Raw genomic sequence first — 54,149 nt, forward strand, 5'->3', positions numbered from 1 at the left:
CGCGATCGAGCAGCGCCTCGACCGCCGTTGGGGAAGCATGCAGCTCGACGGCGAGCGCCACGCCTACCCGCTGGTCGCCGTCTATGCCGACCGCTTCTGCGCCCGGCGGCTTGCACTTGTCGGCGACGCCGCCGTCGGCATGCACCCGGTGACGGCGCACGGCTTCAATTTCGGACTGCAGGGGGCGGAAACCCTGGCGCGCAAGGTCGGCGACGCCATCGGCGCCGGTAGTGATATCGGCGCGCCGTCCGTGCTCGAAAGCTACGACCGCATGCACCGTCGGGCGACGCTCCCACTCTATCTCGCAACCAACGCCATCGTCGGACTGTACACGGACAACCGAATGCCGGCGCGCATCGTCCGCAGCGCCTTGTTGCGCATCGCCAACTCCCTATCCCCCGTCAAAGACTTCATGCTGCGCAAGTTGACGGAGTGCGATGTAGCGCAAGGGCCGGCGCGACGGGCTTTGCACCTCTTAAGGAGCCATTCATGACGAGCGAAGCGCAAGCCTATTCGCAAACTCTGGGCGGAGAGCAGAGCATCTGGTTCAAGATCTCTCCGTTCATCAATGCCGACGACCCCATGGCGGTGCTGATGCGCCTCGCAGGGCGCCATGGCGGGTGCATTCCCATAAGCTTGCGATCGGAGCGCATCTTCATTCTGAGCGAGGTCGAGCACTTCCGCCGGGTGCTGGTCGACAACGTCGACAACTACGAGAAGTACTTCGATGGTCTCAAGCCAATCTTCGGGCAGGCCATGATCACGGTCGACGGCGCGCTGTGGCAGAAGATTCGTCAACCGCAGCAGCCTTACTTCCACCCTGCGGTCTATGCCGAGTACATCCCGTACCTGGTGGTCTCGCTGAAGAAGAAGACCGACGAATGGTCGCGACTGGCGCGCCGCGGCGTAACCTTCGAGATGCTGGAGCAGACCTGGAGCCTGGCGGCCGACATGATCTGCCGCGCGCTCTTCGATCGCGAGGTGCCATTCAACCCAAGCGCCGTGTTCGGCGCCGTAAAGGCCTACACGAACACCTCCAACCACCGCTCGATCCGTCTCAAGAAGGTCAATGGGGGGTTGCAGGAGGTCAGCGAGGAGGAGCCACCGGCGCGCGCCATCAGCGCCTGGCTCACGCTGCCGGAAGCGGTGATCTCGGCGGCGCCGTGGCAGGGACGCGAGCGCACGCTGCTGAACATGATGCTATCGGCCGAGGCCGATGCTGGGATGCCGGCGTGGGATCACCGGCAGGTGGAGGACGAGATCAAGCAGTACCTCTGGGCCGGTACTGAGACGACGGCGCTGACGCTCGGCTGGACGCTCTATCTGCTCTCGCGGCATCCCGAGGCGGCCGCGCGCATACGCCGGGAGGGGTGGGAGGTCTACGGTGACCGCGAGCCGACTGCGGCCGACGTGGAGCGGCTGAGCTATACGCGCTCGGTGATGCTCGAGGCCTTGCGTCTCTACCCGCCGGCGTGGGCCCTGATCCGCACCGCGACCGGCGAAGACGTGATCGCCGGCCATAAGATCAGGGCGGGCGACAGGATCGTGCTCTGCCCCTATGTCGTGCACCACGATCCGAAATACTGGGACGACCCGGAGGCATTCCAGCCGGAGCGGTTCGACCCCGGACGTGTCAAGAAGCGGGTGAAATACAGCTATCTGCCGTTCGGCGCCGGCAAGCGCTTCTGTCTCGGCGGACAGCTATCCCAGGTCGAAACGATGCTGGCGCTCAGCATGCTCTTGCGCCGCTTCGATCCCGAGTACGTCGGCCGTGAGCCGCCGCAAGTGGCCGCGAGCGTGACGCTGATGCCGAAGGGCGGTCTGCCGTTCCGCCTACGCGAATTGTTGTGACGGGCACTGTGGAGCCTGGCGCGTGAGCAAGAGGAGAGAGCGATGAGCATCGAGGCGGTCGCAGCGCAGCTCAGCCCCTATCAGCTCGAGGTCGAGGCCGGGCGCTCCTACAAGTGGTGCCGGTGCGGGCGCAGCAAGTCTCAGCCGTTGTGCGACAATTCCCACGCCGGTACCGGCATCGAGCCGTTGCTGTTCGTCGCCGACAGGACGGAGACGGTCCTCCTCTGCGGCTGCAAGGAGACCGGCAACGCGCCCTTCTGCGACGGAACGCACAACGTGCTGTGAGGAGGCGCCCGTTACGCCGGTGCTCGCTGTGCGATCCCGCATGAGAAGCAATTGGCGCTAGTTGCGCGTCGGCTCCACGCGCGGCGTCTGCCCGCCGCGTAGGATGGTATTTCCGTCGTAGCGCGAGCGCTGATCGACGGCGGCCTTTGCCCAATCGGCTTCGCGCATCTGCCCGCTCTGCCCGTAGGCGGCGAGGGCGTTGGCGTAGGTGACGCGGCGCACGTCGTCGGCGGAGATGCCCTGCTCGGCGAGCAGCATCGCTGTCTTCGGTACCGATAGGGGATCGGAGATGCCCCAGTCGCACGCCGAATCCACGATCAGCTGCCCGGCACCGTACTGGCGCACGATCACGCACATGCGCTGGGCCGTCATCTTCGAGTGCGGGTAGATGGAAAAGGCCGCCCAGAAGCCGCGCTCGGTCACCTCGCGCACGGTTTCCTCGTTGACGTGGTCGATGACGACGCGCGAGGGGCTGAGCTTGTGCTCGAGGATGATGTCCATCGAGCGCGAGGCGCCGCGCTTCTTGTCGCGATGCGGCGTGTGGATCATCACGGGGAGGTCTAGCTCGCGGGCGAGGTCGAGCTGCAGGCGGAAGTACCTCTCCTCCAGCGCCGTCTGCTCGTCGAAGCCGATCTCGCCGATGGCGACGACGCCTTCCTTGGTGGCGAACTCGGGCAGGATCGCCATCACATCCTCGGCGAGGGCCTCGTTGTTGGCCTCCTTCGAATTGAGGCCGATGCAGCAGTAGTGCTGAATGCCGAACTGGCTGGCGCGAAAGCGCTCGAAGCCCAAGATGTGCGAGAGGTAATCGCGATAGCTGCCGACGTTGGTGCGCGCCTGGCCGATCCAGAAGGCCGGCTCGACGACGGCGACGATGCCGGCGGCGGCCATCGCCTCGTAATCGTCGGTGGTGCGCGAGATCATGTGGGCGTGTGGATCGATGATGGGCATGGCGTTGCTCCCGTGCGTATTCTGGTTCGTCGTTACCCGAGCGTTTCCCAAGTCAGCCGACCGCTACGAATGTCGCGCCACAGGGTCGGCGTGCTTTCCAGGATGACGAGCGCATCCGGCGTCGGACATTCCGAGAGCGCCAAGGCGGCGGCCTGGCGCTCGATCTCCAGCGGCGACTCGAAGACTCTGATCAGCTCATCGAGGTAGTTGTCGCCGGCGAACGGTCCGACGCAGCGCCACAGCTCGGGGCTGACCGTGCGCCCTGCCGCCCAACGCTCATGCGCATAGTCGACGAGCATGCGGGCGAGATCGGCGTTGCGGCGCGCATCGAGGCCTTGGATGGGCGCGAGGCGGCTGCCGACAAACAGCGCCTTGACCACCAACTGGTTCCACATGGCTTCGCTGAACTGTTCCGCCGGGTAGGGGCTCTTGTGAGCGACCGCCTCAAACACCGGCTGCATAGCGGAGCGGACGCCTTCGCTGGCCGTGGGCAGGACCTGCTCGGGAGCGGGGTACAGCGGGAGGCCGCGAAGAAGCGCGATCTGCTCGCTGATCTCGCCGGAGCGCACGAGCCCGTCGAGACGCGCCGCAAACGTGTCCTCGGCGCCGGCATAGCTCGCCAGCACGAACAGAATGCGCGTTACCTGATCGACGGTCCAATCGTCGGGACTGAGGCCCGGACGCAGATGCTCGGCGCCCGCCGCCTCGGCTGCATCGAGCCGCAGTTGCTCTTTGCCGACGCGGCGCGGCGCCAGCCCGATGGCGAGTGTCAGCGCTTTTCCGGTGGGTGCCTCGGCAATGCGGGCGCACTGCTCGTCGACCCAGTCGAGCTGCTCGGCATCGAGTCGGCGCTTCAGCCAATCGCGCAAGAGCTCGATGCGGCGGAGCACGTCGTCAGTTGAGGAGGTCATGGCGGCGTCGCCCTCAGGATGCTGGCACGTAACGCTGCAGGACGAGGGTAAGTGCGAAGCAGGCGAGGCAAGCGAAGGCCGCATAGTCTACATCCGTTGTTGTCGCGAACAGAGCGTCGTTGAGCGAGATGGCGGCGATCAACAGTGCAACGGCGCGCGATACATCGCCCGCACCGCGGTGACGCAGGAGCAGCGCTACGCGCACGGCGCAGGCGGCCAGGGCGATGAACGCTATGATCGCTGCGAGCGAAAAGTCCGTGTCGGCGCCGGCGACGATGACCGGTGCCGCGAGCAAGGGTAGCGGCCAGAAAGTGCCGATGCGATCGAGGCTCTCCATGCGCGCGGAGTAGGTGAGGCCGGCGACGTAGGCGAGGAGGGCCGCGGCGGGGACGAGTATGGTGGCCGATAGCGCAGCGGTCGTCGCCAACGCCGCTGTCACATAGACGAGCGCGCGGCACACCCCCATGATGAAGGGGGCGAGCGGGTTCTTCTTGTGATGCCAATCGTAGAGCAGGATGGCGGCGCCCAGCCCGGCGCCGGCGAGACCGACGCGGTCGTTGACGGCGGCCAGTGTCACCATGCCGACGACCAGGAGCGAGCCGCCGACCACGAATACCACATCGGCGGGGATATCCCCTGCCGGAATGGGCCGCTCCGGACGTTCGCGCGCATCGACATTGCGGTCGAACGCGTCGTTGAGAAACATGCCGGCTACGTACATCAACGAGATCGCGATCGCGAGCGTTATGAGCCAATGCATGGGCGCTCCGCCGGCGAGCGCGCTTCCGGCGATCACGTTGCTCCACACCGTGGGCAGGTTTGATACGCGACCGAGTACCAGCGCCGTGCGCCAGCCGCTCAGGCGCCGAGTTGCGAGCGAACCCATGTCAGCTCCCGGGCGATATCGTTGTCGACGTCGACGCCTTTCGAGTGTGCGGGGAGAACACCCCAGGTGTAGGTCTCGACCTCGAGATGCGGCGCCAGCGCCTGCTTGCGGCAGGCGGCGAGCAGCTCCGCCAGCGGCTCCTGCGTCGATTGCAGGCCGCCGTAGTCCGATTGAAACAACGGCACATGGCAGTGCACGCGCCATTCGCCGCCGGCGGCGCCGCGGCGCAGGGCGGCGAATGCGTCCGGCAGATCGGGGTAGCGCGTAAGCGCCCCCTCGCGCGCCTCGACGGTTTGGTGCAGGTAGATACCGTCATCGAACGGGCGCAGCAGCTCTACTACGCCATCGCTCACGGCAGGGACCTTGAGGGCGGAGCTGAGCTGGATCTTCGGCACGCGGATGCCGGCAGCCGCCAGACGGGCGACGCACTCGGTGGGATTTTCGAACTCCACGGTCACGTGGCACACGTCGAGGCAGATGCCGAGGTGGCGGCGCAGGGCATCGCGCGCCCACGTTGCCGGCAGGCCGGTCAACCGGCGAAAGGCTGCGACCGCGGTGCCACTGAAGAGATGCTGCTCGAAGAAGTCGATCGCCTCGTCGATGGTCTCGAGGAAGCAGCAGGGCTCGGGCTCGAGCGCCAGGACGATCTGCCTGCCGGTTTCGCGCGCGATGATGTGCAGGTGCGCGGCATGGCGCAGCAGGAGATCAGCCACGTGCGCGACGTCCGCCGGCTCGCGGACCTTGGCCTTATAGGCGCCCGGCACCGTGCTGATGCTGCCTTGCATGCCGTCGGGCAGCAGGCGGGCGAGGACGTCGGCGACCCGGTTCGAGAATGCGAGGCGCTGCTCGTGGCGCCAATCGGGCTCGTACACCTGCTCCTTGACGCGCGCGCCGTGGAACAGGCCGTAGGGAAATGCATTGACGGTGAACACGTAGAGACCGGCATGGCGCAGTAATGCCTGCAGCCGCTCGAGTGCTTGCGGATGGGCAAGGTCAGCGGCGGCGGCGGCCGAGAGGCGGAGCCCGACACCCATCGGGTTTGTCGGCGACACACGCCGCTTGATCGCCGGGAGATGGATTCTCAGCGCCGCCTCGATGTCGTTCCAGCGCTCGCCGGCGTGGATGTTGGTGCAGTAGGTGAGGTGCGGCGAGCCGGGGAGGGCGAGCTGCATCACGCACCGTCCCGTGGCCGCAGCCACTCGATCGCCTGCTCCAGGAGAGCGTGGTCCATGGTGTGCACGTCGATGCTGTGTCCGATGCCGCTCAGCAGCGTAATGGTGAGCTCGCCGCCGAGATGCTCGCGAAACTCCTCCAGCCCAGCGAGCAGCAGCCTCTTTCCGTCGGCACCGTGCGCGTCGCAGGCTGGGTGCCAAAGGGAAAATCCCAGGCGTTCGAGCAAGGCGCGCACGCGCTCGTCTCCCGCGGCCGGCAGCAACCCAGCCAGCACCGAGTAGCGCGTGTCGAGCGCGACGCCGATGGCTACCGCTTCGCCGTGGCGCAGCTCGTAGTTCGACAGCGCCTCGAGCTTGTGCGCTGCCCAATGTCCGAAATCCAATGGCCGGCCGCTGCCGCGCTCGAACGGATCGCCGCCGATCGAGATCTGCCGCATGTGCAGCAGGGCGCAATGGCGGATCAGTCGATCCAGCGGCTCGGAGGCGAACAGGGCGAGGGCCTCCGCTTTCTCCTCCAGCCAGGAGAAGAACTCGCCGTCGCGGATGAGCGCGACCTTCACGGCCTCGGCCATGCCGGCGCGCTTGTCGCGGCCCGGTAGCACGTCGATGAAGGCCGAATCGTTGATCACGGCGACCGGCGGCGCGAAGGTGCCGACCATGTTCTTGAAGCCGAAGGCATTGACGCCGTTCTTCACGCCGACGCCGGAATCGTTCTGCGCCAGAACGGTTGTGGGTACGCGAATATGGCGGATGCCGCGATGCGTGGTGGCGGCCACATAGCCGACGAGGTCGAGGACGGCGCCGCCACCGATGGCCACCACGTACGAGTGGCGATCGACGCCGTATGACACCAGCAGCCGTTGCAGGCGCTCGGCCAGCTCAGGCGCGTTCTTGCAGCGCTCGCCGCCGCCGACGGTCTCGATCGGGCCGGCCAGCTGCATCTCGCCGGAATGCGCCGCCGCATGGGCAAGGATGCGCCTGGGCAAGTCTGGCATCTCGCGGGTGACGCCCTCGTCGATGAAGAAGGCAGCGCGGCGCCGGCGATCGGAGGCGCCCTGGCGCATCGCCTCCAAAAGAACGGGGTTGTTGTCGGAAAACACATCGCGCGTGAAATAGACGGGAAACTCATAAGTCACGGAAAAGCGCTGAATAAATGCGCGTGCCTCACCCGATGACTCCACCTTCGCCAATGCGTCGCTTACCGCCTTGCCCACGTCTTGCGTTTCCCCTTGTCGGCTTTGTGATTGCGATGCCGATTTTGTTCTGGCAGTTGCCAGAAATGCCCCGGCTTTTGGCAGCGAAACGGGCCGGCCTTGCGACTGGTGCGTTAGCCAAACAACCGCGGTGGCGGCCGATCATGCGCGGTTTGGCGGGGCTAAGCAACGGTTTTGGTTGATGTTTCGTGCTCGGCACAAAACTGCGGGCAAGGCAAGGGAAAACGTGGCAAAAACAGCCGGGAAGAAAAGGAAAAAACATCGCCGCGACTTAGTAGGTGGTGCTCAAATTCTGCAATTCGCACCTGGTTCCATTGCCGGACGCAACTTCATTCATTAGCGTCAAAAGCTCGCATGAAGTCTGGCATATATCATCGGCCAACTGAGTAAATGCGAGCGGGCGCAATTGCGCAACGCGAAGAAATGACGCTGACAAACAATGGAAATGGGAGAACGTTCTATGGGAATGCGGTTGGTTCTCGCCGCGTCGATGGGGATGGCTGTGCTTGGTGCCGCCGGCTCGACCACTGCGGTCGCGCAAACGGTTCCCACGCAGGCCTCCGAAGTCGCGCGCCCGGGCGGTAAGCTACCTGGCGATCCGAAGATCGCGCTGGTCAAGGTGGCCGACGGATTCAACGATCCGGTCGGCGTCGCGTCCGCCTTTGACGGCACGGGACGCGTCTTCGTCGTCGAGCGGGTCGGCAGGATCAAGGTGGTCAAGGATGGCAAGGTGCTGGAGAAGCCCTTCTTAGATCTGACCAAGAACACGCCGCTCGGCAGCGAAGTGCAGACCGGGTTCGTCGAGCAGGGGCTGTGGTCGGTCGCCTTCCACCCCAAGTTCAAGGAGAACGGCTACTTCTTCGTCAGCTACTCATCGCTTCCGTTCAACGGGGCGCACATGATCGCGCGCTATACGGTCGATCCGAAGAGCCCGGACGAGGTGACCGTCGAGCAGGCCAACAAGAGCGTCAAGGTCATCATGAATATCCCGCAGCCGTACTACAACCACTACGGTGGCGGTATCGAGTTTGGACCGGATGGCTATCTCTATATCGGCAAGGGTGACGCCGGCTGGGAGGGCGACCCCCTCGACGCCGGTCAGATGAAGAACGTGCTGTGGGGCAAGATCCTGCGCATCGACGTCAACACGCCCGACGACGTCGCCTACAGCATTCCGCCGACCAACCCGTTCGCCAAGGTTTATCAGGATCGCATGATGTCGCTGTTCGGCATCACCGAGGAGGGCTTCTCCAAGATCCACATGGGAGCCCGCCCGGAGATCTGGGCCTACGGCCTGCGCAACCCATACTCGATCCGCTTCGACAAGAAGACTGGCAGCATGTTCATCGCCGACGTGGGCCAGAACCATCTGGAGGAGATCGACTGGCAGCCGGCCGACAGCAAGGGCGGTCAGAACTACGGCTGGAAGCACAACATGGGCACGCACTGCCATCCGGCCACCGGGCCGGATGACAAGTGCCCGATCGTCGGCACGCTTCCCGTCGCTGAATATCCGCACCAGGAGCCCTATCCGGGGGCGGAGAAGCTCAAGGACGGCTGGGGGTGCTCGGTCATGGGCCTTGGCGTCGCCAACTACGCGGGTATGAACGGCGTGTTCCTCACCGGCGACTGGTGCTCGGGGCGCGTGTTCGGCACCGGTTGGGACGGCTCCAAGTGGCAGCTGCAGGAGCTCGCCCAGACGTCGCTCCAATTCACCTCCGGCAACGTCGATGAGGACGGCACCGTGCTCGCCGTCAACTGCGACTGCTTCTACACCGATGACAAGGGGCCGCTGGCCAACCCGCCCGGCTCGCTGTGGCGGATCGTGGCGGCGGACAAGGTACCTGCCGGCGCAGAGGTCGCAAAGACCAAGAAGTGATCGCAGCTGCGATCCAATGGTGACAGTAGGGCCCCTCGCTCCCGTCTGCGAGGGGCCCTGCTGCCTCATGCAGATGCCGACAGGAATTCCGATCGATGTCCGTCAATATGCGTGCTTCTGGTCCCCTGGCGATCGTCGCGCTGGCCGCAGCACTCCCTGCCTTTGCCGTCGAGTTCAAGAGCGCGCTCGATGACTCGCCGCTCGACCTCGGCTCGATCGCCGGCGAGCAGCTCACCGATGCGGTAAAGTCATTCCATGCAACCGGCACCAATCCCTATATCGGCAACGCCGAGGCGGTCGCCGAGGGCAAGAAGCTGTACGATGCCAATTGCCAAGTTTGCCACAAGCCGGACGGATCGGGCGGCATGGGGCCGAGCCTCATCGACGACACCGTCGTCAACGCGCGCGCCAACACGGACGTCGGCAAATTCGAGATCATCCACTCCGGAGCGGCTGGTGCCATGCGTCCGTTCTCCAAGCGCGGCATCACGCAGGATCAGATCCTGAAGCTGATCGCCTACATCGGCACGCTCAAGAAGTAGAGGCCGTCCTTCGCGGAGTGGCGCAGCGATGCATCCCCTCGTCGTCCTCAACATCGTCGGCCTCACGCCCGAGCTGGTCGGGGTCCACACGCCGAACCTGGCGCGGTTGGCGCAGCGCGGCGGTCTGCGGCCGCTGCGCACGGTGACGCCGGCGGTGACCTGCTCGGTGCAGGCGACTTTTCTTACCGGGCTCCCCCCGGGCGGGCACGGGGCCGTCGGCAACGGCTGGCTATTCCGCGACCTCTATGAAATCTGGCTGTGGCGGCAGTCGAACCGGCTGCTCAGCGGCGAGCGCGTTTGGGATGCCGGCAAGCGACGCAATCCTCGCTTCACCTGCGCCAACATGTTCTGGTGGTACAACATGGCGTCGAGCGCCGACTACGCGGTGACGCCGCGCCCCATTTACAAGGCCGACGGGCGCAAGATTCCCGATTGCTATGCACAGCCTTCCGGGCTGCGCGACGAGCTGACCGCCAAGCTGGGGCCGTTCCCGTTGTTCTCGTTCTGGGGTCCGGCGACGTCCATCGCCTCGACCCGCTGGATCGCCGACGCAGCTCTACACGTCATCGAGACGCGCAATCCGACTCTTACTCTTGTCTACCTGCCGCACCTCGATTACGGGCTGCAGCGGTTGGGTCCCGACAACCTAGAGATCGCCAAGGACCTGCATGAGGTGGACGGGGTAGCGGGGACGCTGATCGACGCGGCCGAGGCCTGCGGCCGCAAGGTGCTCATCGTTTCCGAGTACGGCATCGTTCCGGTGCGCAAGCCCGTGCACATCAACCGTGCGCTGCGCCAGGCCGGTCTGCTGACCGTGCGAGACGAGCTGGGCGACGAGCTGCTCGACCCGCCCCAGTCGCGCGCCTTCGCCGTCGCCGACCATCAAGTCGCCCACGTCTATGTCGCCGATGGCGGCGACATCGCCCGTGTGCGCGCGCTGCTGGAACGCATCGATGGCATCGCCGAGGTCTGGGGCACGGAGGAAATGCGTGTCCATGGCCTCGAGCACGAGCGCTGCGGCGAGCTCGTCGCCATCGCACGCCCAGACGCCTGGTTCACCTATTACTATTGGCTCGATGACGCCGGCGCGCCCGATTTCGCTCGCACGGTGGAGATCCACCGCAAACCTGGTTATGACCCGGTCGAGCTGTTTCTCGATCCGGCGATAAGGTTCCCCAAGCTCGCCATCGGGTGGCGGCTGTTGAAACGCACCCTTGGCATGCGCACCCTGATGGATGTCATTCCGCTCGATGCTTCGCTGGTACGCGGCTCGCACGGGCGCGCCGACACCCCGCCCGCGCGCGGGCCTCTGGTCCTATCCTCCGACGCGGAGCTGCTTCCTGAGGGCACTATTAATGCAACCGACATCAAGCAGCTGATGCTCGATCACGTATTTGGCAGACTGGCAAAGGCACGCAACGGCGCGTCGCTCGAAACCGGCTATCCATGAACGATGCGCGCGAGACGGTGATCCTTGTCGATGCTGCCGATCAGCCGGTCGGCACGGCGCCGAAGCTCGCGGCGCATCAGCGCGGCGATCTGCACCGGGCCTTCTCGGTGCTCATCCATGATGGGGCTGGCCAGCTGCTGCTGCAGAAGCGGCATGCGGGCAAATACCATTCAGGTGGATTGTGGACCAACGCCTGCTGCGGGCATCCGCGTCCGGGCGAGGAAACGCAGGCTGCCGCCTTGCGCAGGCTCAGCGAGGAAATGGGGTTCTCCTGTCCGCTGGTGCCGCTCGGCGCTCTCATCTATCGCGCCGAGGTCGGCGGCGGCTTGATCGAGCACGAGTACGTGCATCTGTTCACCGGCCGCTGGTGCGGCGCCGTGACGCCGCATCCCGACGAGGCCGAGGCGCACGCATGGCTCACGCTGAGCACGGTCCAAACGGACATCGCGGCACATCCCGATCGCTACACGGCGTGGTTCCGCCTCTATCTCACCCGCGCGGAGACGGAGCTGTCGGCAGCGATGCAGCTCGACATGCCGTAAGCACGTTTCAACATCGCGTCCTCGCTCGTTGATCGTTGAGCGCGAACACTGATCAACAACCGAACATTGTGATCAACGAAAGCCTTGCCGCAGGCTTTATCTTTGGCGAATGAAACGCCGAGCTTTTATCGCCTTGCGGCTTGCGATTTCACATGCCGCAACGCTCAGTCGCGCGAAGCGACTGAGCGAGATCTTGCGATCGATCGCCCCACCGTCTGCTGCGCTAGTAGCCGAAGCTGCGGCGGAATACGTCATTCGCCGTCGAGCCGCTGCTGCTGACGCGTGTCGACGATCCGCCGCCTGCGCCGTAGCTGCGCGTGACGATGCGCCGGCTCGACGTGCTGCGCTTGGCTCTATCCGTGTCGTCGAGGCGTCGCGCCAGCTCGACCTGCGCCAGGTGGTCGGCACCCTTGTCGATGCTGTTCCACTTGCCTTGCAGGGCCTGGGTGATGCGCTTCTCATGGCCGTACACGTCTTTCACCGTCGTCAGCTCGCCGTCCTCGTCGACCAGCGCGGTGAAATAGGTGATGTGGACCGGGATGTGCTGGTCGAGATGGACACCGTTCTCCTCAGGCTCGCCGTTGAGCAGAAGCGCCACGCGATCGGCGCTCCAATCCTTGTCGATCGAGAGCAGCATCTCGGCGAGGCGCTGCGGGTTCTTCACCCGTACGCAGCCGTGGCTGAAGGTGCGCTGCGCGGCGTCGAACAAGCCTTTGCTCGGCGTGTCGTGCATGTAGACCGAGTGCTTGTTCGGAAAGGTGAACTTGACGAGACCGAGCGCGTTGCCGGGCCCCGAAGGCTGGTAAATGTCGTAATGGCGGATGTCTGCCTTCGACCAGTTGATCTGGCTCGGCCTGATCACCTTGCCGTTCCGCATCACGACCATGTCTCTGCGCCTTCCGCGCGCGATGGCCGGCCCAATCTCGTTCACCTTGATGCTCTCCGGTACGTTCCAGCGGGGATGGAAGTAGATCGTTTCGATGGCCTCGGAGAAGATGGGCGTTTGCGTGTCGAGCTCGCCCGCAATGACGCGCTCTTCCAGGAGGACGGCGCGGTCCTTTACGACGCGCACCTTGAACTCGGGAACGTTCACCCAGACGTGGTTGCGGCCGAGGTCCTCTGGCATCCAGCGCCACTGCTCCATGTTGGCGAGCAGCGTGCTGAGCGCGACCTCCTGCCCTTCATTGAGGGCGCGGCGCGCCTTGGCGTTGAGGATGCCGTTGGCCGGTGAGATGCCGCGCTTACCCTGGAAGCGCTTGACGGCCTCGACGAGCGCATCGTCATAGAAGGCCGTGCCGGCGCCGGTGGCCGGCACGCGGAGCCGCTCGCGCACCAGTGCGATGTCCTGGTGCATAGCGCCGGGGCGTAGCTTCGCGCCCTTGGGAATTGCAGTGGGCTCCGTACTACCGCCATCGCGGAGCGCCAGGTACCGCTGCCGCAGCTGCTCGAACTGCTCGTGCTGCGGGTGCAGCTTGCGCAGGAATTCGTCGGGGGCATCTGCCGCGCCGATCCTCGTCATGACGAGAAACGGCGGACGCACTTGCGGCTTGCGATCGAGATACGAGCTCAGCTGCGTGGCAGGATCCTCGATGCGGCCGCCGCGGGCAAAGCGCGCGTACTTCAGCACCGCCAGCGATAGTCCGACCTCGGCATCGACGAGCTCCTTCTCGGGCAGCGGCGTGGCGCCCGCCGTCTCCGCCGGCAGTGCCGGAATCTCGAAGGCGCTGGCGTCGAGTCCCCAATCGTCTGCGCGCTTGATCTCGTCGATGACCGATTGCGCCGCCAGCGTCCATCCGGTCTTGGCCACCCACACCGGTTCGGTGCGCCCGGCGTAGAACATCCAAAGCGCGTCGCGATCCGCCTGCTGTGTTCCGTCGGGCAGCGGCGCCAGAAGCCGCCGCCGGACGTCGAGCACTAGCTGCTCGGCGGAATTCAAGAAGTAGTCCGGCTGCGTAGGCTCTATGGGCGCCGCTGTCGCCGGACCGGCGACGAAGTTGATGCCGAGCGTGAGCCCCGCAAAGAGACCCGCAACGTTGGTGGAGGACGGCTTCGGCATGAGCTTTGGAGGCATCGGGGCACTCTCCGCGGTGAGGGGTTCGAGGCTGGCGAGCTGGGCTTCGGCGGGGGTGAGGACACCGGCCGCTGCAACGGCCCTCAAGACGAAGTTGCGCGCGCGACGAGCGCTCTCGGCGTGGCGGTCGAGGCGGCGCGCCTCGGGTGCTTGCGGAAGGGCGACGAGCAACGCCGCCTCGCCGACGGAAAGGCGCTGCGGCTCCTTGCCGAAATACTTGAGCGAGGCGGCACGCACGCCTTTGATCCTGCCGCCGAACGGTGCCAGGCCGAGGTAGAGGCTCAGGATCTCTTTCTTGGTAAGCGCTCTCTCGAGTTGGATGGCGCGCAGGATCTGGCGCAGTTTCACGCCGGGGGTGCGGCTGTACTCGTTGTCGAGCAGGCGCGCGACCTGCATCGTCAGCGTCGAGCCGCCGGAGATGATGCGCTGGTTCAGCAGAAGATCGCGCGCCGCGCGCACCATGCCGATGGGGTCGACGCCGAAGTGGTAATAGAAGCGCCGGTCCTCGAACGCGAACAGCATGGCGAGGTAGCGCGGATCGACTTGCTCGGGATTGAGCGGTTTGTGCGCGCGGGATGGCTCGCTCTGTAGGCTCGCAGTGGTGGTTGGGCTCAAATCGGCCGCGCTCGGCAGCAGATGCGCCACGTGCCCGAGGGGAGGGGGCCCCATCTGCGCCATAGCCAAATGCAGGCCCATGAAGGCGAACGCTACCGGAACCAGAGCGCAGAGCGCGGCCGCTGCTGCATAGCGCCCCAGCGGTTGCGGTCCATGGCCCGAATGCTGCTGACTGACTCCCGCTTCAGGTTCCGCGCCGACTGCAGGTCCGGAGGCTGTGCCCATGGCTCCACCTCCGTCGTCAGGAACTGACATCGCGACCTCGTCGATGGACTGCTCGGAAACCCTCGCGGGCCCTCGCCGCGGCTCTCCCCTCACGCGGCCACGTGCATGAGCGTGCAATCGACCGGCGACTACAACCGAAACTGCTGAACCCCGTTTACGCGTTCCAAATCGGATCAGCGCGATTTGAATCTTCCCGAAACCAAAGTGTTTTGCAGTCGGCGCAATGGATTTTGTAATCGAGCGGCCAATTGACTATGCGGCGCGCGGAAACGGCGCGAAACATTCAGCGCTCTGGCTAATTTGACGCCGGCAATCACGCTGAAGTCAGCGGCGGTTCTTCGTGGCTTCGAGCTTGGGTGCGCCATGCTTGGCGAGATGGTCGATCGCCGCCCGCAGTCGGCCGCCGACGCGCTCCAATACCGCCTCGGCTTCCTCGAGCTCACAGCCCTGCAGCAATAATACCGCGAGCTTCACGCTACCGTTGGCGCGCTGCAACGCATCGCGCACCGGCGCCCCGCTCTGGCCGGTGAGATGCGCCACCATTCTCTCCCGGCGCTTGGCGAGCTTGGCGTTGCAGGCCTGAACCTCGACCATCATGCCACGATAGATGCGGCCCAGACGGATCATGACGAGCGTAGAGAGCAGATTGAGCGTGATGCGCTGCGCGGTGCCGGCGTTCATGCGCGTCGAGCCGGCGATCGGCTCGGGGCCGGTGGCGAGCAGGATGGGGTGCTCGGCTGCGGCGAGGAGCGGGGTGCCGGGATTGTTGGCGATGCCGACCGTCAAGGCCCCGCGCCGGCCTGCCTCGCGCAGGCAAGTGAGGGTAAACGGCGTCGTCCCGCTGGCCGCGACCGCGATCAACACGTCGGCCGGCCCAATGTCATGCTCTCCGATCAGCTCCGTGGCGCGTGCCACGTCGTCTTCGGCCCCTTCGACCGCTTGCGTCATGGCGGCCTCGCCGCCCGCCAGCAGCAGCAGCAGGCGCTCGGGCGGCCAACTGAAGGTCGGCATGAGCTCGGCGCCATCTTGCACCGCCAGGCGCCCGGATGTACCTGCTCCGGCATAGATGAGACGTCCGCGCTTGCGCAGCCGGGCTTCGATGGCGAGAGCCGCCTGCTCGATGGACTGGCGGGCGGCCCGTACCGCTGCGACTGAGGCCAATTGCCCCTCGATCATCGCATCCAGGATGTCGGCGGGCTGCCAGAGATCGATATCGGCGTAGCGCGGACTTAACTGTTCCGTATGCATGCGGGCAGGGTTGGCTCTGAGTGACTTTTGCCGCGTTTATACTGGCGGCGGCCTACATAACGTAGATGTTCGGGAAGTTGCATCCAATGGGGAGAACGGCGTTACTTCTTGGTGTCGATGGCGGCGGAACCGGCTGCCGCGCACGCTTGGCCGACCTCAATGGGCAGGTTTGGGGCGAGGGAGCGGCGGGGCCCGCCAACATCCGTTTCGGCCTCAAGGAGAGCTTTGCCGCCGTCCTGCGGGCGACCGATGAGTGCCTGGAGCAGGCCGGATTGTCGCTCGCCGACACCGAAATCGTCGCCTGCCTCGCGCTCGCCGGCGCCAGCGAGCCGACCCACCTCGCCGCGGCGCGTGCATACAACTTGCCGTTCGCCCATACCATTCTGACGACGGATGCGCACGCCGCCTGCGTTGGCGCCCATGGCGGCCGCAACGGCGGCATCATCGTCATCGGCACCGGCAGCGTCGGCTGGGGTATCGTCGGCGGCCGCGAATATCGCGTCGGCGGCTGGGGCTTTCCCGTTTCCGACGAAGGAAGCGGAGCCTGGCTCGGCTGCGAGGCGGCACGCCGCGTCCTGTGGGCATACGACGGCCGCACGCCGTGGACCGGCTTGTTGAAGAGGGTGCTCGAGCGCTTCGACGGCGACCCGCATGCCATCGTGCGCTGGATGGGGCAGGCGCGGCCGCGCGACTTCGCTGTGCTGGCGCCACTCGTTCTGGAGTATGCTGCGCGTGACGACACAGCAGCGCGCGAGTTGCTCCGCGGTGCGGCGCACCACATCGATGTGATAGCGGAGCGACTGGCGACGCTGGGCGTGCCGCGGTTGGCGCTGGCAGGCGGCCTCGCATCGGGCATCGAGCCATGGCTCGCCGCCGCAACCCGCGAGCTGCTGGTGTCGCCGGAAGGAGATGCGCTGAGCGGCGCACTGCATTTGGCGCGCCTCGAGGCCGAAGCCATGGCACTGTCGCAGCCAGCCGCACGGCGTGGATGAAGGCGCCCGTTCCGACAATGAGTAACGCAAAGGCAAAGATGGCGCAGGAGCTGAGCGAAGCTCCGCTGGCCATCCACCGCCAGCAACAGATCTTAGCGCAGCCGCTGGCGGAGCTGGTCGCGCGGCTACGGAGTCGCCCGCCGCAAGTCGTGGTGACGTGCGCGCGTGGCAGCTCGGCGCACGCCGCGGCGTTCGCCAAACACCTCATCGAACGCTATGTCGGGCTTCCCGTCGCCCCGGCCGCTCCCAGTATCGCCAGCATTTATGGCGGCGCGCTGCAGCTCAAAGGCCAGCTCGTTCTCGCCATCTCGCAGTCGGGGCGCAGCGATGACCTTTTGGCGTTGACCGAGAGCGCGAAGCGAACGGGGGCCCTTTGCGTTGCCGTCACCAACGCGACCGACTCGCCACTGGCCGAAATGAGCGACATCGTGCTGCCGATCTGCGCCGGGCCGGAGCTGAGCGTCGCGGCGACGAAAACCTTCATTGCCACAGCCGGGGCTCTGGCGCGCCTCACGGCGCGGTGGGCCGAAAATACGGATCTCGACGCGGCGATCGGACGGTTGCCCGAACGGTTGACGGCCGCGGCCGCGCTCGACTGGAGTGCCGCCGTGCCGGCCCTGGCCGATGCGGCGAGCCTCGTGACCATCGGGCGTGGATCGACGCTGGCGATCGCGCGTGAGGCGGCACTGAAGCTGAAAGAGACGTGCAACCGCCACGCCGAAGCCTTCAGCGGCGCCGAATTCATGCACGGGCCGGTATCGCTGGTCGAAACGCGCTATCCGATCCTCATGTTCATGCCGACCGATGCGGCGGCGCCCGGCATGCGCCAGCTCGCCGGGGAACTCAGGCGCATGGGCACGGCGTTGTTCATCGCCGAGCCGGGTGAGGCCACGCCCTCTCGGCTGCCGGCGCTGTCGGCCGATCAGCCGGAGGCCGACGCCATTTGCCTCATCCAGAGCTTTTACGCCATGGCGGTGCAATTGGCGCAGCGGCTCGATATCGACGTTGATCGCCCCCGACATCTCAGCAAAGTCACCAGCACGCTATGAGCAGAACGCCTTATCACGCCGTCGTGGCACGTAACGTCTTCGACGGCGTCACCGTGCTGGACGATCATGCCGTCATCATCGAAGGCGCGCACATCGTCGATGTGGTGCCGCGCAACGACCTGCCCGCACCGGTGCCGGCGTATGCTCTGCCGGGCGGGGCTTGGCTGGCACCCGGATTCATCGACGTGCAGGTGAACGGCGGGGGCGATGTGCTGTTCAACGACACGCCGACGCCCGCCGGCGTCAACGCCATCGCTGCCGCGCATCGCCGCTACGGTACGACCGGTCTGCTGCCGACGCTGATCAGCGATACGCCCGAGAAGATGCGCGTTGCGATGGCGGCTGCGCAGTCGGCGGCCGGCGCCAACCCGAGCGTGCTCGGCATTCACTTCGAAGGGCCATTCCTGTCGCCCGAGAAGCCCGGCGTGCATAAGCCGGCGATGTTCCGCGATCCCGAGCCGCGCGACCTCGAGCTGCTGACGGGCTGGCCGGCGGGGACCGTGCTCGTCACGCTGGCGCCGGAGCGGGTCCCCGCCGAGTTCATTGCCTCGCTGGTGCAGGCGGGCGTGCGCGTATCGCTCGGCCATTCGATGGCGACGTACGCCGAGACGCAGGCAGCGCTCACCGCCGGACTCACCGGCTTCACGCATTTGTTCAACGCCATGCGTCCGCTCGCCAGCCGCGAGCCGGGTCCCATCGCCGCCGCGCTCGAGGCGCCCGCCGCGTGGTTCGGCATGATCGTCGACGGCGCGCACGTGGCGCCCGAGATGCTACGGCTGGCGCTGCGCGGGGCGGCGCATCCGATGCTGGTCACCGACGCCATGCCGCCGGTGGGCGGAGCCCGGTCGAGCTTCACCCTCTACGGGCAGGAGATCACGGTGCGCGATGGTCGCTGCACGCGGGCAGACGGCACGCTCGCCGGCGCCGCGATCGATATGGCGAGCTGCGTGCGCAATTCGGTGCGCGATTTGCACGTGCCGCTCACCTCGGCGCTGCGCTTTGCATCGACCGAGCCGGCAGAGTTCCTGGGGCTGGGTACGATGCTCGGCCGTCTGGCTCCCGGCTTCCGCGCCGACATGGTCGCCTTCGACCCATCCGACGTCCGGGTGCTAGGGACGTGGGTCGCCGGCGAGTCCGAGCACGACGTTGCGCCCGAGCGTGTGCGCGCCTAAGTACGCGCAGGAGGTTCAGGCAGACCCCCTCTTGCGCTTCACCGCGATATCCCTCTCCCAGCCGAACACCGAGCGCCCGTCGAGCGCCGGCGAGGCATCGCGCTCTCCGGCGATGAAGGCGTCGAGCGACGGTCCGGTGGCGGTACGCTCGAGTCGCCGCGCCTGAGCATCGAGGCGCTTTAGCGCCTGCATCTGCTCGTCGCGCCCAAGCCTGGCGTTCTCGACCGCCGTCTTGAGCACGCGGATGGTCTCGTCATACACCTTGATCGGCACCGGGTACGGGTGCCGGTCCTTGCCGCCGTGCGCCAGCGAGAAGCGCGCGGGGTCTTGGAAGCGGTACGGTGCGCCGTGCACGACCTCGGCCACCATGGCGAGCGAGGCCACCGTGCGCGCCCCGACGCCGGGGGTGAGCAGCAGCTCGGGGAAGTCTACGGGGCCACGCTCGGCAGCCGCGGCGAGGGTGCCGTGCAAGCGGCGGGTAAAGACGTCGGAAGTGCGTACGTCATGGTGCGCCGGCATGATGAGATGCGGCAGCGCTGGCTGCGCAGATTGAGGCTGCGTCAGTGCGGCAAACTCGCCGACGACGCGGTCGGGGCCGAAGGTCGCCAGCAGATCGAGCTGCGCCGAACGCGATGGCGCGGCGCGCTTGTCGGTCAGGTTGACGATGTTGCCCTGGCTCGGCCCGTCGATGGCGCTATGCGGAGCGTCGCAGAAGTCGCGCACGTCCCCCGAATGCCAGTGATAGCGGCGTGCCTGGCGCGCATTGCCGTTCATGCCCTGCTGCACCACCGTCCAGCGGCCGTCGTCGGTGACGAAGAAGCCGTGCAGGTAGAGGTCGAAACCGTCCTGCACGGCGGCGCTGTCGACCTTGGCGACGAGGCGGCTGGCGCGCGTCAGCGCCGGGGCGTCGAGGCCAACGCGGTAGCCCAATGCAGTCAGCTCATCGGGCGTCTTACGCGAGTGCTTGCCGCGCCCGCCGCACACGTAGATGCCGAGCTCGCCCGCGCGTGGGGCAAGGCCGCGCTTCAGAGCGCCGATGACGCTGGTGGTGATGCCGGACGAATGCCAGTCCATGCCCATGACGGCGCCGAACGACTGGAACCAGAAGGGGTGCGCCAGCCGGCGCAGGAGCTCGTCGCGCCCGTAATGCTGAACAATCGCTTCCACGACGATGGCGCCGAGCGCCGCCATGCGCGCTGACAGCCATGCCGGCACGCGTCCGCCATGCAGGGGTAGGTCGGCGCTGCCGGTGCGTCGGGCCATAGGTCACCTTCGACTCATCAGTGTAGCAGAAGGGCCGCCGCCTCCGGACGTGAGGCCGAGGCCCGGCCACCGAGCGGCGGCCACGCGCAAGCGCCGCGCGCGCTAGGGCGACCGCCACGCTGCCCTATAGCGATTGATGCAAACAGGCGGCGCGAAGTCTCGTATATTGGCTTCAAGTCTCGTGAAGGCGATGTAGGTGAGGCATGGCGGCTCCGCTGGTGGTATCGATCCCGCACACGCTCGGGCGCGCGGAAGCGTTGCGGCGTTTGAAATCCGGGCTCGATGGCCTGCCCCAATCTGCGCTGCTGACGCTCGAGCAGCAGCCGTGGGTCGACAACCGCCTGCCGTTCATCGTCCGCGCCTTCGGCCAGTCGGTGCCGGGCTCGCTCGAGGTGCAGGATGACGCCGTGCGGCTCGAGGTGGTGCTGCCGGCGCTGCTGCAAAAATTGTGGGAGCCGCTGAAAAAGGTGCTGCTCGGCCGCGCCAGACTGCTGCTCGAAAAGAAGTAGCGATCGGGCGCCGAACAACGTCAGCGCGTCAGCGGATCTGTCCGCCGTAGCTGCTGCCTCCACCCGTGGGGGCGCCGCCCGTGTGACCGCCGCCCGGTCGGTAGCCGCCGCCGATGCCGATACCGCCGCGGATGATGATGTCCACGGCGCGCGCGCCGCCGCCATAGTCGTCGTCATCTTCGTACTTCGGCTTGCGCTTCACGGTCTTGCGCGGCGGTTCGTAGTCGTCGTTCGAAGCCTGGCGCTTCTTCTTCTTTTTCGGCTTGTCGCCGTCATCGGCCTTCCGCGTCTTGGGCTTGCCGGAGTTGGCGCACGCCTTCGGCTCGGCGTCGGGGAACGCGGCCTCGATGACGCCAGTACGGGTCGTTGTCGGCAGCGGCTCGATTTGCGGCGTGTTGGCGACGAACGGGAACGCAACGTCGAAGTCGGCGGCCTCTCTCCCCTCCATATCCTTCCAATTCAGCGGCTTGCTCACGGTTCCCTCGCGGGAGATCTGAATGAGCTGGCCAGGGCGATCGAGCACGTGGCAGACATTCTTCTCAGAGGTCACCTCGATGCCGCCGTCGTGCAGCAGCAGCCAGGCGCTGTTGTCGGGCAGCACATAGGCGTCGAAGATGGTGCCGCGCACGGTGATCGAGGCGTTGGGTGTGCGGATGAGATACGTCGGCTTAGTGGCGACACCAGTGATGAAGCGAAACGCGCCCTTGGTGAGATCGAGGACGATCGATCCGGCTTTCTTGTCGCTGTCATAGACGAACTTGTCGAGCACCATGCGCGCTCCGGGGCCGAGGGCCAGTTTGGTGTCATCGTTGAGGCGGAACTCGCCACGGCCGTCGTCGCTGACCTCGATGACCTCATCCTGGCGCACGATGTCGCCGATCGTTAGCTCGCGCTCCTCCTTGTCGAAGTCGGCCTTGACGATGCTGACGATGGTGCGCGCATCGCCGATCTCGGCGCCGGAGCCCGCGCGCGCGGAACCTTGCGGCAACATGCAGAGAGCTGCCAGCGCCGATGTGGCGATCATCTGCGTTACGAGCAGCCGCGGCGCAGCCATGACAGTCTCCACAAATTGACGCTCGCGCATGCTAGCTCAGCACGCGGATCACTCCAAATAAGAGTGTTCAGGCTTAATCTTAGCCCTAGAAGTTGACGAGGTTGTGGAGCCGCATTGGCGAGCAGGCTCACTGGCCCGCAAAGCGGCGGCTGGCTCCCCCCGCTAGCGCGCAGGTACGAGGGTGGCGCGGATTTCGATCTGCACGATCTCGCCGACCAGGAAAGCATAAGCGGTCATGTTGAAGTCGCCGCGGCGGATGCGCGTCGTGGCGCGGAACTGGCGCGTGCCGTCGGCAGCGGGCGGCTGCAGCGCTATCTGCAACACGATGGGCCGCGTGACGCCCTTAACCGTCATGTCGCCGCTCATCCGGTAGGCGGCCGGGCTGTTCGTTTCTACGCTCCGACTCTTGAAGCGCATTTGCGGATAGGCGGCGACGGCGAAGAAGTCCTTCCCGCGCAACTCGCCCTCGGCGATAGCCGTATTGGCCGTGAGCGTGCGCGTGTCGATGACCACCTCTGCCGTCGATTGCTCGATGGCGGCGTCGTCGATCTCGGCAACGCCGCTTACGCCCGTGAAGCGGCCCTGCCCGGTTGACAACGGCATGCTGTAGGAGAAGCGGACCTCGGCGCGCGTGGTATCGAAAACGTAGGGAGCCGGTTGGCTTTGTCCGGCGCCGGCCAGCATGCAAAGGACGAATGCTGCGGCTAAAGCGCGGGCGGAGGCGAGCATGCAATTTCCCCTCGGCAGGCAAGAAAAGCGGCGTATGGCACTCGAATAGTATATCGCGGAGAATATGGCGTGGCGCGCGCGACACAGGACTGCAGTAAATGCGGGGCGGGTCTTCCGCGGCCATGTACGTGCCCCATATTGACGGCAAAATCCCGCCGTCGATTTGCCGGAGGACCGACCTATGCGATCTGTGCCGACCCTCGCTGCTGTGCTGGCGTTCTTCATGCTGGTCCCGCCGGCGCTGGCGTTCGACGTGCAGAATGGCGGCGGCGGTCAGGCGGGCGGTTCCGCCAGCTTGGCGCCGGATGCATCCTCCGTTCCCGGCGTCAGCCTCGACACCGACCTGCGTGCGCAGCTCGGGCTGGCTGAGGATAAGGCGGCTGCCACCTCGAAGTCGGGTCTGCAGTTCGGCGGCGGAGTATTCACCGGGTCCGGCAGCGCCGTGAACTCGACGTCGATGAGCTACGACGAGCGGCCCTGGGTCGCACCGCGTACGCGCCCAGGCCACTGACCCTCATCAGACGATGACTCTTTAGCGCCCGTGCCGCGCGTGCCCTAAAGGCGCAGCGCGAGCTCAGTTGCCAGCAGCGCCAGGCTCGTTCCCAAGCCGAGCACCGGTACCCAGACGGGCGCGACGAAGGCGCCCGCTGGTGCTGCCACGCCGTCGATCTTGAGCTTCAGCAGCGCGGCGTTGACGAAGGCAAATACAATGAGCGTCAGCCGCGAGCTCGTCTCGGCGAGACCCTCGATGGGGAAGGCGAGGGCGAGCACGAGCACGGTGGCGACGACAATGCCGGTTGCCGCCAAGGGCGTGCGCGTACGCGCGCTGATGCGCGCCAGCGGAGCTGGCAGTAGGTTCTGCGCCGCCATGCCGTAGATGACGCGCGAGCCCATGACCATGAACACGACCACACCGTTGACTGTGGCGGCGATGGCGATGGCCGTGATGATGGCAGGCGAGGCACCGGTGACCCGCTCGTAAACGAGGCTTAATGGCGCTGCGGTCTGCGCCAGCTCCTCGCGCGGCACCGTGACGAGTGCGACCCACACGATGAGCACGTAAAGCAGCGTCACCAGTCCCAGGGTGAGGAAGATCGCCAGCGGCAGCGTGCGCGAGGGCTGCTTCACCTCCTCGGCGATGTTGGCGAGCCCCTCGAATCCCGTGAAGGCGAAGAAGGCCAGGAGGACGGCGCTGAAGACGCCGGTCCACGCCGCAGCCCCGCCAAGTCCGCTCCAGGTTTCGGGCAGGCGCTGGAAGAGGTCGGGCGTATAGGCGGCGCCGATCCCGATGATGATCACGAGGCCGCCGACCTCGATCAGCGTCATGACGCCGGCGAACGAGACGGACTGCCAGATCCCCCACGCGGTCAGGGCGCCGAGCGTCAAAACCACGCCGGCGACGATCACACCGAAGGGCAGGTCGAGGAATACGGCTATGTAGCCGGCACTGCCACGGCTGACCGTTGCCGCAGAAATGATGGCGGTGGCGATGACGATGAGGCCGACGAGGCGCGCAAGCAGGGCCGATTTCAGCCCGGCACGCACATAGGTTGCCTCTCCGGCGCTCATTGGCATGCGCGAGGATAGCTCGGCGAAGGACGCTGCCGATGGGGCCATGACGAGGGCGGCGAGCAGGAAGGCGAGGGGAGCATGCACGCCAGCGCGTGCCACGGCGGGGGCGATGAGTACGTAGATGCCCGCCCCGATCGTCACCCCTAGACCGTAGAGGACGCTCAGCCACAGCCCGAGCGAGCGCTGCAGCCCGACCTCGCCTTGGCGCGCTGCCTCGCGTATATCCTCGCTCACAGTCCGTCCCCCCTGGCTTGTTCGTTCGCCGTGCTGGGCGACTATAGCGCGCCGAAAGATTCCGGGAGGGAGCACGATGGCGGCAACGGAGGTTTGGAGCGGCGACTACCTCTGGCGGCAGCTCGAGGCGGCGCTGCTCAATCCCATTCGCGCCTTCCGGCCGCGCTACCTGCCGCTGTTGATGGTCTATTTCGCCTACGGCGCGCTGGGTCTCATCGCCGTCGCGGAGAGCTTCTGGATCAAGAAGGCGCTCACGTTGAGCCCGGTACAGCTGGCCGAGCTGGCTGTCTGGACCACGCTGCCGTGGACGGTGAAGATGGTATTCGGCGAGCTGGTCGACAGCGTGCCGATCCTCGGCTCGCAGCGCCGCGTGTATGTGTTCCTAGGCGCGGCGTTCATCGCCGCCGGCATGCTGCTGCTCGCCGGGGCGGCGGGCGGCTGGCTGACCTTCGCCAGCCCCGAGAACCTCTACCGGCTGGGCGCCTTCGTCAGCGTGCTCGGCGTCGTCATCCAGGACGTCGTCGCCGATGCCATGAGCACCGAGGTCGTCGACCGCGAGAATCCGGACGGCACGCCGCGCGCCAAGGCGGAGGTCGACCGCGAACTCGGCATGGTGCAGGTGCTGGGGCGCCTGGCCCTGTCGCTCGGCATCTTCTGCGTCGCCGGCCTCGCCGGCTGGATCGCCAGCATCTACACCTACGAGACCGTCTTTCTTGCCGGGCTGATCATCCCGCTCATCTCGGTGAGCGGCGCGGCGCTGATCAAACTGCGCCCAGTGGAGCGGCGCTCGATCGACTGGCGCATCCTTGGCGGCGGCATCGCCTTCGGCATCTTTGTCCTGGTCGTTGCGCTGGCAGGAGTGCCCTACAATCAGGAAATCGTTTTCATCGTGTCGATGGCAGTGGTGTGCGCCATGCTGTGGCGCATCGTCGGCCAGCTCGACGCCGAGACGCAGCGCACCATCTTCTTCGCGGCCCTGATCATCTTTATCTACCGTGCCATGCCGCTCGCCGGGCAGGGCTACACCTGGTTCGTCATCGACGTGCTCGGCTTCGACGAAGCGTTTCAGGGCGTGCTCGCGCAGATCGGTGCTGCGCTGGCGCTCGCCGGCATGTGGCTGTTCTCGGATGCGATCACGCGGCGCCCCGTGGCGCAGGTGCTGTTGTGGCTGACGGTGATCACGACGGTGCTGTCGCTGCCGGCTTTCGGGCTGACGCTCGGGCTCGCCGATTGGACCCAGGAGACGTTCGGCTTCGGCGCGCGTACCATCGCCATCATCGACACGGCGACGACGTCGCCGTTTGCCCAGCTCAGCATGATCCCGCTGCTGACGCTGATCGCCATCTACGCCCCCGCCGGTCATCGCGCCACGTGGTTCGCGCTGATGGCCTCGCTGATGAATTTGGCGCTCGTCGCCGGCCAACTGCAGACCAAGTATTTGAACGAAATCTTCGTCGTCAGCCGCGGCCAATACGAGAACCTGCCGTATATCGTCGGGGCCAGTCTCATCATCGGCTTCATCGTGCCGTTGGCGGCAATTTTCGCCTTTGGGCGCCGGCTGCAATAAGTTGATGCGCGTCAATGTCGGGTCAAGGTTTGCCCCCGACACTCGCCTCCCTACATACGCAAGCATAGGCAACATAAGAGCGAGGCGATGCCCATGAAGCCGACGACCACCTGGATCCTGATCGCCGACGGCGCGCATGCACGCCTGTTTGCCAACCGCGGACCGGGCAAGGGCATTGAGGCTGTGCAGGGCGGCGTGATCGAGGGCGATCACCGCTCCGACAGCGAGCTGGTGCGTGGCAGCTTGGGGCGCACGTTCGAATCCGCCGGCGACATGCGCCATGCCATTGCGCCACGCACCGATCCGCACCGCGAGCTAAAGCGCGATTTCGCCGGGCAGCTGGCCGACATGCTCGATCAGCGGCTGGCCGAGAAGGCGTATGACCGTCTGGTTCTCGTGGCGCCGCCAAAAGCGCTGGGTGACCTCAGGGCGGCCCTCTCCGAGCAGGTGAAGCCGCACGTTTATGCCGAGCTCGACAAGGACCTCGTCAAAACCCCAACGGCAGAGCTGCCGCAGCACCTCGGCGCCGTCCTCGCCGTTTAGCCCCTGCACCTTCCTTTGCCGCTTTTCCCCTCCCCCTGCGGGGAGCGGGAAAGCCTGCGCCGTGTCCGAACTGGCTGTGGCCGCGTGACGCTTGAGCGCCGGCCTGAACACGATTACGCTTTGCGCCATGGTGTGGGGAGTGAAGCGTACGCATCGCAGGACGGCGGCAGCCTTGGCGCTGCTCGGCGTGGCGTTCTATGCACTGCTGCTCCCCTGGCACCTCACGTCTCAGTTCTCCACGCAGCTCTATCGGGCCGAGGTCGGCGTGTTCGCCGATGCACTATGCTCGCCCGACGGCGCCAATCCGGCCATGCCGGCGACGAGCTGCCCGATCTGCAAGGGCTTAGCTGCGTTCCAGCTCGCCCTCGCCGCGCCGGACGCATGCCCGCTTCCGGTGATGTCGCACGCGACACCCGTCCTTGCCCTCGCGCAGGACGACGTTGCGGGCGTAGCGCTTCCCACGCCGCGCAGTCGCGGTCCACCCCTCCCAGCCTGAGCGTAACCGCCGCGATCCGCCCGGCCGCTTTGGGTCGCGCTCGCGTGTGATGTCGCTCGCAACGCTTGCGTAACCGCATGCCGCGCGCCGCGCTGCGTGCAGAAGAGCGTCTGGGAGTTTGCGTGCATGTATCGGAGTATGGGGCGGCTGCTCGCTTGCGTGGCGGCCATGGGCTTGATGGCTGCATCGGGCGCGCATCGCGCCGCGGCGCAGTCGAAGGACGCGGCGGTTCCGCTGCCGCCGGTAGTCGTCGAGCAGAGCGCCCCGTCGGCGCCGGCGAAGCCGAGCAAGAAGAAGAGCGCCAAGAAGGCGGCACAGCCAGCGACGATTGGTGCCGCGCCTGCGGCGCCGGTGACAACGAGTTCCGCACCAGCCGGCGTTGCCGCCGCGCGCTCGGGCAGCCTTACGGTTCCCAATACGGCCGAAGCACGCGCCGAGCTGGAGCAGACGCCGGGCGGCGTCGAGCTGGTGCCGGGAAGCGCCTACCAGGGCTCGACCCCCGCGGCGACCATCAAGGACGCGCTCGACTACGTGCCCGGCGTGTTCGTGCAGCCGAAGTGGGGCGACGACACGCGCCTGTCGATCCGCGGCTCCGGCCTGTCGCGCAACTTTCACCTGCGCGGCCTGCAGCTCTACATGGACGGCATCCCGATCAACACGGCGGACGGCTTCGGCGACTTCCAGGAGATCGACCCCACCGCTTACCGCTACATCGAGGTCTACAAGGGCGCCAATGCGCTGCGCTTCGGCGCCAACTCGCTCGGCGGCGCCATCAACTTCGTGATGCCGACGGGGTATGACGCGGATGCGTTCGGTGCGCGCCTCGACGTCGGCAGCTTCGGCTTCCACAAGCTGGCGGCGAGCTCGGGTGGCGTCGCCGGGCCGGCCGATTATTTCATCACCGGCACCTGGCAGGAAGCGGATGGATTCCGCGACCACAGCTGGGGCGAGAGCGTGCGCGGAGCGATGAACGTCGGCTATCGGCTGTCGGAGGATGCCGAGACCCGCTTCTACCTCAACGCCAATTGGGTGCGCCAGCGCATTCCCGGTGCGGTGAGAAAGTCGGTGGCGCTCGCCGACCCGGAGACGGCGGCGGCGATCAATGTCGCCAACGACTACCAGCGCAACATTGACACCGTCCGCTTCGCCAACAAGACGGCGGTCCGCCTGGCGCCGGGAACGCTGCTCGAAGTGGGCGCCTTCGGCGTCGACCGGCACCTCATGCATCCGATTTTTCGCTGGTTGGATTACAGGTACGACGACTACGGCGGCTTTGCGCGTCTCAACAACGAGCAGCGGATCGCCGGGCACCGCAATCGCCTGATCGTCGGCGCCAACGTGCACAACGGCACGGTCGATGCGAAACAGTACGCCAACAGTGCGAATGCGCAGAGGGGCGCGCTACTGTCGGCGGTCGAGGACGACTCGAGCAACGTCTCGCTTTACGCCGAGAACTCGTTCTACTTCCTGCGCGATGTGGCGCTGGTGGCGGGCACGCAGTACCTGCATGCGACGCGGGAGCAGGCGGTGAACTACACCAGCGTCGGCGATGTGAACGGCAAGAGCGAATTCGATCTGTGGAGCCCGAAGGTTGGACTGTTGTGGGACGTCGATCCGACCTGGCAGGTGTTCGCCAACGTCTCGCGCAGCGCGGAGATCCCGAGCTTCGGCGAGAACACCGCCGGGACGCCGTTCAACGCGCGCGCGCAGCGGGCAGCGACCTACGAGATCGGCACGCGCGGTGCGCGCCCGAACTACACCTGGGATGTATCGCTGTATCGCGCCGAGATCGACGACGAGCTGCAGTGCATCACCGTCGTCTTCAGCACGTGCTCGGTGACCAACGCCGACAGCACCGTGCACCAGGGGATCGAGGCGGGCCTCGGCGCGGCGCTGCTGCAGTCGCTGTTCGCCGCCGGACGCACGCCCGACAAGCTGTGGCTCAATGCGGCCTATACCTTCAGCGACTTCCACTTCGACGACGATGCGCTGTGGGGCGACAACGAGCTTCCCGGAGCCCCGCGGCATTTCATCCGCACCGAGCTCCTGTACAAGCACCCGTCGGGCGTCTACGCCGGCCCCAACATCGAGTGGGCGCCGCAGGCATACTTCGTTGACAATGCCAACACGTTGAAGACGGCGGCGTATGCCATCTGGGGTATGAAGCTCGGCTTCGATGACGGTGGCCCGATCACCGCCTACATCGAAGGCCGCAACCTGTCCGATGAAGCCTATATCGCCTCGGCCAGCATCGCCGGCGATCTCAAGGGCGTGGACACTGCGGTATTCGAGCCGGGCAATGGCCGCGCCGTCTATGCCGGCGTGCAAGTTCATTGGTGATTATGATGAGAAGAGCAAAGCTTGGGAGACTTGAAATGCTCGTTGATCTGCGCGGCGCTATCGGCGCACTTCTCTGCCTCATTGGGGCCAGCACCCAGTCCAGCGCGCACGTGTCGCTGGAGGGGAAGCAGGCCAAGGTCGGCGCCGGCTACAAGGCGGTGTTCGGCGTGCCACACGGCTGCGAGGGCTCGCCGACCACCGAGGTGCGCATCGACATCCCCGAAGGCGTCATCGCAGTGAAGCCGATGCCGAAACCCGGGTGGACGCTGGCGCTTGAGAAGGGTGCGTACGCGCGCAGCTACGCCTTCTACCACGGCGAGAGCAAGCGCGAGGGCGTGCGCCAAGTGACGTGGAGCGGTGGGGAGCTGCCCGACGAGTATTTCGATCAGTTCGTGCTGTCGACATTCATCGCTGCCGAGCTGACCCCAGGGGCTAAGCTCTCGTTTCCGGTGACGCAGAAGTGCGCCAACGGCGTGCTGCGCTGGAACGAGGCGGCGGCTGAAGGGCAGGACGCGCACGGCCTCGAGCACCCGGCGCCGCAGCTCCTGCTCGTGGCCGGCGAGGGTCAGCACGATCATCATGCGGGCCATGCCGCCGCTCAGTCGGCCAGCGCCATTGGCGTCGGCGGGGCGTGGACGCGTCCGGTGGCGAACGCGGGAGGGGTTGGCGCCGGATATGGGAAGATCACCAACGCCGGGGCCGAGCCGGACGTGCTGCTCGGCGGCTCCTCCGATGCGGCCGAGCGCGTCGAGGTGCACGAGACGACGATCAGCGAGGACGGCGTCGCCAGCATGAAGAAGCTCGATGCCGTGGAGATCGCGCCTGGCAAGAGCATCGAACTCAAGCCCGGCGGCATGCACCTCATGCTCATCGGGCTCAAGCAGCCGCTCAAGGAGGGTGATACTTTGAAGGCCAAGCTCAACTTCAAGAGGGCGGGAGCCGTCGATGTCGAGTTTGCCGTGACGGCCGCCGGCCCCGGCGCTAGCAGCGGGCATGAGCGCATGCACCACCACTAGCGGGCAGTCACTCGACCCCCCTCGACGCCATCCCGGCGAAGGCGGGAGGAGGTTGAGGGGGGAGATGGGCGTGCCCGCTCCCTAGCCTCATCCGCGCAGGCCGGGATGACTGACAGTGTCCTACCGGCAAATAAGGAGGGGAACGGTGCTGTGGGCGAGCACGCGCGTCGCCTGGCTGCCGAGTATGAATTTGGCGATGCCGCGGCGTCCATGCGAAGCCATGACGATCAGGTCGCAGCCGCGCGCCTTCGCCTCCTCGACGATACCCTCGGCGGCATACTGATCCTTGACGTGCACCGCATCGCACGTGACGCCGAGGCGGGCTGCCGTCTGCTGTACGGCCCCGAGCACCTTCTCGGCGTTGGCAGCGGCAGCCTTCTCGTACTCCTCGACCGGAAAAGCGACGGCCCACTCTCCGGACACCGCGGCGGTCCAGGGCTCCGTCACCGTGACGGCAGTGACCTTCGATTTCAGCGTCTTGGCCAGCGCTAGGCCCTGCTCGACGGCGCGCTGGGCGAGGTCGGACCCGTCGGTGGCGATCAGAATGTGCTCATACATTTGATGAATTCCTTGCGCGCATGGCCTGCCAAGCCCGCTCATCATGGACACAATCTCTTAACCGATCGCGACCTGTCTGTGCATCTTCTCATCTGGAAAGCAAGCGGCCTTGATGCGAGTCAAATGACAGGCAAGGTGCGCGCGTGATAGGCCACGCGGCATGCGGCTTGCGACCTTCAATTTGGAAAGCCTCGACGACAGTGCCAAGGCGCGCGTCGATTTTGCGGCGCGCGCCGCCGTGTTGCGGCCGGCGCTCGAGCGCCTCGACGCCGATCTCGTGTGCCTGCAGGAGGTGAACGCCCAGCATGTGCCGGGCGCGCGCGAGCGGCAGCTGCATGCGCTCGACCGCCTGCTCGAGGGCACGCCGTACGCAGCCTACCACCGCGCTGTGAGCAGCGGCCCGGGCGGCCGCGCGCTCGCCGACGTGCACAATCTCGTCACACTGTCGCGGTTTCCCATCGCAGCGCAGCGCGAGGTGCATCATGCATTCGTCGCCCCGCCTTTGCATGCGGCCATCGGACCAGAAATGGGAAGCGCGCCGGCGCCGGTAACCTTCGATCGGCCGCTGCTGCTCACGCACATAGAGTTGGACAGCGGTGCGACCCTGGCGCTCATAAACGTGCACCTGCGTGCCCCGCTGGCGAGCCCCGTCGCCGGGCAGAAGCGTGGACCCTTCGCCTGGCGGACGGTCGGCGGTTGGGCCGAAGGGTTCTATCTTTCGGCGCTGAAACGCGAGGCACAGGCGCTGGAGCTGCGCCTGCTCATCGAGGAGGTGCTGGAGCGCGATGCGGCCGCGCTCATTGCCGTCGCGGGAGACTTCAATGCCGAGGATTGGAGCGCCACGCTGCGCCTCGCCGTGGCCGCCGAGGAGGATTTGGGAGCGAGCGAGCTCGCCACGCGCTCGCTCATCGTGCTCGACCGGGCCCTGCCCGCTGATCGTCGCTGGAGCGTGCTGCACCACGGCCGGCCGCAAATGCTCGACCACATCCTGGCCAGCCGCGTCCTATATGGCCATTTCCGCGGCATCGAAGTGCACAACGAAGGATTGGGCGATGAGGCGCTGGGCTACGGAAAGGCGCTGCACTCGGCCGCCTCCTATCACGCCCCGGTGGTCGCCACATTCGATTTTGGAAGTGCCGCACCGCGCTAGAACGTTGCCACAATATCGCTCGCTCTTGCCCAATTGCCCGGGAGGCTTCACAACTTAAGGTCAAGAAGAAAGGACCACGAGCGGCATGCGGCACAGCGAGGGGCGCGATCGGGCGGCGCTAGTTTGGCGACAGGGCACGGTGCGGGCAATCTTGACGGCCTTGGCGAGCCTTATCGGCGCCGTGGCAGCGGTGACCGCTGCGTTCGCGGTCAGCAGCGAAGAAGTCGATACGGCGCTGGTCGTCGCCATCGACGTGTCGAACTCGGTCGACGACCAGCGCTACAAGCTGCAGATGGAAGGGATCGCGCAGGCGCTCGAGGACCCGGGCGTCATCCAGGCTGTCGTCGGCGGCGCCAAAGGCGGCATCCTGTTTTCGCTCGTCACCTGGTCCGACCAGGCGAAGGTCAACCTGCCGTGGACGCACATCGCCAGCGAGGCCGACGCTAAGGCAGCGGCGCAAAAGGTGCGCACGCTGCCACGCCAGGGCGGCGAGTTCACCTGCATGTCGCGCATGATGCGCATCGTATCCGACAAGATCGTGCCGCAGATTCCGGCCAAGGCGGCGAAGGTGGTGCTCGATATCTCCGGCGACGGGCGCGACAACTGCAACAGCGAGGAGCCGATCGAGCAGGTGCGCGACGAGCTCGTGCAGTACGGAGTGACGGTGAACGGGCTTCCGATTCTCGCCGGCGAGGGACCGGAGGTGGTAACGCCGGGCGCCGCGCCGGCGCAGTCCTACCTGCCCGCCAAGCAGAAGGTCGACCCGCTGGAGCAATGGTTCCGCGACAGCGTCAAGGGTGGACCGGGATCGTTCGTGCTGCCGGCCAACGGTTATGCCGACTTCGGGCGCGCGATCCGGCAGAAGTTCGTGCTCGAGGTGAGCGAGCGCGGCAGCCTCGTGCGCCGCGCTTTTGCCGCCGCGCGGCCGCGGTTCTTCACGCCCTAGCTGCGGCTACTCGACGTAGGCGCGGTCGAGGTTTTTCACGCCGTCCAAGTTGCGCGCCTTGTCCTTACCCCTGAGCGACAGCAGGCGCGCGGAGTTGACGTCGGCGCCGTTGAAGTTGGCGTCCGCTACATTAGCCCCGGTCAGGTCGGCACCCGCCAGCTCGCTGCCCATCAGGTTGGCGCCGCTCAAGTCGGCGTCGCGCAGGGAGGCGTACTCCATGAGAACGCGGGCAAGGTTGGCGTCTTTGAAGGATGCGCCCTCGAGCTTGCTCGAGCGGAACACGCCGCGCATCAGCCCCATCGACTGGTTCTTCATGTCGGCCGACAGGTCGGCACCGGCAAAGTTGGCGCCCTTCAAGTCGGCGCGCGAGAAGTCGGCGGCGATGCGCGCTCCGGCGAAATCGGCACCCGGCATCTTGGCGTCCATGAGCTGAGTGGAGAACAGGCTGGCGCCCTTCAGGTTCGCCTTGGTGAAGTCCGACTTCAGCGCCCAAGCCTGATCGAGCACGACGCCCTCGAGGTTGGCGCCGGCAAAATTGGCGCCGTTGATGCGGGCCGATTGCAGCTTCAGGCGGCGCAAGTCGAGACCCGACAGGTCGAGGCCGTTGAGACGGCGACCGGAAAAGTCGGCGGTGCCATCGGCGCCTGCCGCGGCGATCGCCGCTAGCACGTCGTCGCGCGTCACGTCGGCCTTGGTAAACTCGTCGGATTTGAGATCGAGATGGTCGACCATGTCGGCATGCACAGCCGCGGGCGATGCAAGCCAAGCAATGGCGGCAATCAGCGCTGCCGCCGCTGCGTAGCGTCTGCAGGGGGAAAACGTGGGCATGGCACCCTCTTGTTGCTTATAGGTCTTGCGAGTCCGCGGAGGCGCAGCGCCAGCTCTTGATCATCCAGTTCGGGTGCTGCTCCGCCCACTTCGGCAAGTGCGGCTGCGCCTCGAACATGCAGCGCTTGGCATCGACTTCGACCGCGAGCGGGACCCGGTAGTCCTTACACACGCTCGGGTTGCCGACGAGGCAGGCCGAAATGACGATGGCGATCATGCAAGTGCTCCTCGACCCGGATCCGCAAAGGCGGAACGCTCCGCCCTGACGGATATACGGAGAGGGGCGGCCATCCGTTACGGGCAGCCGTTCAATTGGTCGTTAGAGCCTTGCGCAACCGCTCAGGCGGTGAGGAGGATCTCGCCCTTGCCGACGGTCGCCAGGTCGCCGGCGTACTTGCGTACCGTCCCCGACAGCGGGCGCGGCGCCAGGGCGCCGAGGGCGGCGGTCATGTAGCGCGACAGGACGCGCAAGATGACGAGATCGTGCATGCCGGCGTCGGCGAAGGTCGGGAGCATCTGCTCTACCGAAGGACCAATGAGCGTGCCGCGGCGCAGTAGCAGGCCAGGGTCGGCTCCGAAGCCAAGCTCGCTCCAGATCGTGCCGCCCACCATGCGCGAGCCGGCGAAGGCCCCGCACTTGCCGCGAACATAAATGGTGCCGCGGCGCATGCGGTCGCCGGCGCGGTCCCCGGCATGCCCCTCGATGACGATGAGGCCGCCGCTCATGCCGAACTTGTCGCCCGGGCTGAGGCCGCCAGCCTGGGCGCCGGCTGAACCCTTGACGAAGATCTCACCGCCGCTGATGCCGGAGCCGAGCAGCGCACCGGCGTCGCCGCGGATGTCGAGACGACCGCCGCGCATGTTGCGCCCGGCGCCAACGCCGACGTCACCCTCGACGATCACGGTGCCATGATCGAGCTCGGCGCCGACGAAGTCGAGATGCGCGGAGCCGCTCTCGATCTTGACCGTGTCGCCCGGTTTTCCAGAGACAGCAAACACATCGCCGACGCTGAGCCCGCTTCTGGTAGAACCGATGTTGAGCTTCAGCACCTCGGCGAGCGGGATCGAAGACAAGCGTCGCGGCGTGAGCTGCGAGAGATCGAGCCGCTCGTGGGGAACCGAGGTGAGGCGGAAGGTGAGACCGCTCATGGCAGCAGCTCCCGGAGCTTATAATGATGTTGACCGAGCTTGCCGCCGTAGTTGCCGGCGCTGACGCGCGTGACACCCTTGACGGCACCGTTGTCGATGATGGATTTCAGGGCGGCGCGCATAGCGTCGGCGACGGCCTTTGAGCTCAAGCCGTCGATGACGATCTCGAGCACGGCGACCGTGTCGGGACCGACCTCGCTCTTCACGCGGCCGCGCAAGGTCGGGCAGAAGGCATCATTGGTCGACGCGATCATGCCTTTGTACTTGGAGCCGACCTTGGAGCCGGATCGCACGATGCCGCCGGGAAACGGCGTGATGACGTCCGGCACGTCGCCGATGGCATCGACGGCGCCTTCGGCAACTTGCAGCAGGCCAGCCCGGTCGTTGCCGAGGATCAAGACGTTGCCGCCACCGACGGCGTCGGTGACGACGCCGGTCGTCTCCTCGATGACGAACTCACCGTCCATCACCGGCACGCGCCAGTATCGCTTCTTGCCAAGGCGCTTGGCAGTCTGGAAGCCGTCGCCGAAAAAGCGCGGTCCTTGCCCGAGGCCGATCCGCTTGTCGGATTCGACGCCCGCATAGCAGGCCGAGCCGGGGCTGGTCAGCACGCACTGGCCGACGCGGTTCTTCAATTGCGGAACCAGCGCCTCGGGAGAGAAGCCGAACAGCAGGACGCGCACGCCGGGGCGACCGTCCGGAGTCTCCTCCGGCCTCAGCTCCCGGTCGATGCCGACCTCGGCGCCGCAGCCGATAACCGAGGTGCCGAAGCCGCTCATGGTCACTGCGGCCTGCCGTGCCCAACGCATGGTATCGGCGGTGATTGTCACACCGGTCGCACTCATGCCGAAGGCCTCGGCGAACGTGTCGTCGATGGCTATTCCGTTGACCTTCATGACGACGTCCTGGCCTTCGTCGGTTGCACGATGATCTCACCGCGGCCGCCGTCGATGATCTCCTCATCGCTCAAGCGGAAGTTCTCCATGCGCACCGTGAGGTAGCGGTCGAAGTAGTCCTTCAGCGGCTTCTCGACGGAGCGGTTGTACTCGGGGCGGGCAACGTGCGTGGCACCATTGACGACCTTCACCACCTTGCCGTCGCGCACGATGAGCTCGCCGTTCTTGAACACGAGCTCGGGTGTCGTGAACATCTTCTCGCGGTCGGCATCGTCCTTGTAGACGGTGATGTCGGCCTTTGCGCCGGGGCCGATATGCCCGAGGTCCTTCAGGCCGAGGCTGCGCGCCGGGCCGGCACGCGTCATGATGGCGATCTCGTACATCGAGTACTCGCGCTCGAGCATCGGCAGCGTCGAGTACTTGAGCGCATCCTGATTGACGCGCTGCATGGTCTCCTTGCGGAAGCCGCGGTCCATGAGCAGGCGGATCAGATGCGGATAGGTGTAGAAGGGCGCACCGTTGGGATGGTCCGTGGTGAGGAAGATCCGCCACGGATCCTCGCATAGGAGGAACGTCTCGAGCCCGATCGCCCACTGCAGCGCGTGCACGTAGCTCTTGTCGCGGTACCGGAAGGGGACGACGCCGCAGCCGGCATCGCACTCGATGTCCATCACCACCCAACGCTTGGGGTCGGCGTTCTTGGCGCCGTTGTACTGGCGCATGCTGTCGCCCGACGCCGTGCAGGTGGCGCCGAACATGACCTGCCCGACGTCGATGGAGATGTGCGGATACTTCTTCAACAGGTCGGCGATCTGCACCGCGCCCGAGGAGAAGTGCCGGTCGCCCTCGGTGGCATAGCTGTGGAACTGGATGTGCGTCAGGTGGATGGGCAGGCCGTCGGACGCGCGGATCGTGGCGAGCGTTGTCTCAACGTTGCCGGGAATGCCGAGGTTGCAGCCATGAATGTGCAAGGGATGCGTTACGCCGAGCTCCAAGAGCCCGCGAGCCAGCGTCAGGATGATGTCGCGCGGCGTGATGCCGTAATAGACGTGCTTCTCATCGAGATCGAGCTTGCGCTGATTGAACTTGAAGGCGCTGATGCCGCCCGGGTTCACTACCTTCACCGCGATTGCCTGCGCGGCGTGCATGGTCCAGGCGATGTAGTCCTTGATCAGCTCGAAGTCGGCTTTGCCGGAGATGAGGCGCAGCATGAAGTCGTCGCTGCCCAGCATCACGAAGGCGCCTTTGTCGAGCAGGGGCGTGTCCGCCATCTCCATGTGCGCCTGACGCGCGTTGGCGGGCAGCATGGCAGGCTCGAATGCGGCGGTGTAGCCCATCTCCGCGTAGCGGTAGCCGGTGACCATGGTGGAGGGCGTGGCGTGGCCGGTGCCGGCGCGCGTCAGCGCCGTATGGGCGACCTCGTCCTTAAAGTGATCCTCGGGCAGCAGCGTGCGGGCGATCGTGACCTTGCCGCCGCCGATATGCGTATGCGGGTCGATGGCGCCGGCCATGACCACGCGCCCCCTGACGTCGTACTCCTTGTCGATCTTAGCGTCGGGCGCGGCGGCGACGATGCGGCCGTCGGCGACATAGATGTCGCGTACCTCGCCATTGATGTTGTTGGCGGGGTCGTAGACCTTGCCACCGGTCAGCTTGATCATCATTGCGCGGGGCTCACGTTCACAGGGCGGCTTCTATGGCGGCCAGGACGTCGGCCGCGCGCGGCAATTGCGAGCGGCCGAGGTTCTTCAAGGGCAGAGACACGACGTTGTCGCAACGGACCATCTGGCCCGCATGGTCGATGCCCGGCGTGCCGACGGGAATAAAGACGCTTGGCGGCTGGGCGAGGCGCACGCCGGGCGTGCCGAGCACGATGGTCGGCAGCTTGGTCTGCGGCAGCCCGATGTCGGTCCCGATGGAGGCAACCCAGAGAAGCAGATCGCCCTCTCCGTCGGTGAGCATGCGGCTGATGTTGTAGCGGTAGGAGTCGTACTCGGGTGTGCCGTTGGCGAAGCTGACGCGCAATGGAAAGCCGGTCTGCCAGGTGCAGGTCGACGCGGCCGTTGGCGCGCCCTCGTTACCGCCGAGGGAGAGCCCGGCAAAGCGCGTGTGCACGTTCAGCTCGCGTACGATCTCCGTCATCAGGTGCACAGTGAGATCGGCCTGCGGCATGCTCAGCGCCGGTGGGGCCCAGACCATGACGCCGTACTTGGCCTTCTTGCACCTCTCGGCGACCGCCTCGATGTCGGCGAACTTGACGCCGGCGATCTCGTGCACGGGCGTCGCCGCCGCGCTCTTGCTGCCCGGCAGGAGAGCGGAGAGCAGGCCGCCGCGTTTGGCGGGGGGCGCGGCCGAGGCCTCGGGCGGCGGAATGGGGTGGCCGCGCACCCGTGCCGAGATAGCGGCGAGCACGTCGGGGATGCGGTCCTTGGCGACGGGGAGGGTGATCACCTCCTCGATGCGCGGGCCGGTAGCGGCCGAAGTATCGAGCCCTTCGCCGATGAAGATCACAGTGCGTTTTCTGGCAAGATCCTCGAACATGGTGTGCGGGTTGGTGACGACGCGATCGAAGAAGCGTCCGTGCAGCTTGTGCACGTCGGTGCCGACAACGAGGATGAGGTCGGCGCGGTTGCGCGTCTCGGTGAGCGTGGACATGATCCAGCCGCTCGTCTGCACCACGCGGAAATTGCGGTACTGGCCCTCGCTCAGCGCGTGATCGACGACACCGCAGGTGCGATCGGCGATCGCCATGACGGCGCGGGCGCCGGCGACATCGCTGGCCATGCCGCCGTAGAGCGGCAGCTTCGCCGCACGGATGAGGCCGGCGGCGGCGCGCACTGCCTCCTCGAGGCTGACCTCCTTTTCGCCGACCAGAGGTTTGGCCGGGGGCAGGGGGCGCTGGAACCCGGCGGCGGCGCGCGGGCAGCCATTGCTGACCTTCAGTGTCGATCCGGTACGGGTAACCTGAAGGTCGTCGCACAGCAGTCCGCAGAAGGGACAGGTGACGTTGTCGTAAGTATGGGAAGCGTCACCCGGACGATCGCCCTCGGCGTGTGCAGTCATACAGTGGAGTCTCCTTCGCGCGGGCCGCAAGTAAGCACGGACGCCACCGCAAAACAACAGCGGTGCCAATGCGGCGGTTTGCCGGGGCGGGTGCCGATTGCGGAGCCGTTTACGCGCCACTATGGTCGCAGCCGAGGGGCGCTAAAAAACCGATACTCGGAGGAAATCGCATGGTGAGAGCTGCTGCGCTGGGGCTGGCTGCGCTGGCCCTGTTCCCGACTCTTGCACTGGCCCACGGTCCGACGCGTCAGAAGGTGACGGAAACAGTCGAGATCAATGCGCCGGCCGACAAGGTCTGGGCCGTCGTCGGCAACTTCCAGGACATGAGCTGGCACCCGGCCGTCGCCAAGCTCGCGGGCAACGGCGGCAACGACGCCAATGCAACCCGGACGCTGACGCTGACTTCGGGCGGCACCATCGACGAGAAGCTCATCCAGAGCGATCCGGACAAGAAGCTCTATAAGTACGAGATTGCCAAGGTCGATCCCAAGGTGCTCCCGGTGAACAACTACTCCTCGACCCTCAGCGTGAAGGGCGAAGGCGACAAGTCGACCGTCGAGTGGAAGGGCGCCTTCTACCGCGGCTTCATGAACAACGATCCGCCACCGGAGCTCTCCGACGAGGCGGCCGTGAAGGCAGTCAAGGGCGTCTATCGCGGCGGCCTCGATGCCTTGAAGCAGAAGGTCGAAGCGGGCGGTTGACGCTTCTCGGTGCCCCGATGCGCAGGTTCCTCCTCGCGCTAACAATGGTCCCGGCGGTGTTCGGCGCCGCCGCCATGGCAGGGGCGCCGGCATCGGTGACCGAGGCACTGGTCACCAACCAGACCGGCGATTCGCTCAGCATCGTCTCGCTCGCCGACATGCAGCCCGTCGCCGAGATCGCCATCGGCGGCAAGCCCGCCGGCATCGCCACGTCGCCCGACGGCAAATTTGCCTACCTCACCTCGCCGGAAGGCAAGGAGGTGGTCGTCGTCGACGCGGGTGCGCGCCAGGTGGCGAAACGCATCAAGGTGGGCGAGGCGCCGCTCGGCGTCGCCGCGCACCCATCGAGCGGGCGCGTATACGTCGCCGACTGGTTCACGCACAAGATCTCCGTCCTCGATCCGTCGGCCGGCAAGATCGTCGCCGAAATCCCCGTCGGCGAGTCGCCGTCGGGTCTTGCGGTGACCGCGGATGGCAAGCTGCTGCTCAGCGCCGACCGCGACAGCGATCAGGTGTCGATCATCGATACTGCCACCAATACGCGCATTGGTACCGTTGCCGTCGGCAAGCGCCCGTTCGGCATTACCGTCGATGCCACGGGCAAGCGTGCCTATACTGCCAACGTCGCCAGCGATGACGTGAGCGTCATCGATATCGCCGCCGGCAGGTTGATCGGCACCGTGCCGGTCGGCCACCGGCCCTACGCCGTGGCCCTGGCCGGCCTATATGCGTTCGTCACCAACCAGTACGCCAGCACGGTGAGCGTGATCGACGTCGGCAGCCTCAAAGTCGTGCAAACCATCGAGGTCGGCGACCATCCCGAGGGCATCGCCGCCGACCCAGCCGGCGCCAATGTCTACGTCGCCTGCTGGTTCGACAATGTGCTGCTCCGCATCGACGCCGCCAAGCTGCAGGTCAGCGGCGAGGCGGCCGTCGGCGACGGCCCGCGCGCCTTCGGCCTGTTCCTGCGCTGATGGGGCTCGCGGCGCATCTATCTTGCACCGCAGCGTTGACGCGCGCGTAAACCGCATGACCAAACGTTAAGGTCGAGCCTGTTTACGGGCGCCGGTCAGCAAGGTTAGAACGTGCCCAAATAAGCGTGGCATCAACCAAGTTGGAAGGAAACGTTCGTATGCGGTTCTATGGTTTGGGTGGTACCGTCCTAGCCCTGTCCCTCGCATTGGGAACTCATGTCGTGGCTGCCGTCGCCGCCGATGAGCCGAAGGCAACAGACCTGATCTTCGAGCACAAGCACCTCGCCAAGGTCGAGGCCGGCAAGGTAATCGACTATAAGTTCAACCGGACTGTCACCGATCCGCAGATCCTCGGCCAGGCCTTCTCCGACGACATCACGCTGAAAGTCGTGGCCGAAAAGGAGGAGGGCAAGAAGGATCTCGACCTGCAGATCTACACCGGCGATCGGGCTCGCGACCTGCAGAAGCTGGAGAAGTTCTCCATCAACCCGGTGTTCGCCGTCTATTTCTCCCAAGCCGTAAGCACCTTCAACCAGCTGGCCGGCGGCCAGGTGAACTACCTGCAGCGCAGCTTCTCGGACGGCTGGCTGAAGGCGAAGGTCGAGCCGCTCAAGGTCGACTACAACGGCAAGAAGATCGACTGCTATCGCATCTCCATGACGCCCTACGTGGGCGACAAGTACGAGTCGAAGATGCAGGGTTGGGAAGGTGCCAAGTTCGAGGTCATCGTCAGCGAGGAAGTGCCGGGCGAGATCGTCGACTTGCTCGCCACCTATCACAACCGTTATCCGCCGGCGAAGTTGAAGCTCACCGAGCGCATCACGCTGTCCGGCGTCACCGGACTGGAGAATCCGCAATGAGCAAGCGTATCCTTGCGGCCTGCTGCGCCGCTTTGATTGCCAGCGCAGTGACGGCCGCCGCCAACCCGGCCGTCAAGCTGCCGGAGAACGACTATCCGACGGCGGCCCGCGCCGACTACGTGTTCGCCTGCATGCAGACGAATGGCCAGAACCGCATGGTGCTCGACAAGTGTGCGTGCTCGATCGACACCATTGCATCGCTGCTGCCGTACTCGGAATACGAGGCGGCCGAGACAATCATGTCGGTGCGCCAGAAGGGCGGCGAGAACGTCGCCATGTTCAACAGCTTCGCGCCGTTGTTGGAGAAGGTAAAGAACCTGAAGCGGGCGCAGGTCGAAGCGGAGCTTCGCTGCTTCTAGCTCGGCGGAGCTTCGCTGCTTCTAGGTCGAGGGGGGAGTCGGCTCTACGAATGCAAAGGGCGCTGCTGAGCGGCGCCCTTCTTTGTTGCCAATGGCGAGCGTCTCAAGAGGCCTTGCCGGCCGAGGTGGCGGTGAACACCTTCCCGTCGGAATCCTTGGCCGTCACCTCGATGGTATCCTCGCCGCCGGGCGCGAAGGTGAAGCGGAAATTGGGATTCTCCGAAATCGAGATGCCGCCTTCCATCTTGAAGATGCGTGCCCCATCACGCTTCACGTCCATCTCCTGCACGATCTTCATCGGCGTGTACTCGCGCGTGAGCTGGTCCATCTGCATGCCGGTGAAGTTCGGGTGCCGGATCATCACCTGCGCCTCGCGCACGGGTGGGGAGCGGTCTTTCATTGCCGGGTCGTCGAAGGTGCGGATCTGCATCTTGCCGAGGTTGGCGAGCGCCTCGTCGGCGTCCTTGGAGGCAGCTGCCGAGCAGCCGCCCGACGCTTTGACGAACTTGGTTGCCATGTGCAGCTTGCCGTCCGCGGTCTCCACGATGGCGCGGACGTTGGAGTACATGTCGATGCGCACGCGCGTCGACAGCATGCGGTCACCCTTGCCGGCCGCCTCGCCGAAATGGAAGGTGGCGGCGACGGGGGCCGGGTTCTTGTCGATGACGAGAGTGAGGCTCTTCACCTCGCCGGCGCTCGACGGGATGCGCATGGTAAGCGGCACCACGGCGGCGTCCTCGGCGCGATAGGGCGCTTCCAGCGTTACCGTGCTGTCCTCAACGATCTCACGATTGTTGAACACATCGCGGCGGATGTCCTGCCAGGGATCGTCGGCAGCGATGGCCGGCACGGCCGAAGCCACGGCGAGCATAGCCGCAAAGGCGAGCGAGACTTTCTGCGATTTCATCGTTCTTGTATGCATCGGGTTCCTCCGCCGTCAGCCGCAGTTATTCCCATTCTAGTTCGGCGAACGCGGCTGAAACGTTGCGTGCATGATACTCATTGAAGAGCACCCACGCATCTTTTTCAGACAATCCCACCGTCTCAGCCGCCTCGGCGAGCGTCTTACCCTGCTCAATCATCGTGCGCACCTCGTCAGCTACCGTGCTGAGGTAGCGTTTCTCCGCCTCGAGCGCCGCCGGCCACGGCATCGATTCCGGGCCGTGCCCGGGCACGGCGCGCTGCACGTCCTTGCGCGCCGCGAGCTTGTCGATCAGTGCCAGCCAGCCGCGGATCGATCCGTCCAGGGCCGGAACATGCTTGGAGAACAACAGGTCCCCCAAGAACATCGTGCCTGTCTTCTCATCGAGCACTGTCACGTCATTATCGGTGTGTGCCGTCTCGTGCGCCTCGAGCAGCAGTTTGCGGTCGCCGAGGTCGAGCTCCAGGCGATCCTTGACCGTCTCTGTCGGTGGCACGATGCGCGTCCCCTCGAACGCTTCGCCGAGCAGCTCCTTGTTGATTGCAAGATAGCGATCGGCGCGTGCAGAGAGCGCGCGCGCCAGCTTGGTGTGCCCGACGAACGTCGGCTTCTCGCTCTCGAATGCGACATTGCCGAAGACATGATCGGGGTGCATGTGGGTGTTGATCACGTACTTGATGGGCAGCTTGGTGCGCGCGCGGATGGCAGCCAGCAGCGCGCCTCCGACGCGCGGACTGCCGCCCGTATCGATGACCGCGACACCATCGCGGCCGATGACAAAGCCGGTGTTCGAAGTGTCGCCCGAGTTGCGCGGCGTGAAGATTTCGTAGCGTCCTTGATGGACGTAGACGCCGGGCGCGACCTCGCTGACCGCGAGGGGTTCCTGCGCCTCGAGCGGGGGCGCGGCGGCGAGCAAAACGGCCGCCACAAGCAACGCTGTAACGTTCGGGAAAAACTCCCGAAATTGGTGTCCGAGCAGATGACGTTGGGGCATGTTTTTCCCTCTTCTAGTTGTTCCTAGCATATGGCCACGAACGATCACGCGGTCGAGAGCGTTCTGTGAAACGCGCGCGCAGTGATTCGACTCGCTCTCCCTCTACGGTCCTGCGCACGATGGTGGCATTTGCGCTGGGCGACGCGCCGGCGAGCATCAAGATATTCAGCGTTTTCGGCTGCACTTCAGAAGGTTGTCGTGCGTCGCACAAATCTTCTGTGCAGCGCAACAAACCGCGATGGGATACGGGGGAATTTACGTCAACCATCTTGTCCTATTCACGGACGCGTGAATTTTCGTTACCCGCTCGTCTTGCGGACGGGAAAAAAAAGTGCGTAGATGTGCCGCGGTGTGACACGGCATCCAGGGCTGACTGGCACCAGCCAGCAAGGCCCGGTCGATCGCCAAGGGAGGAAGAAGGGGCAAACCCCCAATCCCATAAGAAAAAGGGTGTGAGGCGCTGCTGTTCACCACCGCTTGCAAGCGTGGCAAGAACCTTAAAATGGAGGAAGCGCAATGCGCAGAAGCGTATTCGCAGGTGCATTGGTTGCGACGGCTGCCTTCGCGGCACCGGCGTTGGCCAATGATAGCGTTGTTAAGTGTATCGCCGACGAGAATAACTGGTGCATGCAGCAGCATGACTACAATGCACACCGTTATTCGTCCCTCGACCAGATCAACACGAAGAACGTCGGCAGCATGAAGGTTGCTTGGACGTTCTCGACCGGCGTGCTGCGCGGTCACGAGGGTTCTCCCCTCGTCATCGGCAGCACGATGTACCTCCACACTCCGTTCCCGAACATCGTGTACGCTCTCAACCTCGATGACGAGAACAAGATCATCTGGAAGTACGAGCCGAAGCAGGATCCGTCTGTTATCCCCGTGATGTGCTGCGACACCGTCAACCGCGGTCTGCAGTACGCCGACGGCAAGCTCTTCCTGCACCAGGCTGACACGACCCTCGTCGCTCTCGATGCCAAGACCGGCAAAGAGGTCTGGAAGGCGGTCAACGGCGATCCGAAGCGCGGTGAGACCGGCACGGGCGCTGCGCTCGTCGTCGGCGACGTCGTGATGATCGGTGTGTCGGGTGCCGAGTTCGGCGTCCGCTGCTTCTTCACCGGCTACGACATCAACAGCGGCAAGCGGCTGTGGCGCGGTTATTCGATGGGCCCGGACAGCGACATCCTGTTCAACCCTGAGAAGACCATGTCTCTCGGCAAGCCGGTTGGCGCCGATAGCTCGCTCAAGACCTGGACTGGCGACCAGTGGAAGCTGGGCGGCGGTTCGATCTGGGGCTGGTATGCCTGGGATCCCAAGCTGAACCTGGTCTACTACGGCACGGGCAACCCGTCGACCTGGAACCCGGCTCAGCGCGCTGGACCGGATGGCAAGCAGATCGACCAGAAGTGGTCGATGTCGATCATCGCTCGTAACCCGCAGACCGGCGAGGCCGCCTGGGCTTACCAGATGACCCCGTTCGACGAGTGGGACTACGACGGCATCAACGAGATGATCCTCGTCGACAACATGGACGTGAAGGGCAAGAAGCACAACGTGCTCGTGCACTTCGACCGCAACGGCTTCGGCTACACGGTTGACCGTGAGTCCGGTCTGCCGCTCGTTGCCGAGAAGTTTGACCCGGCCGTCAACTGGTCAACCGGCGTCGATCTCGATCCCAAGAGCGAGAAGTATGGCCGCCCCGCGGTCGTGGCTTCGAAGTCCACCTTCCTGAATGGCCAGGACGTCAACACGACCGACGTCTGCCCGGCCGCTCTCGGAACGAAGGACCAGCAGCCTGCTGCTTACTCGCCGCTGACGGGCCTCTTCTACGTGCCGACGAACCACGTCTGCATGGACTATGAGCCCTTCAAGGTCGAGTACACGGCTGGCCAGCCCTACGTTGGTGCCACGCTCTCCATGTATCCGCCGAAGGGCGAGAGCCACATGGGCAACTTCATCGCGTGGGATGCCTCCAAGGGTAAGATCGTGTGGTCGAACAAGGAGCAGTTCTCGGTTTGGTCGGGTGTTCTCACGACCGCTGGCGGCATCGCCTGCGTCGGCACCCTCGAGGGCTACTTCAAGTGCGTCGATCAGAAGGACGGCAAGGAGCTGTATAAGAACCGCACTCCGTCCGGCATCATCGGCAACGCCTTCACCTACGGTCACAAGGGCAAGCAGTACATCGGCATCTTCTCGGGTGTTGGTGGCTGGGCTGGCATCGGTCTCGCTGCCGGTCTGACGAACCCGACCGACGGTCTGGGCGCGGTTGGTGGCTACGCTGGCCTCAACAGCTACACCGCTCTGGGTGGCTCGCTGACGGTCTGGTCGCTGCCATAAGCTGACGTCACGACATTAATGGACCGGCGCGGGTTTTCCCGCGCCGGTCTTCCTTGTGAGTGGGGCACGACGCCCGCCCATTCGGCGCTTTGTGCACGGTGGCATGTCACTTCGCACCGCAACATGCGAAACCGTATGACATTTTGCCCGTTGCACTGTTCTAATCAGCCGCCCAAATGAGCACGTGTCTATGCCCATTAGCCCAAGCAAATAGGGGAAACGCGTGAGAAGGATCAGTTTCGCTGTCGTCGCAGCCATTGCGCTGGCGGGCGTGTTCGGTTCGGCGACGGCTCAGGACGCTGCGCCGGGAATGGCAAAAGAGGTGAAAACGCCCGATGGCTGCATCACCCAGGAAGGCGCCGAGTTCAAAGACGGCAAATGGGTTTTGCCCGACGGTACCCCGACCTTCCGCGTATGCAAGAAGGACAATAACATCGTCGTCGACTGGGCGACCTACAATGGCTATCGCCGCTATCACGGCGAGTGCCACGTCTGCCACGGCCCCAATGGCCTCGGTTCGACCTACGCGCCGGCCCTCGCCGAGTCGCTGAAGAACATGGATTACGGCACATTCCTGGGCGTGGTGGCCAGCGGGCGCGTACGCGACGCGGCCGGTACCAAATTTGTGATGCCGGCGTTTGGTGACAACAAGAACGTGATGTGCTTCATCAACGACCTCTACGTATACCTGAAGGCGCGCGGCGACGCGCTGCCGGCCGGTCAGCTCGGCGGTCGCAATCGCGATGAAAAGCCGGAAGAAGCGAAAGCAGAAGAGAAAGCTTGTCTTGGTAGCTAGGTTTCACACGTTTCGAGCAATGGTCGGGGCCGCCCTGGGCGGCCTCGTCTTGTTCTGCGCCATGGCTGGATCAGCCGTAGCGGTCGAAGGCCACCGTTCGGACCTCGTCAATCGCAAGGTTCTGCGCGTGTGCGCGGACCCGGCGAACATGCCGTTCTCGAACGACAAAAAGGAAGGGTTTGAGAACAAGATCGCCGAGATCATCAGCAACGAGTTGAAGGTCCCCGTCGAGTACACGTGGTTCCCACAGGCCGTCGGCTTCACGCGCAATACGCTTCTCGCCAAGCGCTGCGACGTGATCATCGGCACGGGGCAGGGCGATGACCTCGTGCTCAACACCAACGCGCTATACCGGTCGGCCTACGCCCTGATCTACAAGCCGGGCACCGGGCTCGACGGCGTCGACAGCATTTTCGACCCGCGCCTCAAGGGCAAGAAGGTCGGCGTCGTGCAAGGTACTCCGTCGGCCACGATCGTCGCCAAGGCCGGCTTGATGGACAAGGCGCGTCCTTATCGGTTGATGGTCGATCGCCGCTACGACGATCCTTCCGCCGACATGGTGAAGGATATCCGCTCGGGCGAGATCGACGCCGGCGTGATGTGGGGGCCGATTGCCGGCTACTACGGTTCGCGTAACGGCGAGAAGCTTATTGTCGTACCGCTGACGAATGATGTCGACAAGGCTGGGCGACTCGATTTCCGCATCACCATGGGAGTGCGCCAGGGCGACGATCTGTGGAAGCGCCGGCTCAACGACATCATCCGCAAGCGGCAGGCGGACATCGACAAGGTGCTGCTCGAATACGGCGTGCCGATGATCGATGAAGACAGCAAGCTCATCACCAGTCCGCGCAGCTGAGGTGGTGGGGGCGTCGCTCGGCTACGAGCCGCGACGCCGGCTTTTCCCGCCCGACAGGATCGTTCCCGGCTCCACGCTCGGGCGGCTCGCGACCGCGTTGTGCGCCATCGCCCTGTCGTTGCCCACTCTCGTCCGCGCGGGTGCGCCTGCGACCGCGGCCGACAGTGCCTCCACAGCGCCCGCAGGGGTCGTCGAGGTGCCCGCGCCGCACCCGGATGTCCCGCCGGCCCCCGCAGCCGGTGCGGCGCCCTCCGGGCCGGTCGAGGAGCCCACCGGCTATCGCATGGACAACTTCCGTACGCCGGTGCCGGCGACGTTGCGTGGGGCGCGCGTGCTCACCAACGACGAGGCAGCCGATGTGTGGAACAAGGATGGGGCTGTGTTCGTCGATGTCTACCCGCAAGCCCCCAAGCCCCCAAACCTGCCCGCAGGCACGTTTTGGCGCGAGCCCGTCCATCGCAGCATCGAGGGCGCGCATTGGCTGCCCAACGTCGGCTATGGCGCGCTGTCGCCGACGATGGATGCCTACTTTCGTGGTGCCCTCGAGGGGCTTTCGAGGGGTAAGCGCGATGCACCTCTCGTCTTCTTCTGCCTCAAGGACTGCTGGATGTCGTGGAACGCCGCCAAGCGGGCGCTCGAATACGGCTACACCAATGTCATGTGGTTCCGCGACGGCACCGACGGATGGCAGGAGCTCGGCTATCCGCTCGCCGAGGTGAAGAAGCTGCCGTGACCCGTGCGCACGGCGCGCGGCGGCGTACGCTTGCGCACAGCGCCTCGTCACTTGCCAGGTCTATCGAATAGGCGCCTGCGTCGGTCTCGGCTCGGTCGTCGGCGTCGGGGTCGGCAGCGTCGGCGAGGTCGAGGGCGACGGGGACGGGGTCACGGTCTGCACGGCTGGCCCGGCATTGTTGGTATCACCGACGCGCCGATCGCCGCTTGGGTAGAACATCGCGATCAGCGCGATCGCGATGGCGACGGCGACGAGCAGTGGCAGGGCGGTCCCATCCCAGAGCCCCGGGGTCCGGTCGATCGGGCGCAGATGGCGGTGATCCGTAGCGGTGGGATCGTGCTGGTCATAGAGAGCCATGGCGTTCCTCCATTGGTTCCTAGTGCGAACCTATGGGGAGCCGCAAAGTTCCTGCAGACGGCATATGCTCGCCATCGCCTAATGCACTGCAGGTCGTGTCGGGAGACGGGCGAAGCTCTCTACTTGGCGGGGCCGCCGCGCCTAGCTCTTCATCTGGGCGCGAATGATGCGGGCGATCTCGTAGGCCCGCTGCTCGATAAGGACCGGAATCTCGCAGGCCATGGTGAGGTTCTGCTGACGTTCCTGGAATATGCGTGCGTTCCAGTTGTACTCTTGCTGCTCGGGTGAGAGATTGGTCTCGGTCGGCAATAGCTCGTCAGTTGCCGCCATGCCCTTCTCGGCCAGCTTTTGACCCTCGCGCTCGAGCTCGGCGGCGCGGCCCTTCTGGCGCTTCTGAAATTCCTCGACCTTAGCGATGACGAACTGCCGGTCGGTGTTGATCTCACTCAGGAAGCTGGCGAACAGCTCGGTCAGCTTCTTGTCGCGCTCGGCCTCAGGGACCGAGGCGGCGTACTCCTTGATCGCTTTTTCGGCCTCCTCGGGGGGGACGCGGCGGCTCTCGAGCAGCTCCGTCAGATCGCGGATCGCCGGGTCGAACTCCTTGATACCGTCGATGGGCGGGCCATCCCAAATCTGCGCCGGCGAGATCACCGTCACTTTGCGCTGGATGCAGGGCCAGTCGGGGCTGCTGAGAATGGTGGAAGGAGAGAACTCGACCGCGGCGTTCTCGTCGGGCGTGACGGGGGTGGGCGCGAATGCCGGATGATTGGCGCCGGCTGGCGGTGCAGGCTCCATACCCCCGGGACGCGCACCGGGGACGACGCCCGGCGCAATGCCCGGCGCCAACTCAGGCGCGGCCTCGACTTTTGGCGGCGTGTCCGTCTTTGGTGCCGCATCCTGCGCTTGCAGGGCGGTGCCGGCGGTGAAAGCCAGGGCTGCCGCCAGCGCCGCTGCGCTAATGCCGCGCTTCAGGATACTCGCCACGGACGTCATTTCTTCTTTGATCATTTCCTCACACTCCCGAGCCTGGGCCGCCACGGCGGGCAATCAGACCCTTCGATGGGTTATAGGCAAAGATGGCCGCGCCGAGGAACACCGCGGTGCAGGCCAGCACGATCCCGAGCGATGGCCAATCGACCTGTCCGTAGAGCGCGAAGCGGATGAGCTCCACCGCGTGCGTGAAAGGATTGAACAGGCACATCTCGTACAGCAGCACGCTCGACTCTTTGACGCGCCATAGCGGGTAGAGGGCCGAAGAGGCGAAGAACATCGGGAAGATCACGAAGTTCATAACCCCGGCGAAGTTCTCCAGCTGACGGATCACCGACGACATGAAAAGCGCGAGCGAGCCGAGCATCAGCCCTGAGATCACCAGTGCCGGCGCTACGGCGAGGTAGTTCATCGACGGTGGGGCCAGCTGCCAAAGGTAGATGACGGCGGCGATGACGGCGATCTCGACCAAGGCCGCGGCCAGCATGATCCTCTGCAGGGCCGCCTCGGAGAAATAGTCGGTGGCCGAGTTGAACATGAGCAGCAGGGCGAGGACTGCCGGGGTCGCCAGCAGCAGCGGATAGCCCCAGCCCGTCAGCTCGGCCTCCCAGAAATAGAAGATGCCGAGGAAGACGTAGGCCTGGATGGCGGCAACGGCGACGCCGCCGATAAGCTTGGAGATGAGCAGGAACGAGCGCGGGAAGGGGCTGACCAGTAGTGTGCGCATGGCGCCCGTCTCGCGGTCGTAGACCATCGATAGAGAGGACTGCATGGCGTTGAACAGCAGGATCATGCCGAGCAGGCCCGGGACCACGTAGACCTCGTAGAGCACATAGGTCTCGTAAGGTGGGATGATCGACACACCCAGCGTCTGGCGAAAGCCGGCGGCGAAGATGAACAGCCAGATGAGCGGCCGCACCAGCGCCGACAGGAACCGCTCGCGCTGGTGCAAGTAGCGCAGCACCTCGCGCCAGACGATGCCCTTGAAGCAGGTGACGTAGGCGCGCAGGCCGAGGCGCGGCGGCTCGCTGCCCCAAGCGCGCTCGCTGATCGTCGTCGTGACGCTCGCCTGATGGTGTGCGGTCGCGCTCATGGCGGTCATGCGGCGAGCTCCTCGGTGCCGGCGCCGGTCAGCTTGCGGAAAGCGTCACTGACGGACTGGGTTGCGGTCTTGGCGAGCAGCTCGGGCACCGAGCCGGTGAACAGCACGCGCCCTTTGTGCAGCAGCACGACGAGGTCGCTGGGGCGCACCTCGTCGAAGAGGTGCGTCGCCCACAGCACACCGAGGCCTTCCTTCTCGACCAGCGAGCGCACGATGTTGATGACGCTTTCACGCGATCCGATGTCGAGGCCGACGGTCGGCTCGTCGAGCAGGAGCAACGAGGGCTGATGCAGCAACGAGCGGGCGATCTCGACGCGCCGCGCCTGACCGCCGGAAAGATTGCGCACCTTCTCGCGTGCACGATCCGCGAGCCCGACGAGCTGAAGCACGCGCTCGGTTCGCCGGCGCGCCTCGCGTCCGCGGATGCCGTGCAACGCGCAATGATAGAGCAGGTTCTGCTTCAACGTCAGGTCGAGATCGAGCGTGCGGCTCTGGAAGACGACGCCAAGGCGCTGCAGCGCCGCCATGGCGCGCCGGCGGATGTCGTGGCCGAATATGCGGATCTCGCCCGTCACGTTGTCGTAAAGGCGCGTGATGAGCGCAAACAGCGTCGACTTGCCGGCGCCATTGAGGCCGAGGAGCACGACGAAGCGGCCGCGCGGGATTTCCAGCGATACATCGCTGAGCGCGAGGTTGTCGCCGAAGCTGTGGCTGACGTTCTTGACGACGAGCGCGAGCGCGCCGGCGTCAGGCGGATTGGATTGAGCTGTCATGTCCATGTGACGATTATGCTGCCAACCCCTTCTTCAAGCCTTTGGAAACATTGATTGTTTCTCTTCAGCTTGGCCACGCTGAAGGCGGGCAGCCGTTCGTCTTTCTTGCTCCAGTACGACTGTCATCCTTTGTTCCGCGAGGCCGCCGAGCCCCGGTAGAACGGCGAAAAATTCAGAACGGCGCCACCACCACGCCCCACGGGTAGCGGCCGGTCCTGATCGACTTGATCACCTTCAAGGCAGCAACGTCGATGACCGACACGTCGTTCGAGGCACCGTTGGTGGTCAAGAGCTTCTTGCCATCGGGTGTCAAGGCCATCTGCCAGACGCGCTGGCCGACCAGGAGATACTTGATGACCTTGAAGGTTGCGGTGTCGATGACGGCAACGCGGTTGGCCGGCCCAAGGGCAACGAACGCGGTTTTGCCGTCCGGCGTGATGCGCACGCCTACGGGCTGGATGGCCTCCTTGGTGATGCCGGGAATCTCGAAGTGGATCTTGGTGATGACCTTGCGATCGGCGGGGTTGATCACCGTGACGGTGCCACCGATCTCCGAGCTCACCCAAAGTTGCGTGCCTGCCGGATTGAAGATGGCGACGCGTGGGCGGCTGTCGACCAGCACGTTGTCGAACGTCTTATGCGTGGTCGTGTCGATGAAGTGCGCCATGTTGGTCGTTTCGGACGTGTTGACCAGCACCTTGCCGTCGGGGCTCATGCCCATGCCTTCCGGTTCGACACCCACCGGGATGTCGCCCAGGATCTTGCCGCTCTGGATGTCGACGATGGTGACGAGATTGTCGTCCTCGTTGGCGACGTACAGCGGATTTCCGGACGGATGCAGGATGTGCAGCTCGGGATCGGGACCCGAGGGCAGCGTCTTGATGAACTCATACGTCTTGCTGTCGTAGACCTGGATGATGTTGTCGTCGCTGGTGCAGACGATCAGCCACTTGCCGTCGTTCGAGAGGATGACGCCGCGCGGACGCTGGCCGACGGGGAAGGTCTTGATCACCTCGAGCTTCTCGGTGTCGATGACGGACACCGAATTATCCTTCTCATTGGTGACGAAGGCCGTATAGGCCATAGCCGCGGGCGCCGGCAGGGCTAGTACGGAACCGATGCCGAGCAGCGCGGCGATGCCGACCTTGAAGCGCATTACGAAATTTCCTCCTGAGACTCTTCTGCAGCCGTTCACGGCGATGTTCGCCGCTGCGCTCATTGAGTGAACGCCCGGCATTTGCTTTCCGGCTTGTCGATGCCGAGCGTGTCGAGTTCGCTGAATTGATGCAGGAAGCCTTGCTGCGGCGACACGCTGACCAGCAGCTTTGGCGTGGTGACCAGAATGGGCTGACGCAGCTGGCCGTTCCAGCCGCGCAACGACAGGCCGACGCCCTTGAAGCCGGCGAGATCGAAGCTCGGGGACTTCATGTAGGCGACGAGATCCTGAAACTTGCCCGACTTGGTGCGCGAGGCGGCTTCGCCGACCATGCGCGTCGCCAACCATGCGTTGTAGTCGGTGGAGCGCATGTTGCGGTCGGCCAACCGCTTGAAACGGTTCTGGAATTGCGTCCCGCCCCACAGCTCGATGGCCGGGTGCCAGCTATCGGCGGTGAGCCCCGCGGTGCCCGCCACGGGGCGCGGGTCCCAGGTGCGGTAGGGAAGGTAGTCACCGAACAGGTTGCTCTCGTCGGCGACCACCAGCACGTCGTAGTCGGGTGCGTTCTGGGTAAAGGTCGGAATCTGCTGCTGCACCTGTTCGAAGCCGCCGTCCGTACGCCGGTTGCCCGAATCGTAGGTGAATGTGCGCTCCTCGACGATCTTGGCGCCAAAGCGCTTGGCCGAGCGGCGTAGCGCCTCGGCGTACAACTTGTCCTTCTCGGTGGGGCCAAGAACGAGCAGCCAGCGCGGCCACTTCTTCCACGCAAGGTACTGGGCGAGCGCGTCGGTGAGCATGGAGCGTGTCGGGGCGGTGTGCAGCACCTGTGGGCGGCAGTTCTCCTCGCGCAGACTGTCATCGGCGGCGCCGTAGTTGATGAGCAACGCCTCCTTGCCCTGAAGCGCGTCGGCCATTTTGAGCAGCGTGTCGGGCGTGGCGTCGACGAGAATGAAATGTGCGCCGGCGTCGACTTTCTGCACCACGTCCTGGATCAGCTTGGCCGGGTCGGACTCCTCGATCGGCTCGAGCTTGAACTCCTGGTTCATGAAACGGCCGGTGGTGTTGTTGTCGGTGATCGCCAGCTTGGCGCCGGCGATACCGAGATCTTTCACCGGCAGGTCGAGCAGGGAGAGTGGGAGCGGCTCGTCGCGCAACTGCCGCGCGATGACGATGGGGATGACAACGGCGCCGGGACTGGCGGCCTCGGACTTGGCGGCTTCGGCCGGCTGGGTGGCCGGTGCAGCGGGAGCAGGCGCCTCGGCCGCGGG

At 65.5% G+C, this 54,149-nt stretch carries 52 protein-coding genes and 1 pseudogene (1 of these 53 running past the window's edge); 27 read left to right on the top strand and 26 right to left on the bottom strand.

Annotated elements, in window-relative coordinates:
* The 3 genes in view from ubiM to F9K20_RS08185 are tightly spaced (at most 42 nt apart) and all read left to right on the top strand, a layout consistent with a single transcriptional unit that may run on beyond the window.
* A protein-coding gene (gene ubiM / locus F9K20_RS08175; RefSeq protein ID WP_290999753.1) for a 5-demethoxyubiquinol-8 5-hydroxylase UbiM crosses the window boundary here: on the top strand, positions 1 to 493 show its 3' portion. It extends 737 nt beyond the left edge of the window; the window shows 493 of its 1,230 coding nt (coding positions 738-1,230); its start codon lies beyond the left edge, outside the window; it ends in the stop codon at positions 491 to 493.
* The gene (locus tag F9K20_RS08180; RefSeq protein WP_290999756.1) at positions 490 to 1,851 is read left to right on the top strand and encodes a cytochrome P450; all 1,362 of its coding nucleotides are present in this window, start codon (positions 490 to 492) and stop codon (positions 1,849 to 1,851) included. Before ubiM ends, F9K20_RS08180 begins: the two co-directional genes overlap by 4 nt.
* Before the next feature lie 42 nt (positions 1,852 to 1,893).
* On the top strand, positions 1,894 to 2,136 hold the full coding sequence (locus F9K20_RS08185) for a CDGSH iron-sulfur domain-containing protein (protein ID WP_290999759.1): 243 nt from the start codon (positions 1,894 to 1,896) through the stop codon (positions 2,134 to 2,136).
* Positions 2,137 to 2,193: 57 nt separating this feature from the next.
* Here F9K20_RS08185 and F9K20_RS08190 read toward each other — a convergent pair whose 3' ends face one another.
* From F9K20_RS08190 to F9K20_RS08210, 5 genes are read right to left on the bottom strand one after another with little or no spacing between them, the layout of a single operon-like run.
* On the bottom strand, positions 2,194 to 3,087 hold the full coding sequence (locus tag F9K20_RS08190; protein ID WP_290999762.1) for a TatD family hydrolase: 894 nt from the start codon (positions 3,085 to 3,087) through the stop codon (positions 2,194 to 2,196).
* Positions 3,088 to 3,119: 32 nt separating this feature from the next.
* Entirely contained in the window at positions 3,120 to 3,998 is an 879-nt protein-coding gene (locus F9K20_RS08195; RefSeq protein ID WP_290999767.1) for an EboA domain-containing protein, read from the bottom strand.
* Positions 3,999 to 4,011: 13 nt separating this feature from the next.
* The gene (locus tag F9K20_RS08200) at positions 4,012 to 4,884 is read right to left on the bottom strand and encodes a UbiA family prenyltransferase (RefSeq protein ID WP_290999769.1); all 873 of its coding nucleotides are present in this window, start codon (positions 4,882 to 4,884) and stop codon (positions 4,012 to 4,014) included.
* Positions 4,857 to 6,056 carry a metabolite traffic protein EboE gene (gene eboE, locus F9K20_RS08205; protein ID WP_290999772.1) on the bottom strand — a complete coding sequence of 400 codons (1,200 nt, stop codon included), beginning with the start codon at positions 6,054 to 6,056 and terminating at the stop codon, positions 4,857 to 4,859. Before eboE ends, F9K20_RS08200 begins: the two co-directional genes overlap by 28 nt.
* A complete protein-coding gene (locus F9K20_RS08210; RefSeq protein WP_290999775.1) occupies positions 6,056 to 7,270 on the bottom strand; it encodes a 3-dehydroquinate synthase in 1,215 nt (404 codons plus the stop codon). Before F9K20_RS08210 ends, eboE begins: the two co-directional genes overlap by 1 nt.
* A 460-nt stretch (positions 7,271 to 7,730) precedes the next feature.
* On the opposite strand from F9K20_RS08210, the gene F9K20_RS08215 reads away from it, so the two are divergent.
* The 4 genes from F9K20_RS08215 (at position 7,731) to idi (ending at position 11,683) form a co-directional block, all read left to right on the top strand.
* On the top strand, positions 7,731 to 9,149 hold the full coding sequence (locus F9K20_RS08215; protein WP_290999778.1) for a PQQ-dependent sugar dehydrogenase: 1,419 nt from the start codon (positions 7,731 to 7,733) through the stop codon (positions 9,147 to 9,149).
* Positions 9,150 to 9,244: 95 nt separating this feature from the next.
* Positions 9,245 to 9,691: a c-type cytochrome gene (locus F9K20_RS08220; RefSeq protein WP_290999781.1), complete on the top strand. Its 447-nt coding sequence runs from the start codon at positions 9,245 to 9,247 to the stop codon at positions 9,689 to 9,691.
* A gap of 28 nt (positions 9,692 to 9,719) precedes the next feature.
* Positions 9,720 to 11,141 (top strand): nucleotide pyrophosphatase/phosphodiesterase family protein, encoded by a 1,422-nt coding sequence (locus F9K20_RS08225; RefSeq protein ID WP_290999784.1) that lies wholly within the window; start codon positions 9,720 to 9,722, stop codon positions 11,139 to 11,141.
* The gene (gene idi / locus F9K20_RS08230; RefSeq protein WP_290999787.1) at positions 11,138 to 11,683 is read left to right on the top strand and encodes an isopentenyl-diphosphate Delta-isomerase; all 546 of its coding nucleotides are present in this window, start codon (positions 11,138 to 11,140) and stop codon (positions 11,681 to 11,683) included. The genes F9K20_RS08225 and idi overlap by 4 nt, the downstream gene beginning before the upstream one ends.
* A 223-nt stretch (positions 11,684 to 11,906) precedes the next feature.
* Here idi and F9K20_RS08235 read toward each other — a convergent pair whose 3' ends face one another.
* Positions 11,907 to 14,594 (bottom strand): transglycosylase domain-containing protein, encoded by a 2,688-nt coding sequence (locus tag F9K20_RS08235; protein WP_290999790.1) that lies wholly within the window; start codon positions 14,592 to 14,594, stop codon positions 11,907 to 11,909.
* Between the two features lie 324 nt (positions 14,595 to 14,918).
* A pseudogene (locus F9K20_RS08240) lies at positions 14,919 to 15,857 on the bottom strand (N-acetylmuramic acid 6-phosphate etherase); the annotation flags it as partial.
* A 71-nt stretch (positions 15,858 to 15,928) separates the two neighbouring features.
* Between F9K20_RS08240 and F9K20_RS08245 the strand changes: the two are divergent.
* Genes F9K20_RS08245 through nagA form a run of 3 tightly spaced genes read left to right on the top strand, consistent with a single transcriptional unit; the run spans position 15,929 to position 19,055 of the window.
* On the top strand, positions 15,929 to 16,834 hold the full coding sequence (locus tag F9K20_RS08245) for a BadF/BadG/BcrA/BcrD ATPase family protein (protein ID WP_290999793.1): 906 nt from the start codon (positions 15,929 to 15,931) through the stop codon (positions 16,832 to 16,834).
* A gap of 17 nt (positions 16,835 to 16,851) precedes the next feature.
* Positions 16,852 to 17,883 carry an SIS domain-containing protein gene (locus tag F9K20_RS08250; protein WP_290999796.1) on the top strand — a complete coding sequence of 344 codons (1,032 nt, stop codon included), beginning with the start codon at positions 16,852 to 16,854 and terminating at the stop codon, positions 17,881 to 17,883.
* Positions 17,880 to 19,055 (top strand): N-acetylglucosamine-6-phosphate deacetylase, encoded by a 1,176-nt coding sequence (gene nagA / locus F9K20_RS08255; RefSeq protein WP_290999800.1) that lies wholly within the window; start codon positions 17,880 to 17,882, stop codon positions 19,053 to 19,055. The genes F9K20_RS08250 and nagA overlap by 4 nt, the downstream gene beginning before the upstream one ends.
* Positions 19,056 to 19,070: 15 nt before the next feature.
* Here the strand turns inward: nagA and F9K20_RS08260 are convergent, their stop codons facing one another.
* On the bottom strand, positions 19,071 to 20,318 hold the full coding sequence (locus tag F9K20_RS08260) for a DUF763 domain-containing protein (RefSeq protein ID WP_290999803.1): 1,248 nt from the start codon (positions 20,316 to 20,318) through the stop codon (positions 19,071 to 19,073).
* A 203-nt stretch (positions 20,319 to 20,521) separates the two neighbouring features.
* Between F9K20_RS08260 and F9K20_RS08265 the strand changes: the two genes are divergently transcribed.
* Positions 20,522 to 20,827: a polyhydroxyalkanoic acid system family protein gene (locus tag F9K20_RS08265; protein ID WP_290999806.1), complete on the top strand. Its 306-nt coding sequence runs from the start codon at positions 20,522 to 20,524 to the stop codon at positions 20,825 to 20,827.
* A 28-nt stretch (positions 20,828 to 20,855) separates the two neighbouring features.
* Here the strand turns inward: F9K20_RS08265 and F9K20_RS08270 are convergent, their stop codons facing one another.
* Both F9K20_RS08270 and F9K20_RS08275 read right to left on the bottom strand, forming a co-directional pair.
* Positions 20,856 to 21,881 carry a FecR domain-containing protein gene (locus F9K20_RS08270; protein WP_290999809.1) on the bottom strand — a complete coding sequence of 342 codons (1,026 nt, stop codon included), beginning with the start codon at positions 21,879 to 21,881 and terminating at the stop codon, positions 20,856 to 20,858.
* A gap of 162 nt (positions 21,882 to 22,043) precedes the next feature.
* Positions 22,044 to 22,610 (bottom strand): YceI family protein, encoded by a 567-nt coding sequence (locus F9K20_RS08275; RefSeq protein ID WP_290999812.1) that lies wholly within the window; start codon positions 22,608 to 22,610, stop codon positions 22,044 to 22,046.
* Between the two features lie 181 nt (positions 22,611 to 22,791).
* Between F9K20_RS08275 and F9K20_RS08280 the strand changes: the two genes are divergently transcribed.
* Entirely contained in the window at positions 22,792 to 23,121 is a 330-nt protein-coding gene (locus F9K20_RS08280; RefSeq protein WP_290999815.1) for a hypothetical protein, read from the top strand.
* Between the two features lie 44 nt (positions 23,122 to 23,165).
* Here F9K20_RS08280 and F9K20_RS08285 read toward each other — a convergent pair whose 3' ends face one another.
* A complete protein-coding gene (locus tag F9K20_RS08285; RefSeq protein ID WP_290999817.1) occupies positions 23,166 to 24,416 on the bottom strand; it encodes an APC family permease in 1,251 nt (416 codons plus the stop codon).
* Between the two features lie 76 nt (positions 24,417 to 24,492).
* Here F9K20_RS08285 and F9K20_RS08290 point away from each other — a divergent pair, with 76 nt between their 5' ends.
* From F9K20_RS08290 to F9K20_RS08310, 5 genes are all read left to right on the top strand, one after another.
* Positions 24,493 to 25,983 carry a hypothetical protein gene (locus F9K20_RS08290; protein WP_290999820.1) on the top strand — a complete coding sequence of 497 codons (1,491 nt, stop codon included), beginning with the start codon at positions 24,493 to 24,495 and terminating at the stop codon, positions 25,981 to 25,983.
* 93 nt (positions 25,984 to 26,076) lie between these two features.
* Complete coding sequence (locus F9K20_RS08295) at positions 26,077 to 26,526, top strand: host attachment protein (RefSeq protein WP_290999822.1); 450 nt, start codon at positions 26,077 to 26,079, stop codon at positions 26,524 to 26,526.
* A gap of 139 nt (positions 26,527 to 26,665) precedes the next feature.
* Positions 26,666 to 27,022, top strand: a complete 357-nt coding sequence (locus F9K20_RS08300) for a DUF2946 domain-containing protein (RefSeq protein ID WP_290999824.1) — start codon at positions 26,666 to 26,668, stop codon at positions 27,020 to 27,022.
* A 126-nt stretch (positions 27,023 to 27,148) separates the two neighbouring features.
* Positions 27,149 to 29,362, top strand: a complete 2,214-nt coding sequence (locus F9K20_RS08305) for a TonB-dependent receptor (protein WP_290999825.1) — start codon at positions 27,149 to 27,151, stop codon at positions 29,360 to 29,362.
* A 35-nt stretch (positions 29,363 to 29,397) separates the two neighbouring features.
* On the top strand, positions 29,398 to 30,378 hold the full coding sequence (locus tag F9K20_RS08310; protein WP_290999828.1) for a DUF1775 domain-containing protein: 981 nt from the start codon (positions 29,398 to 29,400) through the stop codon (positions 30,376 to 30,378).
* A 120-nt stretch (positions 30,379 to 30,498) separates the two neighbouring features.
* On the opposite strand, the gene F9K20_RS08315 is transcribed toward F9K20_RS08310, so the two are convergent.
* Complete coding sequence (locus F9K20_RS08315) at positions 30,499 to 30,936, bottom strand: universal stress protein (RefSeq protein ID WP_290999831.1); 438 nt, start codon at positions 30,934 to 30,936, stop codon at positions 30,499 to 30,501.
* A gap of 160 nt (positions 30,937 to 31,096) precedes the next feature.
* Between F9K20_RS08315 and F9K20_RS08320 the strand changes: the two genes are divergently transcribed.
* Positions 31,097 to 32,086 (top strand): endonuclease/exonuclease/phosphatase family protein, encoded by a 990-nt coding sequence (locus F9K20_RS08320; RefSeq protein WP_290999834.1) that lies wholly within the window; start codon positions 31,097 to 31,099, stop codon positions 32,084 to 32,086.
* An 85-nt stretch (positions 32,087 to 32,171) separates the two neighbouring features.
* Complete coding sequence (locus F9K20_RS08325; protein ID WP_290999837.1) at positions 32,172 to 33,032, top strand: DUF1194 domain-containing protein; 861 nt, start codon at positions 32,172 to 32,174, stop codon at positions 33,030 to 33,032.
* A 6-nt stretch (positions 33,033 to 33,038) separates the two neighbouring features.
* Here F9K20_RS08325 and F9K20_RS08330 read toward each other — a convergent pair whose 3' ends face one another.
* The 6 genes from F9K20_RS08330 to F9K20_RS08355 form a co-directional block, all read right to left on the bottom strand.
* Positions 33,039 to 33,860, bottom strand: a complete 822-nt coding sequence (locus tag F9K20_RS08330) for a pentapeptide repeat-containing protein (protein WP_290999840.1) — start codon at positions 33,858 to 33,860, stop codon at positions 33,039 to 33,041.
* A gap of 16 nt (positions 33,861 to 33,876) precedes the next feature.
* A complete protein-coding gene (locus F9K20_RS08335) occupies positions 33,877 to 34,077 on the bottom strand; it encodes a hypothetical protein (RefSeq protein ID WP_290999842.1) in 201 nt (66 codons plus the stop codon).
* A 122-nt stretch (positions 34,078 to 34,199) separates the two neighbouring features.
* Positions 34,200 to 35,009 (bottom strand): formylmethanofuran dehydrogenase subunit C, encoded by an 810-nt coding sequence (locus F9K20_RS08340; RefSeq protein WP_290999844.1) that lies wholly within the window; start codon positions 35,007 to 35,009, stop codon positions 34,200 to 34,202.
* A complete protein-coding gene (gene fhcD, locus F9K20_RS08345; RefSeq protein ID WP_290999847.1) occupies positions 35,006 to 35,905 on the bottom strand; it encodes a formylmethanofuran--tetrahydromethanopterin N-formyltransferase in 900 nt (299 codons plus the stop codon). The genes F9K20_RS08340 and fhcD overlap by 4 nt, the downstream gene beginning before the upstream one ends.
* On the bottom strand, positions 35,902 to 37,569 hold the full coding sequence (locus F9K20_RS08350) for a formylmethanofuran dehydrogenase subunit A (protein ID WP_290999850.1): 1,668 nt from the start codon (positions 37,567 to 37,569) through the stop codon (positions 35,902 to 35,904). Before F9K20_RS08350 ends, fhcD begins: the two co-directional genes overlap by 4 nt.
* A gap of 16 nt (positions 37,570 to 37,585) precedes the next feature.
* Positions 37,586 to 38,968, bottom strand: a complete 1,383-nt coding sequence (locus tag F9K20_RS08355) for a formylmethanofuran dehydrogenase (protein ID WP_290999853.1) — start codon at positions 38,966 to 38,968, stop codon at positions 37,586 to 37,588.
* Between the two features lie 170 nt (positions 38,969 to 39,138).
* Here F9K20_RS08355 and F9K20_RS08360 point away from each other — a divergent pair, with 170 nt between their 5' ends.
* From F9K20_RS08360 to F9K20_RS08375, 4 genes are all read left to right on the top strand, one after another.
* Entirely contained in the window at positions 39,139 to 39,669 is a 531-nt protein-coding gene (locus tag F9K20_RS08360) for an SRPBCC family protein (RefSeq protein WP_290999856.1), read from the top strand.
* A 17-nt stretch (positions 39,670 to 39,686) separates the two neighbouring features.
* The gene (locus tag F9K20_RS08365; RefSeq protein ID WP_290999859.1) at positions 39,687 to 40,643 is read left to right on the top strand and encodes a YncE family protein; all 957 of its coding nucleotides are present in this window, start codon (positions 39,687 to 39,689) and stop codon (positions 40,641 to 40,643) included.
* Between the two features lie 221 nt (positions 40,644 to 40,864).
* The gene (locus F9K20_RS08370) at positions 40,865 to 41,503 is read left to right on the top strand and encodes a hypothetical protein (protein ID WP_290999861.1); all 639 of its coding nucleotides are present in this window, start codon (positions 40,865 to 40,867) and stop codon (positions 41,501 to 41,503) included.
* On the top strand, positions 41,500 to 41,862 hold the full coding sequence (locus tag F9K20_RS08375; RefSeq protein ID WP_290999864.1) for a hypothetical protein: 363 nt from the start codon (positions 41,500 to 41,502) through the stop codon (positions 41,860 to 41,862). Before F9K20_RS08370 ends, F9K20_RS08375 begins: the two co-directional genes overlap by 4 nt.
* 103 nt (positions 41,863 to 41,965) lie before the next feature.
* On the opposite strand, the gene F9K20_RS08380 is transcribed toward F9K20_RS08375, so the two are convergent.
* Together F9K20_RS08380 and F9K20_RS08385 are read right to left on the bottom strand one after the other, a co-directional pair.
* Positions 41,966 to 42,769, bottom strand: a complete 804-nt coding sequence (locus F9K20_RS08380) for a quinoprotein dehydrogenase-associated SoxYZ-like carrier (protein ID WP_290999866.1) — start codon at positions 42,767 to 42,769, stop codon at positions 41,966 to 41,968.
* A gap of 40 nt (positions 42,770 to 42,809) precedes the next feature.
* Positions 42,810 to 43,712 carry a quinoprotein relay system zinc metallohydrolase 2 gene (locus F9K20_RS08385; RefSeq protein ID WP_290999868.1) on the bottom strand — a complete coding sequence of 301 codons (903 nt, stop codon included), beginning with the start codon at positions 43,710 to 43,712 and terminating at the stop codon, positions 42,810 to 42,812.
* A gap of 582 nt (positions 43,713 to 44,294) precedes the next feature.
* Between F9K20_RS08385 and F9K20_RS08390 the strand changes: the two genes are divergently transcribed.
* From F9K20_RS08390 to F9K20_RS08405, 4 genes are all read left to right on the top strand, one after another.
* Positions 44,295 to 46,115, top strand: a complete 1,821-nt coding sequence (locus tag F9K20_RS08390) for a methanol/ethanol family PQQ-dependent dehydrogenase (protein WP_290999870.1) — start codon at positions 44,295 to 44,297, stop codon at positions 46,113 to 46,115.
* 310 nt (positions 46,116 to 46,425) lie between these two features.
* A complete protein-coding gene (locus tag F9K20_RS08395; RefSeq protein WP_290999873.1) occupies positions 46,426 to 46,911 on the top strand; it encodes a c-type cytochrome, methanol metabolism-related in 486 nt (161 codons plus the stop codon).
* Positions 46,912 to 46,930: 19 nt separating this feature from the next.
* Positions 46,931 to 47,770: a substrate-binding domain-containing protein gene (locus F9K20_RS08400; RefSeq protein ID WP_290999876.1), complete on the top strand. Its 840-nt coding sequence runs from the start codon at positions 46,931 to 46,933 to the stop codon at positions 47,768 to 47,770.
* A 1-nt stretch (position 47,771) separates the two neighbouring features.
* Positions 47,772 to 48,503 carry a PQQ-dependent catabolism-associated CXXCW motif protein gene (locus tag F9K20_RS08405; RefSeq protein WP_290999879.1) on the top strand — a complete coding sequence of 244 codons (732 nt, stop codon included), beginning with the start codon at positions 47,772 to 47,774 and terminating at the stop codon, positions 48,501 to 48,503.
* Positions 48,504 to 48,563: 60 nt separating this feature from the next.
* On the opposite strand, the gene F9K20_RS08410 is transcribed toward F9K20_RS08405, so the two are convergent.
* From F9K20_RS08410 to F9K20_RS08435, 6 genes are all read right to left on the bottom strand, one after another.
* Complete coding sequence (locus F9K20_RS08410; protein WP_290999882.1) at positions 48,564 to 48,860, bottom strand: hypothetical protein; 297 nt, start codon at positions 48,858 to 48,860, stop codon at positions 48,564 to 48,566.
* Positions 48,861 to 49,001: 141 nt separating this feature from the next.
* Positions 49,002 to 49,868 carry a hypothetical protein gene (locus F9K20_RS08415; protein ID WP_290999885.1) on the bottom strand — a complete coding sequence of 289 codons (867 nt, stop codon included), beginning with the start codon at positions 49,866 to 49,868 and terminating at the stop codon, positions 49,002 to 49,004.
* Between the two features lie 4 nt (positions 49,869 to 49,872).
* Positions 49,873 to 50,952 (bottom strand): ABC transporter permease, encoded by a 1,080-nt coding sequence (locus tag F9K20_RS08420; RefSeq protein WP_290999887.1) that lies wholly within the window; start codon positions 50,950 to 50,952, stop codon positions 49,873 to 49,875.
* Complete coding sequence (locus tag F9K20_RS08425) at positions 50,949 to 51,731, bottom strand: ATP-binding cassette domain-containing protein (protein ID WP_290999890.1); 783 nt, start codon at positions 51,729 to 51,731, stop codon at positions 50,949 to 50,951. Before F9K20_RS08425 ends, F9K20_RS08420 begins: the two co-directional genes overlap by 4 nt.
* Before the next feature lie 166 nt (positions 51,732 to 51,897).
* Positions 51,898 to 52,881 (bottom strand): YVTN family beta-propeller repeat protein, encoded by a 984-nt coding sequence (locus F9K20_RS08430; protein WP_290999893.1) that lies wholly within the window; start codon positions 52,879 to 52,881, stop codon positions 51,898 to 51,900.
* Positions 52,882 to 52,940: 59 nt separating this feature from the next.
* A complete protein-coding gene (locus F9K20_RS08435; protein WP_290999901.1) occupies positions 52,941 to 54,059 on the bottom strand; it encodes an ABC transporter substrate-binding protein in 1,119 nt (372 codons plus the stop codon).
* Positions 54,060 to 54,149: the final 90 nt, after the last annotated feature.

This window comes from Hyphomicrobium sp., from assembly GCF_009026145.1.
Taxonomy (GTDB): Bacteria; Pseudomonadota; Alphaproteobacteria; order Rhizobiales; family Hyphomicrobiaceae; genus Hyphomicrobium_A.

What these genes read in the sequence shown, in the direction of transcription:
- F9K20_RS08390 (WP_290999870.1), top strand. Translation starts at nt 44,295, where the DNA reads ATGCGCAGAAGCGTATTCGCAGGTGCATTGGTTGCGACGGCTGCCTTC.
- F9K20_RS08220 (WP_290999781.1), top strand. Translation starts at nt 9,245, where the DNA reads ATGTCCGTCAATATGCGTGCTTCTGGTCCCCTGGCGATCGTCGCGCTG.
- F9K20_RS08340 (WP_290999844.1), bottom strand. Translation starts at nt 35,009, where the DNA reads ATGAGCGGTCTCACCTTCCGCCTCACCTCGGTTCCCCACGAGCGGCTC.
- F9K20_RS08430 (WP_290999893.1), bottom strand. Translation starts at nt 52,881, where the DNA reads ATGCGCTTCAAGGTCGGCATCGCCGCGCTGCTCGGCATCGGTTCCGTA.
- F9K20_RS08325 (WP_290999837.1), top strand. Translation starts at nt 32,172, where the DNA reads ATGCGGCACAGCGAGGGGCGCGATCGGGCGGCGCTAGTTTGGCGACAG.
- F9K20_RS08410 (WP_290999882.1), bottom strand. Translation starts at nt 48,860, where the DNA reads ATGGCTCTCTATGACCAGCACGATCCCACCGCTACGGATCACCGCCAT.
- F9K20_RS08295 (WP_290999822.1), top strand. Translation starts at nt 26,077, where the DNA reads ATGAAGCCGACGACCACCTGGATCCTGATCGCCGACGGCGCGCATGCA.
- F9K20_RS08190 (WP_290999762.1), bottom strand. Translation starts at nt 3,087, where the DNA reads ATGCCCATCATCGATCCACACGCCCACATGATCTCGCGCACCACCGAC.
- F9K20_RS08365 (WP_290999859.1), top strand. Translation starts at nt 39,687, where the DNA reads ATGCGCAGGTTCCTCCTCGCGCTAACAATGGTCCCGGCGGTGTTCGGC.
- F9K20_RS08265 (WP_290999806.1), top strand. Translation starts at nt 20,522, where the DNA reads ATGGCGGCTCCGCTGGTGGTATCGATCCCGCACACGCTCGGGCGCGCG.
- F9K20_RS08415 (WP_290999885.1), bottom strand. Translation starts at nt 49,868, where the DNA reads ATGATCAAAGAAGAAATGACGTCCGTGGCGAGTATCCTGAAGCGCGGC.
- F9K20_RS08320 (WP_290999834.1), top strand. Translation starts at nt 31,097, where the DNA reads ATGCGGCTTGCGACCTTCAATTTGGAAAGCCTCGACGACAGTGCCAAG.
- F9K20_RS08225 (WP_290999784.1), top strand. Translation starts at nt 9,720, where the DNA reads ATGCATCCCCTCGTCGTCCTCAACATCGTCGGCCTCACGCCCGAGCTG.
- F9K20_RS08260 (WP_290999803.1), bottom strand. Translation starts at nt 20,318, where the DNA reads ATGGCCCGACGCACCGGCAGCGCCGACCTACCCCTGCATGGCGGACGC.
- F9K20_RS08425 (WP_290999890.1), bottom strand. Translation starts at nt 51,731, where the DNA reads ATGGACATGACAGCTCAATCCAATCCGCCTGACGCCGGCGCGCTCGCG.
- F9K20_RS08380 (WP_290999866.1), bottom strand. Translation starts at nt 42,769, where the DNA reads ATGAAATCGCAGAAAGTCTCGCTCGCCTTTGCGGCTATGCTCGCCGTG.
- F9K20_RS08355 (WP_290999853.1), bottom strand. Translation starts at nt 38,968, where the DNA reads ATGACTGCACACGCCGAGGGCGATCGTCCGGGTGACGCTTCCCATACT.
- F9K20_RS08400 (WP_290999876.1), top strand. Translation starts at nt 46,931, where the DNA reads ATGGTCGGGGCCGCCCTGGGCGGCCTCGTCTTGTTCTGCGCCATGGCT.
- eboE (WP_290999772.1), bottom strand. Translation starts at nt 6,056, where the DNA reads ATGCAGCTCGCCCTCCCCGGCTCGCCGCACCTCACCTACTGCACCAAC.
- F9K20_RS08200 (WP_290999769.1), bottom strand. Translation starts at nt 4,884, where the DNA reads ATGGGTTCGCTCGCAACTCGGCGCCTGAGCGGCTGGCGCACGGCGCTG.
- F9K20_RS08290 (WP_290999820.1), top strand. Translation starts at nt 24,493, where the DNA reads ATGGCGGCAACGGAGGTTTGGAGCGGCGACTACCTCTGGCGGCAGCTC.
- F9K20_RS08270 (WP_290999809.1), bottom strand. Translation starts at nt 21,881, where the DNA reads ATGGCTGCGCCGCGGCTGCTCGTAACGCAGATGATCGCCACATCGGCG.
- F9K20_RS08280 (WP_290999815.1), top strand. Translation starts at nt 22,792, where the DNA reads ATGCGATCTGTGCCGACCCTCGCTGCTGTGCTGGCGTTCTTCATGCTG.
- F9K20_RS08195 (WP_290999767.1), bottom strand. Translation starts at nt 3,998, where the DNA reads ATGACCTCCTCAACTGACGACGTGCTCCGCCGCATCGAGCTCTTGCGC.
- nagA (WP_290999800.1), top strand. Translation starts at nt 17,880, where the DNA reads ATGAGCAGAACGCCTTATCACGCCGTCGTGGCACGTAACGTCTTCGAC.
- F9K20_RS08245 (WP_290999793.1), top strand. Translation starts at nt 15,929, where the DNA reads ATGGGGAGAACGGCGTTACTTCTTGGTGTCGATGGCGGCGGAACCGGC.
- F9K20_RS08375 (WP_290999864.1), top strand. Translation starts at nt 41,500, where the DNA reads ATGAGCAAGCGTATCCTTGCGGCCTGCTGCGCCGCTTTGATTGCCAGC.
- F9K20_RS08360 (WP_290999856.1), top strand. Translation starts at nt 39,139, where the DNA reads ATGGTGAGAGCTGCTGCGCTGGGGCTGGCTGCGCTGGCCCTGTTCCCG.
- F9K20_RS08235 (WP_290999790.1), bottom strand. Translation starts at nt 14,594, where the DNA reads ATGGGCACAGCCTCCGGACCTGCAGTCGGCGCGGAACCTGAAGCGGGA.
- F9K20_RS08395 (WP_290999873.1), top strand. Translation starts at nt 46,426, where the DNA reads ATGGCAAAAGAGGTGAAAACGCCCGATGGCTGCATCACCCAGGAAGGC.
- F9K20_RS08420 (WP_290999887.1), bottom strand. Translation starts at nt 50,952, where the DNA reads ATGACCGCCATGAGCGCGACCGCACACCATCAGGCGAGCGTCACGACG.
- idi (WP_290999787.1), top strand. Translation starts at nt 11,138, where the DNA reads ATGAACGATGCGCGCGAGACGGTGATCCTTGTCGATGCTGCCGATCAG.
- F9K20_RS08335 (WP_290999842.1), bottom strand. Translation starts at nt 34,077, where the DNA reads ATGATCGCCATCGTCATTTCGGCCTGCCTCGTCGGCAACCCGAGCGTG.
- F9K20_RS08185 (WP_290999759.1), top strand. Translation starts at nt 1,894, where the DNA reads ATGAGCATCGAGGCGGTCGCAGCGCAGCTCAGCCCCTATCAGCTCGAG.
- F9K20_RS08350 (WP_290999850.1), bottom strand. Translation starts at nt 37,569, where the DNA reads ATGATGATCAAGCTGACCGGTGGCAAGGTCTACGACCCCGCCAACAAC.
- F9K20_RS08310 (WP_290999828.1), top strand. Translation starts at nt 29,398, where the DNA reads ATGCTCGTTGATCTGCGCGGCGCTATCGGCGCACTTCTCTGCCTCATT.
- F9K20_RS08305 (WP_290999825.1), top strand. Translation starts at nt 27,149, where the DNA reads ATGTATCGGAGTATGGGGCGGCTGCTCGCTTGCGTGGCGGCCATGGGC.
- F9K20_RS08330 (WP_290999840.1), bottom strand. Translation starts at nt 33,860, where the DNA reads ATGCCCACGTTTTCCCCCTGCAGACGCTACGCAGCGGCGGCAGCGCTG.
- fhcD (WP_290999847.1), bottom strand. Translation starts at nt 35,905, where the DNA reads ATGAAGGTCAACGGAATAGCCATCGACGACACGTTCGCCGAGGCCTTC.
- F9K20_RS08275 (WP_290999812.1), bottom strand. Translation starts at nt 22,610, where the DNA reads ATGCTCGCCTCCGCCCGCGCTTTAGCCGCAGCATTCGTCCTTTGCATG.
- F9K20_RS08250 (WP_290999796.1), top strand. Translation starts at nt 16,852, where the DNA reads ATGAGTAACGCAAAGGCAAAGATGGCGCAGGAGCTGAGCGAAGCTCCG.
- F9K20_RS08215 (WP_290999778.1), top strand. Translation starts at nt 7,731, where the DNA reads ATGGGAATGCGGTTGGTTCTCGCCGCGTCGATGGGGATGGCTGTGCTT.
- F9K20_RS08180 (WP_290999756.1), top strand. Translation starts at nt 490, where the DNA reads ATGACGAGCGAAGCGCAAGCCTATTCGCAAACTCTGGGCGGAGAGCAG.
- F9K20_RS08315 (WP_290999831.1), bottom strand. Translation starts at nt 30,936, where the DNA reads ATGTATGAGCACATTCTGATCGCCACCGACGGGTCCGACCTCGCCCAG.